This window comes from Sodaliphilus sp. (genome assembly GCF_045598405.1).
Taxonomy (GTDB): domain Bacteria; phylum Bacteroidota; class Bacteroidia; order Bacteroidales; family Muribaculaceae; genus Sodaliphilus; species Sodaliphilus limicaballi.
Window position 1 is genome coordinate 1 of sequence record NZ_JAZLLZ010000006.1, and the last position, 57671, is coordinate 57671.

Annotated in this window: 53 protein-coding genes; 24 read left to right on the plus strand and 29 right to left on the minus strand. The window is 50.4% G+C overall.

The window, feature by feature from the left end:
• Positions 1-62: 62 nt before the first annotated feature.
• The 13 genes from ACKI3C_RS00310 to ACKI3C_RS00370 all read right to left on the minus strand — a co-directional run bounded on the left by ACKI3C_RS00310 (position 63) and on the right by ACKI3C_RS00370 (position 12857).
• Positions 63-1508: a hypothetical protein gene (locus ACKI3C_RS00310; protein WP_407401007.1), complete on the minus strand. Its 1446-nt coding sequence runs from the start codon at positions 1506-1508 to the stop codon at positions 63-65.
• A gap of 231 nt (positions 1509-1739) precedes the next feature.
• Positions 1740-1988 (minus strand): DNA-binding protein, encoded by a 249-nt coding sequence (locus tag ACKI3C_RS00315; protein WP_407401008.1) that lies wholly within the window; start codon positions 1986-1988, stop codon positions 1740-1742.
• Positions 1989-2008: 20 nt separating this feature from the next.
• Positions 2009-2671 carry a phosphatase PAP2 family protein gene (locus ACKI3C_RS00320; RefSeq protein ID WP_407401009.1) on the minus strand — a complete coding sequence of 221 codons (663 nt, stop codon included), beginning with the start codon at positions 2669-2671 and terminating at the stop codon, positions 2009-2011.
• Positions 2668-3441 (minus strand): tetratricopeptide repeat protein, encoded by a 774-nt coding sequence (locus ACKI3C_RS00325; protein ID WP_407401010.1) that lies wholly within the window; start codon positions 3439-3441, stop codon positions 2668-2670. The genes ACKI3C_RS00320 and ACKI3C_RS00325 overlap by 4 nt, the downstream gene beginning before the upstream one ends.
• A 4-nt stretch (positions 3442-3445) precedes the next feature.
• A complete protein-coding gene (locus ACKI3C_RS00330) occupies positions 3446-5257 on the minus strand; it encodes a BatD family protein (RefSeq protein ID WP_407401011.1) in 1812 nt (603 codons plus the stop codon).
• A 33-nt stretch (positions 5258-5290) separates the two neighbouring features.
• Entirely contained in the window at positions 5291-6133 is an 843-nt protein-coding gene (locus tag ACKI3C_RS00335; RefSeq protein WP_407401012.1) for a tetratricopeptide repeat protein, read from the minus strand.
• Positions 6130-7170, minus strand: coding sequence for a vWA domain-containing protein (locus tag ACKI3C_RS00340; protein WP_407401013.1), 1041 nt, complete (start codon positions 7168-7170; stop codon positions 6130-6132). Before ACKI3C_RS00340 ends, ACKI3C_RS00335 begins: the two co-directional genes overlap by 4 nt.
• 45 nt (positions 7171-7215) lie before the next feature.
• Complete coding sequence (locus ACKI3C_RS00345) at positions 7216-8208, minus strand: vWA domain-containing protein (RefSeq protein WP_407401061.1); 993 nt, start codon at positions 8206-8208, stop codon at positions 7216-7218.
• Positions 8201-9175 (minus strand): cell wall anchor protein, encoded by a 975-nt coding sequence (locus ACKI3C_RS00350; protein ID WP_407401014.1) that lies wholly within the window; start codon positions 9173-9175, stop codon positions 8201-8203. Before ACKI3C_RS00350 ends, ACKI3C_RS00345 begins: the two co-directional genes overlap by 8 nt.
• Positions 9176-9204: 29 nt before the next feature.
• Complete coding sequence (locus ACKI3C_RS00355; RefSeq protein ID WP_407401015.1) at positions 9205-10074, minus strand: DUF58 domain-containing protein; 870 nt, start codon at positions 10072-10074, stop codon at positions 9205-9207.
• Between the two features lie 12 nt (positions 10075-10086).
• Positions 10087-11082 carry an AAA family ATPase gene (locus ACKI3C_RS00360; RefSeq protein WP_407401016.1) on the minus strand — a complete coding sequence of 332 codons (996 nt, stop codon included), beginning with the start codon at positions 11080-11082 and terminating at the stop codon, positions 10087-10089.
• Between the two features lie 229 nt (positions 11083-11311).
• The gene (locus ACKI3C_RS00365) at positions 11312-12577 is read right to left on the minus strand and encodes an HU family DNA-binding protein (RefSeq protein WP_407401017.1); all 1266 of its coding nucleotides are present in this window, start codon (positions 12575-12577) and stop codon (positions 11312-11314) included.
• 4 nt (positions 12578-12581) lie between these two features.
• The gene (locus tag ACKI3C_RS00370; RefSeq protein ID WP_407401018.1) at positions 12582-12857 is read right to left on the minus strand and encodes an HU family DNA-binding protein; all 276 of its coding nucleotides are present in this window, start codon (positions 12855-12857) and stop codon (positions 12582-12584) included.
• A 1058-nt stretch (positions 12858-13915) separates the two neighbouring features.
• Here ACKI3C_RS00370 and ACKI3C_RS00375 point away from each other — a divergent pair.
• Together ACKI3C_RS00375 and ACKI3C_RS00380 are read left to right on the plus strand one after the other, a co-directional pair.
• A complete protein-coding gene (locus ACKI3C_RS00375) occupies positions 13916-15631 on the plus strand; it encodes a glutamine--tRNA ligase/YqeY domain fusion protein (RefSeq protein WP_407401019.1) in 1716 nt (571 codons plus the stop codon).
• Positions 15632-16233: 602 nt separating this feature from the next.
• Positions 16234-18429, plus strand: a complete 2196-nt coding sequence (locus ACKI3C_RS00380; protein ID WP_407401020.1) for a hypothetical protein — start codon at positions 16234-16236, stop codon at positions 18427-18429.
• Positions 18430-18662: 233 nt separating this feature from the next.
• Here the strand turns inward: ACKI3C_RS00380 and fmt are convergent, their stop codons facing one another.
• The 4 genes from fmt to ACKI3C_RS00400 all read right to left on the minus strand — a co-directional run bounded on the left by fmt (position 18663) and on the right by ACKI3C_RS00400 (position 23664).
• Positions 18663-19625: a methionyl-tRNA formyltransferase gene (fmt, locus tag ACKI3C_RS00385; RefSeq protein WP_407401021.1), complete on the minus strand. Its 963-nt coding sequence runs from the start codon at positions 19623-19625 to the stop codon at positions 18663-18665.
• A 164-nt stretch (positions 19626-19789) separates the two neighbouring features.
• Complete coding sequence (locus tag ACKI3C_RS00390; protein ID WP_407401022.1) at positions 19790-21610, minus strand: chloride channel protein; 1821 nt, start codon at positions 21608-21610, stop codon at positions 19790-19792.
• Positions 21610-23028, minus strand: a complete 1419-nt coding sequence (locus ACKI3C_RS00395) for a sugar transferase (protein WP_407401023.1) — start codon at positions 23026-23028, stop codon at positions 21610-21612. Before ACKI3C_RS00395 ends, ACKI3C_RS00390 begins: the two co-directional genes overlap by 1 nt.
• A gap of 75 nt (positions 23029-23103) precedes the next feature.
• Positions 23104-23664: an L-threonylcarbamoyladenylate synthase gene (locus ACKI3C_RS00400; RefSeq protein WP_407401024.1), complete on the minus strand. Its 561-nt coding sequence runs from the start codon at positions 23662-23664 to the stop codon at positions 23104-23106.
• 178 nt (positions 23665-23842) lie between these two features.
• On the opposite strand from ACKI3C_RS00400, the gene ACKI3C_RS00405 reads away from it, so the two are divergent.
• Positions 23843-24250 carry an FMN-binding protein gene (locus ACKI3C_RS00405; protein ID WP_407401025.1) on the plus strand — a complete coding sequence of 136 codons (408 nt, stop codon included), beginning with the start codon at positions 23843-23845 and terminating at the stop codon, positions 24248-24250.
• Between the two features lie 12 nt (positions 24251-24262).
• Positions 24263-25063, plus strand: a complete 801-nt coding sequence (locus ACKI3C_RS00410) for a TrmH family RNA methyltransferase (protein ID WP_407401026.1) — start codon at positions 24263-24265, stop codon at positions 25061-25063.
• A gap of 4 nt (positions 25064-25067) precedes the next feature.
• Here the strand turns inward: ACKI3C_RS00410 and ACKI3C_RS00415 are convergent, their stop codons facing one another.
• From ACKI3C_RS00415 to ACKI3C_RS00460, 10 genes are all read right to left on the minus strand, one after another.
• Positions 25068-25805, minus strand: a complete 738-nt coding sequence (locus ACKI3C_RS00415) for a DNA alkylation repair protein (protein ID WP_407401027.1) — start codon at positions 25803-25805, stop codon at positions 25068-25070.
• Positions 25806-25814: 9 nt separating this feature from the next.
• The gene (gene scpB / locus ACKI3C_RS00420; RefSeq protein WP_407401028.1) at positions 25815-26621 is read right to left on the minus strand and encodes a methylmalonyl-CoA decarboxylase; all 807 of its coding nucleotides are present in this window, start codon (positions 26619-26621) and stop codon (positions 25815-25817) included.
• A gap of 290 nt (positions 26622-26911) precedes the next feature.
• On the minus strand, positions 26912-29086 hold the full coding sequence (locus ACKI3C_RS00425) for an outer membrane beta-barrel protein (protein ID WP_407401029.1): 2175 nt from the start codon (positions 29084-29086) through the stop codon (positions 26912-26914).
• Between the two features lie 167 nt (positions 29087-29253).
• Complete coding sequence (locus ACKI3C_RS00430; RefSeq protein WP_407401030.1) at positions 29254-30513, minus strand: hypothetical protein; 1260 nt, start codon at positions 30511-30513, stop codon at positions 29254-29256.
• Between the two features lie 96 nt (positions 30514-30609).
• The gene (locus tag ACKI3C_RS00435) at positions 30610-31551 is read right to left on the minus strand and encodes a GDP-L-fucose synthase family protein (protein WP_407401031.1); all 942 of its coding nucleotides are present in this window, start codon (positions 31549-31551) and stop codon (positions 30610-30612) included.
• 62 nt (positions 31552-31613) lie between these two features.
• Positions 31614-32876 carry an adenylyltransferase/cytidyltransferase family protein gene (locus tag ACKI3C_RS00440; RefSeq protein WP_407401032.1) on the minus strand — a complete coding sequence of 421 codons (1263 nt, stop codon included), beginning with the start codon at positions 32874-32876 and terminating at the stop codon, positions 31614-31616.
• Positions 32869-34083 carry a sugar MFS transporter gene (locus ACKI3C_RS00445; RefSeq protein WP_407401033.1) on the minus strand — a complete coding sequence of 405 codons (1215 nt, stop codon included), beginning with the start codon at positions 34081-34083 and terminating at the stop codon, positions 32869-32871. The genes ACKI3C_RS00440 and ACKI3C_RS00445 overlap by 8 nt, the downstream gene beginning before the upstream one ends.
• An 11-nt stretch (positions 34084-34094) precedes the next feature.
• Entirely contained in the window at positions 34095-34430 is a 336-nt protein-coding gene (locus tag ACKI3C_RS00450; RefSeq protein WP_407401034.1) for an L-rhamnose mutarotase, read from the minus strand.
• 1 nt (position 34431) lies between these two features.
• Positions 34432-35526 carry a GDP-mannose 4,6-dehydratase gene (gene gmd, locus ACKI3C_RS00455; protein ID WP_407401035.1) on the minus strand — a complete coding sequence of 365 codons (1095 nt, stop codon included), beginning with the start codon at positions 35524-35526 and terminating at the stop codon, positions 34432-34434.
• A gap of 2 nt (positions 35527-35528) precedes the next feature.
• Entirely contained in the window at positions 35529-36662 is a 1134-nt protein-coding gene (locus tag ACKI3C_RS00460; RefSeq protein WP_407401036.1) for a dTDP-glucose 4,6-dehydratase, read from the minus strand.
• Positions 36663-36883: 221 nt separating this feature from the next.
• On the opposite strand from ACKI3C_RS00460, the gene ACKI3C_RS00465 reads away from it, so the two are divergent.
• From ACKI3C_RS00465 to ACKI3C_RS00550, 18 genes are all read left to right on the plus strand, one after another.
• Positions 36884-37351: a hypothetical protein gene (locus tag ACKI3C_RS00465; RefSeq protein WP_407401037.1), complete on the plus strand. Its 468-nt coding sequence runs from the start codon at positions 36884-36886 to the stop codon at positions 37349-37351.
• Positions 37352-37380: 29 nt separating this feature from the next.
• Complete coding sequence (locus tag ACKI3C_RS00470) at positions 37381-38058, plus strand: 5'-methylthioadenosine/adenosylhomocysteine nucleosidase (protein ID WP_407401038.1); 678 nt, start codon at positions 37381-37383, stop codon at positions 38056-38058.
• Positions 38059-38078: 20 nt separating this feature from the next.
• A complete protein-coding gene (locus tag ACKI3C_RS00475) occupies positions 38079-38561 on the plus strand; it encodes an S-ribosylhomocysteine lyase (RefSeq protein ID WP_407401039.1) in 483 nt (160 codons plus the stop codon).
• Entirely contained in the window at positions 38561-39088 is a 528-nt protein-coding gene (locus ACKI3C_RS00480; RefSeq protein ID WP_407401040.1) for a hypothetical protein, read from the plus strand. The genes ACKI3C_RS00475 and ACKI3C_RS00480 overlap by 1 nt, the downstream gene beginning before the upstream one ends.
• 44 nt (positions 39089-39132) lie before the next feature.
• Positions 39133-39807 (plus strand): zinc metallopeptidase, encoded by a 675-nt coding sequence (locus ACKI3C_RS00485; protein WP_407401041.1) that lies wholly within the window; start codon positions 39133-39135, stop codon positions 39805-39807.
• Positions 39808-39822: 15 nt separating this feature from the next.
• Complete coding sequence (locus tag ACKI3C_RS00490; RefSeq protein ID WP_407401042.1) at positions 39823-40485, plus strand: L,D-transpeptidase family protein; 663 nt, start codon at positions 39823-39825, stop codon at positions 40483-40485.
• A gap of 470 nt (positions 40486-40955) precedes the next feature.
• Complete coding sequence (gene rplM / locus ACKI3C_RS00495; RefSeq protein ID WP_407401043.1) at positions 40956-41435, plus strand: 50S ribosomal protein L13; 480 nt, start codon at positions 40956-40958, stop codon at positions 41433-41435.
• A 10-nt stretch (positions 41436-41445) separates the two neighbouring features.
• The gene (gene rpsI / locus ACKI3C_RS00500) at positions 41446-41832 is read left to right on the plus strand and encodes a 30S ribosomal protein S9 (RefSeq protein ID WP_407401044.1); all 387 of its coding nucleotides are present in this window, start codon (positions 41446-41448) and stop codon (positions 41830-41832) included.
• Between the two features lie 187 nt (positions 41833-42019).
• Positions 42020-42832 carry a 30S ribosomal protein S2 gene (rpsB, locus tag ACKI3C_RS00505; protein WP_407401045.1) on the plus strand — a complete coding sequence of 271 codons (813 nt, stop codon included), beginning with the start codon at positions 42020-42022 and terminating at the stop codon, positions 42830-42832.
• 97 nt (positions 42833-42929) lie between these two features.
• Complete coding sequence (gene tsf, locus ACKI3C_RS00510; protein WP_407401046.1) at positions 42930-43925, plus strand: translation elongation factor Ts; 996 nt, start codon at positions 42930-42932, stop codon at positions 43923-43925.
• Between the two features lie 727 nt (positions 43926-44652).
• Positions 44653-45006 carry a hypothetical protein gene (locus ACKI3C_RS00515; RefSeq protein WP_407401047.1) on the plus strand — a complete coding sequence of 118 codons (354 nt, stop codon included), beginning with the start codon at positions 44653-44655 and terminating at the stop codon, positions 45004-45006.
• 148 nt (positions 45007-45154) lie between these two features.
• Positions 45155-46036 (plus strand): glucose-1-phosphate thymidylyltransferase RfbA, encoded by an 882-nt coding sequence (gene rfbA / locus ACKI3C_RS00520; protein ID WP_407401048.1) that lies wholly within the window; start codon positions 45155-45157, stop codon positions 46034-46036.
• Entirely contained in the window at positions 46026-46436 is a 411-nt protein-coding gene (locus ACKI3C_RS00525) for a sugar 3,4-ketoisomerase (protein WP_407401049.1), read from the plus strand. Before rfbA ends, ACKI3C_RS00525 begins: the two co-directional genes overlap by 11 nt.
• Before the next feature lie 39 nt (positions 46437-46475).
• Positions 46476-46967 carry a 3'-5' exonuclease gene (locus ACKI3C_RS00530; protein WP_407401050.1) on the plus strand — a complete coding sequence of 164 codons (492 nt, stop codon included), beginning with the start codon at positions 46476-46478 and terminating at the stop codon, positions 46965-46967.
• A 130-nt stretch (positions 46968-47097) separates the two neighbouring features.
• The gene (locus ACKI3C_RS00535; RefSeq protein ID WP_407401051.1) at positions 47098-47541 is read left to right on the plus strand and encodes a sugar 3,4-ketoisomerase; all 444 of its coding nucleotides are present in this window, start codon (positions 47098-47100) and stop codon (positions 47539-47541) included.
• Positions 47538-48659, plus strand: a complete 1122-nt coding sequence (locus ACKI3C_RS00540; protein ID WP_407401052.1) for a DegT/DnrJ/EryC1/StrS family aminotransferase — start codon at positions 47538-47540, stop codon at positions 48657-48659. Before ACKI3C_RS00535 ends, ACKI3C_RS00540 begins: the two co-directional genes overlap by 4 nt.
• A gap of 27 nt (positions 48660-48686) precedes the next feature.
• Positions 48687-50078 carry an MBOAT family O-acyltransferase gene (locus tag ACKI3C_RS00545; RefSeq protein ID WP_407401053.1) on the plus strand — a complete coding sequence of 464 codons (1392 nt, stop codon included), beginning with the start codon at positions 48687-48689 and terminating at the stop codon, positions 50076-50078.
• A gap of 85 nt (positions 50079-50163) precedes the next feature.
• Positions 50164-51183, plus strand: coding sequence for a hypothetical protein (locus ACKI3C_RS00550; protein ID WP_407401054.1), 1020 nt, complete (start codon positions 50164-50166; stop codon positions 51181-51183).
• 255 nt (positions 51184-51438) lie between these two features.
• On the opposite strand, the gene ACKI3C_RS00555 is transcribed toward ACKI3C_RS00550, so the two are convergent.
• On the minus strand, positions 51439-51642 hold the full coding sequence (locus ACKI3C_RS00555) for a hypothetical protein (protein ID WP_407401055.1): 204 nt from the start codon (positions 51640-51642) through the stop codon (positions 51439-51441).
• Between the two features lie 451 nt (positions 51643-52093).
• On the opposite strand from ACKI3C_RS00555, the gene ACKI3C_RS00560 reads away from it, so the two are divergent.
• Positions 52094-53062 (plus strand): restriction endonuclease subunit M, encoded by a 969-nt coding sequence (locus ACKI3C_RS00560; protein ID WP_407401056.1) that lies wholly within the window; start codon positions 52094-52096, stop codon positions 53060-53062.
• Positions 53063-53071: 9 nt separating this feature from the next.
• On the plus strand, positions 53072-57109 hold the full coding sequence (locus ACKI3C_RS00565) for an Eco57I restriction-modification methylase domain-containing protein (RefSeq protein ID WP_407401057.1): 4038 nt from the start codon (positions 53072-53074) through the stop codon (positions 57107-57109).
• Here ACKI3C_RS00565 and ACKI3C_RS00570 read toward each other — a convergent pair.
• On the minus strand, positions 57052-57504 hold the full coding sequence (locus ACKI3C_RS00570) for a hypothetical protein (protein ID WP_407401058.1): 453 nt from the start codon (positions 57502-57504) through the stop codon (positions 57052-57054). The genes ACKI3C_RS00565 and ACKI3C_RS00570 overlap by 58 nt on opposite strands.
• Between the last annotated feature and the right edge of the window lie 167 nt (positions 57505-57671).

The following is a 57671-nucleotide window of genomic DNA, read 5'->3' on the forward strand; positions in this document are numbered from 1 at the left end:
TCCCCAAAATGCACCCCGCCCGTTGATATTTTAAGCAGCCATATTGTTGCACGGTAAGCAATTTACTTGCTCTCGTTGATAAACTTAAATCCGTTCCACCTCCACTTTGTGTAATGTCCGTTGTTGTGATCAATGGTGATCGTCTTGCTCTCAAATTTCACCTTGGCGTCACCTTCTACGCAACACGATCCCTGCGAGAGGTAGTGGAACTTGGCATAGGTAACATCGGGGAATACCACGGCGATGCCCACTCCGCTCTTCTTGTGAGAGGCATCATACCAGCGCTTGCACACCACAATCTGATCATACACGTCGTCAGTGAAACTGCAAATACCAGCCACTATCTGCTCTGATCCGAAATCACGCTCCCATGTAGAGCCGTCGGGGCGGGTTTCGCTCCAAGCAAATGTGGGGTCGGAGTTGTCATGGCTATCAAAGGCAGTGGTCCAAACGCAATAGTGACTGCCCTCTACCTCGCCGTAACCCAGCTCGCCTGTTACATCAAAATCGGCATGGCGATAGACGAAACCGTTGTCATCGGGGGTGCCTTCTGATACATTATATAGACCTTCGGTATAGTTCTTGCTCTCGTCGAGAGCAGGATTAGCAAGAGCGTCGGCCGAGATACCCTTGGTGTCAATCCACACATATTTGGCCGTTTTCTCCTTCAGTTCAAGTTTGTTTCCATTCTGCACAAAGTGCATGTTAGTGGTGCTTTCCTCACCGAAGCGGACCACGTAGAACTCAATGTTGCCAGTTGCCTTGTCGCGGGCAATTGTAGTGACCTCGGGTAGTCCGTACAGACCTTCATCGCCCAGCGACCAAATGCCGTACACATTTTCCTCGGGAGTAACATTGTCGCGGCGCATCTCATAACTGCACACTTCCTTGCCGTTCTCGAGCCAGGTGTAAACCACCAGGGCGTTATTGTTGTTGACAACGCCAAAGTCGGTCACAGCCAGCACGCCATTGGCACCGCGCAAGCTGGCAGCCTCGTAGCTGGCATAGACCTTGCGTCCATAGCGTTGGCGCATCTTTGTGACAAACGAAGCAGGCATTTTTTTAATTTCCTCGCCGGCCATATAACGGTTATAGGCAGGGAAAGTGTGGGTATTGATAAACTCATCATCGGCAAGCAGCACAGTGGGCTGGTTACCGTATCCGCGAAACATTGTAGAGGCCACCGAGCCGTCTTCGAGGGTGTAGATGTCGCCCTTGATAAGGTTCCACTCGGCACACCATGCGCCCTGCATAGCGCTCTCGTTGGGGAACTTGGGAGACTTGCACTCATACTTCACTCGGTTGTGGTTCTGCTTGAACACAGCCCACTTGAGCGACTGGCGTTGAGCATCTGTAAATTCTTCGCCCTCGCTTATGATAAAGCGATAGAAGCCCCTAGTGGGATGCTTGATGTAATTAGCATCACCCCACACTGCCAAACCTCTGGCATGACTCATTACGGGAAGAAGCAATGCTCCCAGGCAAAGGATAGTTAATAGATTTTTCATAACTAATTAAGTTAGAATTTTAAGTTTCACATGTTATAACCATTTAAGTTTCAGTAATTTGCTCCGACTAGCGTCCTGCCGGACGCGGTGCTTGTTGCGTTTCTTTCCCCACCGCCACTACGTTCGGTGGTGGGGGTTATTCAAGTATTGTCCTGCCAGACAACAAATTAGCAAGGTGTCCAGAAACACGTGAAACTTGAATTAAATATGTTGAAAATGACTTGCCGTTTATTACTTGCGGGCAAGGATTTCTAATGCCATGTCGAGGATTGTGGTGTCCTCAAGGGTTACAAAACCGCCATTGGGACCGGGCTCGATGTGAATGCCCATTGCACCGCCGGCATCATAGTCGGTGCCGCCAAAGTAGTTTCTTACAGTCTGTACCTCAAGGTTGAGTTTTTCAGCAATCTCATGTACCGATCCTTCGGGGAGACTGTTCTTGATTTCTCGCAATTCATTAAAAGTTAAAGTCTTTGCCATATCTTTAAAATTTTTATAGTTTATATTCCTGTTAATGCAGCCACTGCAATGACCACCATAGAAGTACCCACTGCTGCTGCCACGGTCAATGAGTCCCGTGATGAGTAAGCACAAGCACTTTCACCCAGCATGCGTGTTGCATAACGTCGCCATGCGGCATAAACCGCCATTGCAGCAGCCACGCCCACAATCATGCCGCCCACGATGTCGCCAGGATAATGCACGCCCAGATACATGCGGCTGTAGCATTGCAGGCAAGCCCATGCAAGCAGTGCGCCCATAGCCGCGCGATGAGGCATCATGAGCCCCACGAGCACTGCCACGGCAAATGCGTTGGCCGAGTGACTAGATACAAATCCATACATGCCGCCGCGGTAGTCACGCACCACATGCACAAGTCCCGCGAGCGACGGATCGTGAGTGGGACGCAAGCGCTCAACCAGCGGTTTGATAATGCTCGACGCAACCTGGTCGGCAAGCAACACGGCAACAGCCACAGCCAGTACGAAGCACAGAGTCTGTCTCCATCCCATGCGCACATTGACAACCAACACAGCCACCAGAATGAGCGCCCACGAATAGACTCTCGACACCTCCCACATGAAAGCGTCAAGATAACCGTTGTGCATGCCATTAACAGCTAGCAGCCACTGCTGGTCGAGCGATTGCAGGGTGTCTATCATATTCTTTCTATTTCCTTTGCATTTATCCAGCCACGCTTCAGGTCGGAAGTCTCAATATCGAGCCACTTGGTGCCTTGTGACACCACCGAGTCGGTGATTTCGACTTTATACCCTTCCTTTATTTCAAAGGCTACTTCACTCTTGTCCTTGGGCACGCGCGGAGCAGTGCTCACGGTTACCGGTTCCTCGCCGGTGACAATGGCAGAGTTGCGGTTCACCGCCTTGCCATGCACATAGAACGCGCACACATTAGCGACAACCGATAGCACCAGAAGCACAATGTCGCCAAAGAAACCCACCTTGCGCAGCGTCACATTCTCTGCTACTATATAGGTCGCAAGGGCAAGGATAAACAATAGGAACGACACAACTCCCAGACATGCCCATGTGTTGCTCGACAACGCGCTCACCACCGCAGCTAAGCGTGAAGTGAAGTAAGTGTCGCCGCTTTCCTCACTGATTGCAGCCTTTTCACGGCAGAACCCCAGGTTGAAGCGGGCATCGCTGTTGCCCGGATCAAGAATGAGAGCCCGTTCATAGTAAAGTATTGCGTGAGGGGTGTCCTTGAGGCGATAGTAAGTGTTTGCTATGTTGTAGCACAAGTCCGATGAGGTGCCTTGCGTCTTCTCTACTTTAAGATACAGTTCCAGCGCTTTGTTGTAGTGCTCGTTGCCGTAGGCATCATTGGCCTGCTTAATGTCGTCGGCAGCCCACGTGCATGCAACACCCACAAGCATTGCCAGCATCAGTGCATATAATCTTCTCATCATGACTTCACTTTTTTACGGGTTTAACATTCTCCAGACGGCCTATCACATCGCTAGCCTCTTGCATCACGCTATTCATGTCGCCACTGGCCAGCTCGGGAGCATACTGGGCAAACTCACACTTGTCGAGCAACGCCAGCGTAGCAGCCCGCAAGTCCTCGCCCACGCCATATTGCTCAAGCTCGGCATTGATGTTCTCCTTGTTGAGATCCTTGACCGCAATGCCCAGTTTGTCGCTGAAGTAGCCCCACATCGCCTTGAGCAGCTCGGCATAGAACTCGGTGCGGTTGCCGCTCTGGGCAAATCCGCGAGCACGCTTGAGGCGACGTTGAGCCACCTTGTTGGCACGCTTGGTGCGCATGAGGCTCACGTTGGCTCTTTCCTTGAGTTTCTTGCGATATAGCACCATGAGCACGCCCATGAGCAAGACTGGCACGATGTAGCACAGCCAGTAGCCCACGCCATCAACCCAGAACGACTGGGTGCGGGTGAGCGCCATGTCGCCTTGCTTGATGTTGCGTATGTCCATGTTCTGCATGCGGTAGTGGTTAGACGGCGTACCCTCACCCTTGCCCACAGTGAGCTTTGTTGCGGGGACGTTCACGTCCTCATATTGCCCAGTCTCGGGGTTGAAATAAGTGAACACGCTTGCAGGGATAGTGAAATCTCCGGCATACTGCGGGATAAAGGTGTACTCAATATCTACTGTGCCGTTCACATCACCGCCGGCATGAGAAGTCTTCACGTTGTTCTTCGGGTCATAAACGTCAAACTCCTTGGGGAATCCCACTGCGGGAGCCTTGATATATTTAATATTGCCTGTACCCTCGATGCAATAGTTATATACCGCCGCCTTATAGGTCTTGAGGTCGGGGTTCTTGAGGCTAGTCTTCACCGAGAACTTGCCCACGGCGCCGGTGAATGTAGCCGGACGCGGTTCGGGAAGCGGCAGCACATTGACAGTCGATTGGTTGGACTGCACCGTGAGCTGGCGTTCAACGGGTTGCGACATAGTGCCGAATGGGGTTCTGTAGTTTTCATATTGCACTACGCCCACGTCGTAGTTGCCCGAGGTAATGGTGAGCTTGCCCGACTGCTGCGGATACAGGATGCAACGCTTGAGCACAGCCACTTTGTAGTGCTGACCGTTGAGCACCTCGTCCTGGTTGAGCGCGGCTTGAGTATCGATTTCTTCAATGAGGAAGCCATCAAATGAGGGCTGCTTTGTAGCCATGAATTTAGAAATCTGATACTTGGTATAGAGTTTGATTGTGCACACCACAGCCTGTTGCTCATACACACGAGGTTTTGACATCTCGATGCGCACCATCAAGTCATTACCGCTCACGCCACGGCTTGCGTCCTGTGTGAGCGGGTCGTCAAAGCTCACACCTCCGCGTGAAGGCTGCTGCTGTGACGTGCCTCCTCCCTGACCGTTGCTTGCCACAACTTCAATATTGAGAGGACGGGTCTTCATCACATTGCCATTCACTGTGATTGACGCCGGGCCTATGGTGTATTTGCCCGGCTTGTCGGCACGGTAGAGCATTGTGTATTCCTCGCTCGACGTGCTCGACTTGTTGCCGTTGACGATATATGTGCTGTAACTTGTCGATTTACCTGGGCCGTAAAGCTTGTGTGCCCACGCAATCTCGGGTGCCTTAAATCCCTGCCCCTCGGCATTGCTGAGCACAAAAGTCACATTAAACTTGTTTCCCTGTTCCACCCGTGGCGGGGCTTGTGCCGTGAACGACACTCCGGCTGCGCCAGCGGCCAGTGTCATACAGGCAAAAAACAGAACTATAAATATCTTTTTCATGTTAAACTTCATCTATAATTGATAGACAACCATTTACCACTTGCGGCTAGTAGCACGGCGTTCACGCTCCTGCTGTTGTCCCTGCACAGCCTGCACGCGCTGCTGTGTAGCGTTTTCCTTGTCTTGCATGGTCTTGAGTATCTGCTCCATGCTTTGCTCACTCATGCCGCCTTGCTGCTGACCCTTGTTCTGGTCTTTGTTTTGATCTTTATTTTGGTCTTTGTCTTTATTTTGATCCTTGTTTTGATCCTTGTTTTGATCCTTATCTTTATTCTGGTCTTTGTTCTGGTCTTTATTCTTGTCTTGGTCTTGATCTTTGTTTTTATCCTTGTCCTGATCCTTATTTTGGTTCTTATTCTGATCCTGGTTTTGGTTATTCTTGTCCTGCTGTTGCTTTTTGAGTTGTGCCAGGCGCAAGTTTTCCCTTGTCTGATCATCATCAGGATTGCGACGCAGCGAGTTCTTATAATGCTCTATCGCTTGCGCATAATCCTCGCGGTTGTAGGCAAGGTTGCCCAGGTCATGATAAGCCATCGCCTGGATGTTCTTGTCGGGCATCTGTTTGGCTATGTTCTGCAACAGTTTCTCGGCCTCTTGTGCAGGATCGTTTTTGTCATTAGCCTTGGCAGCGGCATTTCCTTGCATCAGCAATGCAGTAGCCAGGTTAAACAATGCCATGGGCGATGACGAGTTGGCCTCAAGGGCTTTCTTATACTCCACCTCGGCCTCGGCATAGCGTTTCTCGTTGAACAGTTTATTGCCGTTGCGTATGTAATTACGTTCCTTCTTGGTAGAATTATCTTGAGCATGTGCAGGCATTGCTGCAACGCAAGCTGCAAGCATAATGACTAATCCTATTTTTATCAGCTGTTTCATTTACCTGTTTTTTTAGAGAAGAAGTTAAAGCGCTCGAGCCACGGATTCTTGCTCTCCATGAGCGCAATGAGTGCAACCATGAGCACCACAGCAATCCATGCGAAGACGGGGAACTGCTCGTCGTGCTGGGTGTAAGTAATCGTTGCAAGGTCGCTCTTCGACAATTTGTCGAGCGTGTCGTAGAGGGTTTCCACCGCATCGTTTGCGTTGCCGTCCACATAGACGCCCTTGCCTGTACGGGCAATGTCTTGCGCCATTTTCTCGTTGAGATAGGTTGTCACTACCTGTCCGGCATCGTCGGTGAGATAAGAGCCGTCGCCCATGGGAATGGGCGCGCCTGTTGCGGAACCCACACCCATCACGTTCACTTGGACACCATTTTTCTGTGCATTAGCAGCCACGCCGGTAGCATCGTCCTCAAAGTTCTCGCCATCGGTGATAACGATGATCGCTTTCTGTGACTTCTTGCTCTCTGAAAACGACTGGCAAGCGAGGTCAATCGCCGCCCCTATTGCAGTTCCCTGGCTGGGAACCATCTTGGTGTTGATGCCGTTAAGGAACAGTTTGGCTGATGACACATCACCAGTGAGCGGCATCTGCATATAGGCATTACCGGCAAACACGATGAGGCCCATCTTGTTGCCTGCGAGCTTGTCAATGAGTTTCTGCATGATGAGTTTTGAGCGCTGCAATCGGCTTATGTCCTGGCCGTTGCTGGTCGAACTGGCATTCATCGAGTTTGACACGTCCATAGCCACCATCACTTCAATGCCGTGCACCTTGGTGGTATTCTTGCTTGCTCCTGCCCTGGGACGCGCCAGGATTACCACAGTCGTGGCTATGAGCAGCAGTTCCAGCGTGAGTTTTATCCACGGTTTGTAGGGCGACACGTCGGGCATGAGCGCGCCCACTACCTGCTTGCGGCCAAAGCGTGCCAACTTGCGCTTGCGTGACTGGCGGGCGAGCAAGTGAAGCCCTGCCACCACAGGAAGCAGCAATAGCAGATAGAGATACTCCGGATTAGCAAAACTAAACATATTTTATTCTAAATATCTGACATTAATGTTGATAATCGCGACACATCACGGGATGTGACGCATCACAGTATATTCTCCCAGCACGTAGAACAGCAGCAAGCACATCAGCGCGACAGCCCACGGCATGTAGTTGTCATAGGCATGCGAGAACCGCTGCACGTCGAGGTGGGTTTTCTCCAGTTGGTCTATCTCGTCAAACACCTGCTGCAACACACCCTTGTTAGTTGCGCGGAAGTATTTGCCGCCTGTAGTCTGGGCAATCTGCTTGAGCGTTCCCTCATCTATCACCACAGGCATAGTCTGATACTGGATGCTGCCGTCAAAGCCTATCGCCACAGGGTAAGGTGCCGAACCGTTGCTGCCCACGCCTATGGTGTAAATCTTCACGCCATGCTGCTTTGCCACCTGGGCAGCAGTGAGCGGAGCCACAACGCCAGTGTTGTTGGAGCCGTCGGTGAGCAGGATGATGCTCTTGCTCTTGGCTTTGCCGTCCTTGATGCGGTTAATGGCAGTGGCTATGCCGTCGCCTATCGCTGTGCCATCCTCGAGGACTCCGATGTGAACCTGCTGGATAGAGTTCACAAGCGTCGCATTGTCCATTGTCATGGGCACTTGGGTGAAACTCTCGCCGGCAAACACAACGAAACCAATATTGTCATGCTCGCGGCCGCTCACAAACATTGTCGCAACCTCCTTGGCTGCATCTAAGCGGTTGGGCGAGAAATCCTTGGCTAGCATACTGGTAGAAACATCGAGCGCCACGATGATATCGGTACCTTCCACATCACCGGTCTCCCAGCTATCGTAAGTCTGTGGGCGGGCAAGTATCACGATGAGACAAGCCAGTGAGGCTAATTTAACGCCAAACAGCAGGTGCTTGAAATATACCTTCCACGATGTGGGCATCGAGTCGAATGGCATAGTGGTGGACATGCGCATCGTGGGATGGGCCATGCGGTTGCTATACACATACCACGCTATGAGCGGAACGAGCAGCAGCAACAGCCACAGCATTGCGGGATGAGCCAGATTAAGCATTGCCACGTCCTCCCTTCTTTCCCTTGGCGTCGGCCACCGGAAGCGGCTTGGTCGCCTCTATAAAGTTCACTGCGCGCTTGAATGCCATCTCGTTGTCATCGGCAAGTGGGCGCACGTTGGCAAACTTTACAACATCGGCCATCTCAAGTATCATGCTCAGTTGCTCGTTCACGGCACGGGTCTCGTCGTTCTTCTTGAGCGTGTCGATGATTTGCGTCGATGTCATCTCCACAGCGTTGATTTCAAAACGACGGTCGATATACACACGCAGGATATCGGTCAAGCCGGTGAAATATTCTTTTTCTTGTCCATTCTGCCACAAATTACTTTCTTTAAGCCTGTTGAGGTTAATCATCGCCTCCTCGTAGGGCGGCAGTCTCTTGCGACCCGGCATCACAAACTTGCGGCCTTTCTTGTACCACAGGAAGTAGTAGCACAAACCTCCGCCGACGAGCAGGAATGCCAGCAAGAACGCCCACCAGTAGTCAATGAGCACGTCGGGCACCCAGTCAAAAAACTTAAACGGCGGTTCTATCACGGGCTTAAAACCATGGATGTCCTGTTTCTCGTCAACTTTCACAGGCATCACTTTGAGCGTCAACGGCTTCGACATCGCAGTATCACCGTTCACGATAAACGGGATGGGCTTCACCACATACATTCCCGAGTCAAATGCCTGCAAGATGAGGTCACGGTTTATCTGTATGCGGCCGTTACCCAGGTCCACAGTGTCGGGCACGGTTTTTCCGGCAATCTCGATTGCCGAGCTCAACGTGTCGCTCTGCTCAAGCGGGAAAATGCCTATCTTGCCTTTGTCCTGCACAATCTCGAGGTGCAATGCCGTGGTCTTGCCCATGAGCAACTGCGCCGAGTCGAGCCTTGCTATGACCATTGTGTTGCCTGCCCGCATGCCGCACAGGGCACATGCCAGCATCACAACAGCAAATATTCGATTGATAAATTTCATTTAATTCGTATAAAATAGAATTCCGAAGATTATCCTCTCTTCTTAAACAGTTCCATGAGGGCCTTCACATAGTCCTCGTCGGTAGCCACGCTTGCCAAGTCCACGTTGCACCTCACCATGGTGTTGTGCATCGCCTGCTGGCGTTCATACCACCACTTGCTGTAGGCATTGCGCACCTTGCTGCTGCTAGTGTTAACCCAGCGCATCGTGCCGCGCTCGGCATCTAGCATTCGCATCAGACCCACGTCGGGCAACTGCGCGTCGCGCTTGTCATACACCTGTATCGCTATCAGGTCATGCTTGTGGTTGGCTATCGACATCGACTTGTAATAGTCGCCCTGGTCAATGAAGTCGCTCACAAGGAAAGTAGTGCAGCGTTTCTTGAGCGCACCGGTCATGAACTCCAGCGCATGGTTGATGTCGGTGCCAGTGCTCTCGGGTTCGAAACTCAACAACAGGCTGATGAGCAACAAGATGTGCTTGCGCCCCTTTTGAGGCTGGATAAATTTCTCTATCCTGTCGCTGAAGAACAGCAACCCCACCTTGTCATTGTTCTGGATAGCGCTGAATGCCAGTGTCGCTGCTATTTCGGTCATCATTTCGCGCTTGGTCGATCCCACAGCGCCAAAGTCCTTGCTGCCCGACATGTCCACGACGAGCATCACCGAGAGCTCACGCTCTTCCTCATACACCTTCACGTAGGGTTTGTTGTAGCGTGCTGTGACGTTCCAGTCGATGTCGCGCACGTCGTCACCATAGTGATACTCGCGCACCTCGCTGAAGGTCATACCACGCCCCTTGAAGGCCGAGTGGTACTCGCCGGCAAATATGTTCTGCGAAAGTCCTTTTGCCTTTATCTCAATCTTGCGGACTTTCTTAAGCAATTCGTTTCGTTCCATTTTATTGCCTTATCAGGGCACTGCAATCTTGTCAAGGATTTCGCTGATGATTTCGTCGGCGCCAATGTTATTGGCCTCGGCCTCATACGACAGGCCTATGCGGTGACGCATCACGTCGTGGCACACAGCGCGCACGTCCTCGGGAATCACATAGCCGCGGCCCTTGAGGAAGGCGTAAGCACGTGCTGCCAGCGCCATGCTGATTGATGCACGGGGCGATGCTCCGAAGCTGATCATGCCCTTGAGGTCCTTAAGCCCATATTCCTCGGGGAAACGTGTGGCAAACACGATGTCAACGATGTAGCGCTCTATTTTCTCATCTACATAGATTTTTTGCACAATCTCGCGTGTCTCCACGATGTCGCGGGGTGTTACCAGCGGGATTATGTTCTTGTGCTCGGGCGAGATGTTCATCTTGATGATGCTTGCCTCCTCGGTCTTGCTGGGGTAGCCTATCACCACCTTCATCAAGAAACGGTCCACCTGTGCCTCGGGCAGCGGATAAGTACCTTCTTGCTCAATGGGGTTCTGTGTGGCGAGCACCAGGAACGGGTCGTCGAGGCTGAATGTGCTCTCGCCTATGGTCACCTGGCGTTCCTGCATAGCCTCGAGCAATGCGCTCTGCACCTTGGCTGGTGCACGGTTAATCTCATCGGCAAGCACAAAGTTAGCAAACACGGGGCCTTTCTTCACCTCGAAGCTCTCCTTCTTGATGCTATACACCATAGTACCCACCACGTCGGCAGGCAGAAGGTCGGGGGTGAACTGGATGCGGCTGAATCGCGCGTCGATGAGCGACGCAAGGGTTTTGATGGCAAGGGTCTTTGCCAGGCCAGGGACACCTTCCAGCAGGATATGACCATTGGCCAGCAAGGCTATCAAGAGTGAGTCCACTAGGTGTTTTTGACCCACGATTGTTTGATCCATACCCTGTTTAATCATGTTCACGAAGTTGCTTTTGCTAGCAATCAAGTCGTTCAACTCTCTAATGTTGACAGTTTCGCTCATAGTTATTTTTTGTCTAGTTTTTTCTTAATTAGTGCTTTTAAGCAGGTTTTATAATTAATTATGGTGCAAAATTATCAATTTGCTGTTAATTGTGCTACAATTTTCTCGTTAATAATGTGTATTTTAAGTTAACTATGTTAAAGCACGCCACTCTTTGCGTTAAAAAAAGAAAAAAACGTTTCGCCCAACTCGTCAAGCGAAACGCATTTATACTTTATCGTGGCAATAATTACTTACCGCGGAACTTGGCAAACAGTTTCCCACTCTTCATCTGGGCCTTCTTCAAGCTCTCGGGATTCTTAGGGTCAATGCCATATTTCTCGGCGGGCGGAATCACCACCACAGTGCCTGGCGTGATGTGGTTGGGATTGTCGATAATAGCTTCGTTTTCCTCATAGATATACACCCAGAAATCGCTGTTGCCGTAATGCTTCTTTGCCATGCGTGTGAGGAACATCGTCTTCGTGCAGGTATCGGTCACCACTGCGGCAGGCTTCGGTTCCTCAACAGTTTCCACGGCAGGATGTGCCGTGTCGGCCTCGGCAATGCCTTGGCGCATCACTATCTCTGTGTTAGACATATCTTCCTCGTGCGTCACAGCCACAGTGTCGGCCGTCTCAACGGTCTTTTGAGACACCGCCATTGCATAGATGCCCCACCCTATAAGCACAAGCAGCAGCATACCCAGGGCCCCGAGCAGCACGCCACGCAGCATCGACTTGCGGGCGACCTCGCGCTTGTCGCGTTCAATTTCTTCGGCAGAATACACATCCTCATCGGCAGGTTCTTCGACCTGCTCTTCAACTTGTTCTTCGACCTGCTCTTCGACAATCGCTTGCGGTTCTTCTACGGGTTGCTCCTCTTGCGGAGCTGCCTCCTCAACGGGTTGCTCTTCTTGCGGCATGAACGGCGGCGGTGTCACCGGCATAGACGCCAGTCCATCGGGCACACTCTCTGCCGGATCTGGCAGTTCAATAGCCGGGAGTTCCGGGACCTCCGGAACCTCCGGGATCTCCGGGGTTGCCGGGAGTTCCGGGACCTCCGGAGTTTCCGGGATCTCCGGGGTTGACGGGAGTTCCGGGTCTGCCGGGATCTCCGGGGGTGACGGGATCTCCGGGGTTGACGGGTTCTCTAAATCACCTGTTATTGCGGCAAGCTGTTCATCGGTCACAGCGTCGTCGAGCACCACCGTATCAAAGTGTGAAAACGGTTCATTCAGTGCATCGGCTAGCGACTTGGCGGGAGTAAACACCAGGCGGTTGTGATGAGGTATCTCCACCTCCTGACCCGTGTTAACGCTCACGCTTTTGCGAGCCTTAACTGCCTCTACCTTAAATTGACCCAGGTTCTTGATGCGCACACTCTCGCCCTCGATGAGCGACTGCGACACCGTGGCAAACAGTTCTTTCAAGAACAGTTCGCTCATGCGTTTCGACGTGTTGGTGGCGGTCGCTACCAGCTCGATAAGTTCAGGAAAAGTAATCTTGCTGTTCATCGCTTCAACCCTTTAGTTTGCTCTTGAGCACATTACTTATTTTGAACGTCATCACCACCTTGGGCGGCACCAGCATGCGCTTGCCGTTGCCCGGATTCACCACTACCCTCTCGTTCTTCTTTTTCGGCTCAAACGTGCCGAAACTGGGTATTGCTATGCTGTCAAGTTCGCCGCAACGTGTGGCCACAACATCGGTGAACGCGTCAAGTAATTTGCTCACGTCCTCTGTGCTACGGCCCAGTTTGTCGGCTACAAGCGCCACTAGTTTCTTGTTCTCCATCTCAAGTTATGTTATTTTCAAACCACAAAGATACAATTTTTTCACGAAACTCTCTACTTCAAACCGATTTTTATACTAAAACATGCAATAACAACCCATATTTTTTAACCTTGCACACATCAATACCATCTACTTCCACTCTGGTCTTCACCCAAAACACAGTGCAAGGAGCACAATCAGTGTTTCTATAGGGCATAAAGACTGAAAGAAATTATTTTAATTTAATGGAGTATAGCATGTCAGAGTAGCTGATACTAATTAGTTGTCCGGCAGGACAATACCAGAATAACTCCCACCGCCGAACCGAGCGAAGCGAGCTCGGCAAAGTGAGCAGCGGTAAGTCGGCGAAGCCGGTGCCGCGGATAGCGAACCTTTGCCAACATTCGAAGTGGCGGTGGGGGAATAAATGCAACACGCACTGCGTCCAGTAGGACGCTAATCGGAGCAAATAGGTGAAACTCAAATGTTTTCACATGCTAAAGTTGAGAATTTAATCTTAGTCAACATCCTCTTGTTGCACAAGAGCGCTAGCAACAATATTCCTAATGATGTGGTTTCTTGACAAAAGAACATAAGGACAAAAGAATAATTTTTAGTTTATTTTTAGTCAATTTCAAGCGCAGCGCCTTTTTGTTACTGAGGCGATCTGAATAGGTGATGGCGCTACGCTTGAAATAAACTAAAAATAAACATAAAATAAAAAAAACTGTTTTCAGCAAAGCGGTGTTTTTTGGCTGTGTGAGAGAAGATAAGCCCGGGAGGGTGATGGCATGTGTTTGGGATTTTGCGGGGAGCGAAGCTCACTAGCGAAATCACAAACGCATGCCATCAATGGCGACAGCCATCTTCTCTCACACAGCGGTTTATTTTTGTTTTTGTTTTTTTTCCACCATTTTAGGCATAAAATCCTAATCCGATACTCTATGTAATCAGTAGTTTAGACTAGGGTTTAGACTAAATGAACAGAAAAACTAAAAAATCTGCCCCAATTTGTTTAATCTGTGGTCAAAAATCATTAACTTTGCAGTTTGAAAAAGAAACACTAACACATATATAATATGGCAGAAAACGTTAACAACGCTCCTGTTGAGGAGAAGAAACAACTGAATTTTGTACAGCAGCTGGTTGCCGACGACCTCGCTGCGGGTAAGAATGGCGGACGACTCAACACCCGCTTCCCGCCCGAGCCCAATGGTTACCTCCACATCGGACATGCCAAGGCCATCTGCATGGACTTTGGCGTTGCCGAGATGATGGGCGGCACCTGCAACCTGCGCTTCGACGATACTAACCCCCAGAAGGAAGATACCGAGTATGTAGAGAGTATCAAGCGCGACATACATTGGCTCGGCTATGACTGGGGCGACCGCCTGTATTATGCTAGCGACTACTTCGAGAAGCTCTACGCATTTGCCATCGACCTCATCAAGCGCGGCATGGCCTATGTTGACGACCAGAGCAGCGAGGAAATTGCCAAGCAAAAAGGCACCCCCACCACTCCCGGCACACACAGCCCCTACCGCGACCGCTCGGTTGAGGAAAACCTCGACCTCTTTGAGCGCATGAACAAGGGCGAGTTTGACGAGGGCAGCCGTGTGCTCCGTGCCAAGATCGACATGGCGTCGAGCAACATGCACTTCCGCGACCCCATCATGTACCGCATCATCAAGACACCCCACTGGCGCACCGGCGAGAAGTGGAAGGTTTATCCCATGTATGACTTCGCCCACGGCCAGAGCGACTACTTCGAGGGCGTTACCCACTCTATCTGCACCCTGGAGTTTGTTCCTCACCGTCCTCTCTACGAGTACTTCGTGAAGCTGCTCGCAGGCAACAAGGTGGAGGAATACTGCCCCCGCCAGATTGAGTTCAACCGCCTCAACCTCACCTACACCGTGATGAGCAAGCGCAAACTCCTGCAGCTCGTCAAGGAAGGTCTCGTTGCCGGTTGGGACGACCCGCGCATGCCCACCATCTGCGGTCTGCGCCGTCGCGGTTTCACTCCGCAGTCCATCAAGAACTTCCTCGATGCCATCGGCTACACCAAGTATGAGGCACTCAACGACATCAGCCTGCTCGAGCACAGCATACGCGAGGACCTCAACAAGAACGCTAACCGCGTGAGCGCAGTCCTCGACCCCGTGAAGGTGGTTATCACCAACTATCCCGAGGGCAAAGTCGAGATGCTTGAAATGGAAAACAACCCCGAGAAGCCAGAGGACGGCAAGCATCAGATGCCTTTCACCCGCGAGATTTACATCGAGCGCGAGGACTTTATGGAAGATGCTCCCAAGAAATTCTTCCGCATGACTCCCGGCAAGGAAGTGCGTCTCAAGGGTGCCTACATCGTGATGTGCGACGAGTGCGTGAAGGATGCCGAGGGCAACATCACCGAGATCCACTGCACCTACGACCCCGACACCCTGAGCGGCACCGAGGGTGGTAACCGCAAGGTGAAGGGCACCCTGCACTGGGTATCGGTAGAACATGCCGTTGATGCCGAAGTGCGCATCTACGACCGCCTGTTCTCTATCGAGAACCCCAGCGCCGAGGCCGAGCGCGACTTCCGCGAGCTACTTAACCCCGACTCGCTCAAGGTTATTACCCACGCTAAGATTGAGCCGTTCCTTGCCGAGACCGCCAAGGTCGAGGACAAGTACCAGTTCCAGCGCATAGGCTACTTCTGCGTTGACCCCGACAGCACTCCCGACCACCTCGTCTTCAATAAGACCATCGGCCTAAAGGACAGCTGGGCAAAACAACAGAACAAATAAAACTACAGATTACACTGGTTTAAACTACAGATTACTCTGATTACTCAGATTTATTATATCTCCCACAGAGGCACAGAGGCCACAGAGAGAAAAAAACAAATAATCTGAAAAATCAGTGTAATCTGTAGTTTGTTCGCTTTGTAATATGTAGTTGAAATTATTCTAATTATTTAATTTCTTTCTGTTATAATAAAAAAAATCTGCGTCATCTGCGAAATCCGCGAGAGATAGTAACTATTCAGCAATACGATTTTTTGCAGTATAGTTACAACAGATTGCTCTGATTTAACTGAATAAGAAATTATTATAATTATTTTAATTTCTTTCAGTTATTATTAAATCTGTGTTATCCGTGAGATCCGCGCGGGGAGTTCCATTGCTGAATAGTTACTCCCCCTACCGATTTTTGTTAAAGAAAGTGTATAAAACACAATAAGTAGTTAAGCGGGATGTAAATACTTGTGTATATGGATTTTTTTTACTACTTTTGTACAAGAAAATTAATAATCTAGGGAGATTAGACGCTACAATTAAACCTAGCAAGGTTTAGTATTACTGAGACAATTCAATAAATTTATTTACTTAATAATTTTTGTGTATTAATGAACAAATTCAAAACACTTTTGTTACTTACCCTGGGAGCCACAGCTCTCACCGTACAAGCAGAGGTAAACAACGCCCAGGATGTCATCGACATGCTCACTGCCAACGGAGGCCATTGCCAGGCTCTGTACTACTCAGCGTCTTATCAGCAGGATTACGGCGAATACGCCGCCACCTCCACTAACAACATGTGGATAAAGGATTCGTTCGGCAAAGCTCACTTTGTTGATGCTAAACGCACCGAGAATGTATATGGCGTTGAGTGTAAGGTTGTTACTATGGTTGATGCTTTTGGCGGCCTGTTTGATTGGGATTTCTATATCGACAACACAGATGGTCTTTACATGTTGACATGTCAATCTGCCGACCAGTCTTTCCAGGCCAAGGGTGCGGGTAATGAAAACAAGTACGTTCGTCTTCACACGATGTCAGGTGCGCCAAACGATTGGGGCGAGGAAGTTCCATATCCCGAAAGAAAAGTCTCGGAACATGATTTCTTAGGCGAGGAAGTGTTGCAGTTGTGGACAAACTTCCATGATGGCAAACATTTTGAAATTATAGGCACTCCCTCGTGGGGGCATGAGAAATTTGATGCGAGTCTGTATCTTTGTACTTATTTAGGCATGCGATGGTATTTCCTTCGTCTTGCTGTGAAAGACAAGGGTGCAGATGGTATTATTGGCACTGCTGATGACACTGAGGATTACCACTATGACTTCTACTTGGCTGAGTTCCGTCACTATAATCCCAACACAATCGTCAACGATACTCACAACGGTGACACTCGCTCGTATGCTGCAATTGCCGATTATGAGAACCAGGCCGACGGTACAACTAAATTCTGGGTGCACAACTTCTCAGGATTCGGTCCTTGCTACACTCAGGAGCTGGGTACAGAGACAGATGCCGAGCTTGACGCGATGCTTGCAGGCACCGGCCTTACTCAGCTGAGCCGCGGTTATGGCGAGGGTAAGGTTGCCGAGATTCATCCCATGACAGGTTACATGGGCGGTGACAACAAGATTCTTATCAAGCGCAGTGATAACCCTGCTGGCTTCACTCACTACCACCGTGCCTACGAGGCAGTGAAGAACGTTGAGGGCGTGACTACTGCACAGATTGAGGCAAACAAGTTCAACCCTGCCATCACCACATGGCACGACTGCCGCATCGCAGGCTTGGTTGAGGGCAAGTTCGAGCGCGACGACGCTGGCAACATTATCCCCGAGAGCATCACAGCACTCAAGGATGAGGTAACTGGCACATGGACCGAAAGCCGCCGCCACCACCACATGAATAACGGTGTGGCATCAGATGCTACCAACCCCTGGGTAACCGATGGAGGAACTTGCCGCACAGTGAGCACTAAGCACCTCAAGATTGATCCCTACGTTTATTGCACCGACGAGCAGCTTGCCGATGGCATGAACCCCAATAGCGGCAAGAGCGGCCACGACCTGTATGACTACAACGACGACTACAAGCGCGGCGGCATCTATGAGCTCATCGACATTGAAACAACCGACAATGCCGAGGACATCACTCTCGACCTTGCTATTAATAACAGCAATGGTGAGATTGTAAAAAATATGCAGAAAGTCATAAAAACGGATGACCAAAATAATGTCATATCAGAACACGTGGCTGTTCCTGTTGAATTCACAGTTAACGATAATGACCAGTATGTTGACCACTACGAACTGTGCATCCACGAGTGCAACGGTATCCACGATGTAACTGTGGCTAGCGACGAGGCTTTTGCCAATGCAGACAGCCCTCTCAACGAGGCTATGAATGATCTCGTTTGCACTTACACTCTCGAGAAGGACAACTACTCGTCTGCTCTCCGCGATACCGATGGTCCAAAACTCTACAAGGCTTACGTTGAGTCAGGCGAATATGATAAAGTAACTGGTGCCCCCATCTACACCAAAGTCCCCAACTTTGACCTGCCCAAGGGTCGCGAATATGTGACTATGACAATCTTTGTCAAGGCAGTTTATACCGAGGAGTCGGGCCTCGCACCCACCTACCACAGCCTGCAAAATGTTCACGTCAAGCACGACACCATCGTCACAGGCATCGACGACATCAACGTTGAGAGCGTGAAGACAAGCAAGGTGCTCGAGAACGGCCAGGTATTTATCATCAAGAACGGCGTTAAGTACAACACAATGGGCCAGAGAGTGAAATAACCCCTCTCCCCTATCACAACCATAACCAAGGGCAAGCCTCACACCACAGGCTTGCCCTTTTTTAATTTATACTATTGTTGTCTGGTAAAAAAAGAAAATATTTTTATTTTGATTTTTTACCGGACAACAATATGTTTTTTTATCTCCCACTAAGGCACAGAGGCCACAGAGAGAAAAATTTTCATCTGCGTAATCTGCGAGAGATATTGGTGTAATAAGTTCGCTGTATCAGACTATTTACATCTGTGATTGAGGGTAAAACCTCGCATGAAGGCATCGGCCTCCATGCGTTTTTTGCCGGCTAGCTGAAGCTGCTTTATTTCCAGCCAACCGTCGGCACACGCCACTCGCATAGTCTTGCCATCGGCCTTGATTGTGCCTGGGATGAGATCCTGGGCAGGCTCGGGTTCGCCGGTCTCATATATCTTGATCACGCTCTCTGTACCCTTGTCATCGACCAGCGTGGTCCACGCAGCAGGATAGGGCGAGAGACCGCGTGTGTGGTTATAGACCTCCTCGGCAGTGCGCGTCCAGTCGATGCGGCATGTCTCTTTGAAAATCTTGGGGGCAGGAGTGGGTTGCTCGCCAGCAGTGAGCATCTGGTCTTGCGGAATAGCCTTCACCTCGCCTGCCACGATAGAATCTACCGTGTTAAGCACCATGCCAGCACCCAGCGTCATGAGACGGTCATAGACCACGCCCACATTGTCCTGGCGGCCAATCTCGATGCTGCGCTGTTCAATCACGTCACCAGTGTCTATCTCGTGTTTAAGGAAGAAAGTGGTCACACCCGTAACCTTGTCGCCGTTCATCACCGCCCAGTTAATGGGCGCTGCGCCACGGTATTTGGGCAGCAGCGACGCGTGCAGGTTGAACGTGCCCATGGGTGGCATGCCCCACACCACCTCGGGCAGCATGCGGAATGCAATCACGATGAACAGATGGGCATCGAGCGAGCGCAGTTCATCGACAAACGCTTCGTCTTTGAGCTTGACAGGCTGCATCACATGCAACCCCTGCGACACTGCATACTGCTTGACGTCGCTCTCAAGCAGGTGACGGCCACGACCGGCAGGCTTGTCGGGAACTGTGACAACACCCACCACATTATAATCATTCTCCACAAGTGCCTTGAGACTCTCAACGGCAAACTCGGGAGTACCGAAGAATACTATCCTTAAATCTTTCTTTTCCATAATTTCTTTTACGATACGCCAGCATAGCTGGCTACGATACGCTTCACTTCGTTCGCTACTATAATTGTCTCTTTTATCCTTTAATCCTTAATCTTTAATCTTTAATCTTTAATCATTAATCTTTAATCATTAATCTTAAAATCTTAAAGGGCGCCAGCCCGTTCTTAATCATAAGAGTAATGCTTCAATACCTGGCGGTAGGAGTTGAAAATCTTGGACTTCGACACAAATCCCACGTATTTTCCGTCTTCGACCACGGGAAGGTTCCATGCGCCGGTGTCGTCAAATGTCTTCATCACCTGCTCCATGCTTGTGCCTAGCTCAAGTTTGGCGGGAGGTATAGCCATGAAACGGCTCACATACATGCGACGGTAGAGGTCGGGGCGGAACATGATGTTGCGTATGTCGTCGAGCTGCACCACGCCCACAAGCACTCCCTTGTCGTCAATCACGGGGAACAGGTTGCGATGGCTCTGCGAGATGGCATCAACCATGTCTTTGAGGCTCATGTCGGGCTTCACGCTCACAAAGTCGGTCTCAATGACGCTGTCCATCTTGAGCAGGGTGAGCACGCTGCGGTCCTTCTGGTGCGTGAGCAACTCACCGCGCTGCGCAAGGCGACGAGTATAGATGCCATAGGGTGTGAAGATGCGGCAAGTGCCGTAGGACACCACCGACACGATGAGCAACGGCAAGAACAGCGAGTAGCCTCCTGTCATCTCGGCTGTGAGGAAGATAGCCATGAGCGGCGCATGCATCACGCCTGCCATCACGCCAGCCATGCCCATGAGCGCAAAGTTCTTGGTAGACAGCGGCAAGTCACCCATCCACCCCAGGGTATTGAACAGATAGGCAAAGAAGAAACCTGCCATGCAGCCCACATAGAGCGACGGAGCGAACGTACCGCCCACACCACCGCCGCCATTGGTAGCGCTAGTGGCAAACGCTTTCATCGCTCCCAGCATGAAGATGAACAACAGCACGAACCACACGTTGCCGCTGCTGCCCACAAACATGCTATTGTCGAGCAACATGCTGGCTTCGCCCTTGAGCAAGTGGTTGATGGCACCGTATCCCTCGCCATAGAGCGGCGGGAACACGAAGATGAGCGTGCTCAAGACCAGTGCGCCCAGAATGTAACGGTAACGCGGTTTCTTGATGCGGCCGAATATGCCTTCCATCATCTCAATGGCCTTGCTGAAGTAGAGCGACACAAAACCGCAAAATATGCCCAGCAATATCACATAAGGAATGCGGCTGGTGAAGAACGGGGCATCCTGCGTGAACAGGAATTCCACGTTATAACCTGTGAATATATATGACACTGTGGCACCCGTTACCGATGCTATGATGAGCGGCATCGCCGACCCTGCCGTGAGGTCAAGCATGAGCACCTCTATGGTGAACAGCAGTCCGGCAATGGGGGCTTTGAAGATGCCCGCAATACCTGCCGCAGCACCGCACCCCACCAGCAGCATGAGCGTGTGGGGCGACAGACGGAACTGCTGGCCCAGGTTAGAACCAATGGCAGCTCCTGTGAACACAATGGGACCCTCGGCTCCCACCGATCCGCCGAAACCTATCGTCATCGACGAGGCAACCAGCGACGCATACATATTGTGTATTTTGAGTCGGCTCTTCTTGAGCGCGATGGCATAGAGCACACGAGTCACACCGTGCGAAATATTGTCGCGCACCATGTAGCGCACATAGAGCGCTGCAAGCAGAATACCCACAAGCGGGAAAATGAGATACTGGAAATGAATCTCGGTCCACTGTGTCGAAGCCTCGACCAGACCAGCCATCCATCCAATGAGGAACTTGAGCAACACCGCAGCAAGTCCCGATGCTATGCCCACGATCAAAGCGAGGATTACCACGAAGGTGCGTTCCTCGATGTGAGCTTCACGCCAGGCAAGCAACCGCATGAACCATTCGTGCGACGGTCCATAAGTGCGCTTTTTCTTACTTGTGAATTCTTCCATTACATACCACGTCCGGTCAATACAATCTTCACCGTATAGACCATAATCTTAAAATCATTTAGCATCGACATGTTCTCAAGGTAGAGCAAGTCATAGTTGAGGCGTTCGAGCATCTCTTCCAAATTCTGCGCATATCCAAACTTTACCATACCCAGCGAGGTTATGCCTGGTCGCACTTGTCGCAACAGGGCGTAGGATGGCACTCGCTTGATAATCTGGTCGATGTAGAACTGTCGCTCGGGGCGCGGTCCCACTATCGACATGTCGCCACGCAGCACATTCCAGAACTGCGGCAACTCGTCGATGCGATACTTGCGCAAGAACACGCCCAGGCGCGTGATGCGCGGATCGTCTTCACGCGACAGTTGCGGGATGCCCTCGGCCTCGGCATCGCACACCATAGTGCGGAATTTAATTATCTTGAAGGGTTTGTTGTGGTAGCCCACACGTTCCTGCATGTAGAACACCGGTCCCTTGGAGTCTAGCTTGACCATCAACGCCACGATGGCATAGACAGGCAGCAGAATCAGCACCACGATAGCCGACACCACGATGTCGAGCAACCGTTTCATGTTTTTCTCGCCCTCGCTCATGTTGCCTCTTGACACATCGACAAGCGGGTCTCCCACCATGTCGCTGATGCGCACCTGCGACAGCAGGAGGTTCATGCTGCCAGGGGTGACCTTGATGGGCAGGTTCAGGGCAAACAGGCTGTTGATGGTGTTGAGCACAGTCTCGCTATCCTTGCGCGTGGGCACAACGATAAGTTCCTGAATTCCACACTTTTCACACACACGCTCCATATCATCAAGTTCATAGCAAGGCAGTTGCACGTCCTTCACATCGTTCTCGTGCGGAATGCTCACGAACCCCATGATCTCGTAGCCCAGAGAGTTTTTCATTGAGTTGAGCTTTGAAGCAAACGCCACAGCGGCTGCACCGCGCCCCACAATGAGGGTCTTGAAACTCCACTGGCGGCGCTTGATGCGATGAGACGTGACTGTCGTGATGCACATGCGCACCGAATAGACGCATGCAAAGATAACCACAATGAGCAACAGTATCATCTCATAGTTTTGCAGGCGATGCCACACCACATCGTTGATGAGTGCCAGGAAAAATATCAAGAACGCATTAACCACCGAGCACCACAACGTGTTGAAAAACTCATGCAGTCGCGACTTGCGGAACACCTCGTTGTAGTAGCCCGACAGGTAATTGACAGCCATCATGATAATAGGGAACACAACCTGTCCCACGACCACCATGCGTGCCGACAAGAAGTTTTCCAACGAGTGGTATGTTCCTGAATGCACACCCATGTAATATCGCAAGCAGTTACAGGCAAGCCATGCGATGTTGCTCATCACAAAGTCACCTGCAAGATATTTCATGCGTTGTATTCTCTCACTAATCATGTTTTTACGAAGTTAAGAAATTAAGAGTTTTAGAGTTTAAGATGTCCAAAAGTAAACCTTTAAACCTTTAAACTTTTACCTGATTATCTTGAACGTGCCGTCGCTGCTCAACTTGATGATGTTAGATGCAGCGTGTTGAGTTTCCTCGTCCTGCCTGTAATTCACCACATAGTCCACACCGTCCTTAATCACATCGCTCACCTGGGCAAACGATGCCGGTGACGGTTGTCCGCTCACGTTGGCACTCGTAGAAACAAGCGGACGTCCTAAGAGTTGGCACAGCTTGTGAGTGAACGGTTCCTGGGTCACCCTGATGCCCAGGCTGTCGTTCTCGCCCAGCAGACATGGAGCCACGTTGAAAGCTCCGTCATAGATAATGGTGAGCGGCTTTACCGCCACGTCCATGAGTTCACGTGCCATGTAGGGCACGTCCACCACATAGTGGTCGAGGTGCTCGGCACTGTCAAGGAGCACGATGAGCGCCTTGTTGTCGTCACGTTGCTTCAGGGCATACACGCGCTTCACGGCAGCCGCATTGGTGGCGTCGCAACCCACTCCCCAAATGGTGTCGGTGGGATAAAGTATCAAGCCGCCTTTACGCAGCACTTCGAGGCATTTCTTTATTTCTTCGTCCATATAATCAAGCTTAAACCAGCGCCCGACCGCAGTCGAGCACAGTTCTTCACGCAAAGTTAACACAAAGATATGTTTTATAAAAGCATTTTTAATAAAATTTTTACTTTATCATTAAACAAGCCACACTTTATTTCGTCTAAATGTTGTAACTTTGCACCCAACAAAAGACTTCAACAATATGAAATTCTACAAGACAATGGCTGTTGCAGCCGCCCTGATGCTCATTGCCTGTGCACAGGCCGACGCTAAAACTGCACCCAAGAAGAAAAGTTCCCCCAAAGCTCAAGCCGAGCAGGTAATCTTCACTGGTGAACTTGCCAAGAGGGTTATAGGCTATTCCAGCACTACACCGCTCAACATCACCATCAAGGACGGCAAAATCGCCAAGATAGAAGCCCTGCCCAACAAGGAGACACCGCAGTATTTCAAAAAAGCGGCAACCAAGGTGTTTGCCCAGTATGAAGGACTTACCATCGACCAAGCGCTCAAACTCAAGGCCGATGTCGCTACTGGTGCCACATATTCATCAGAAGCACTAATCAAAAACATCCAAATGGGACTGCAACAAGTCCCAGGAAAAAAATAACCACATCGCCCCATGCCTGTCATTGAAATCACATCGCTCGCCCACCCTGGCGTGGAAGTTTTCAGCACACTCACCGAGGCACAGCTGCGCAATCGCCTTGAACCCGGCAAGGGCATCTTCATAGCCGAGAGTCCCAAGGTGATCAACGTGGCACTCGACGCGGGATATGAACCACTGTCGCTCATGTGCGAGCGCAAGCACATCACTGGCGATGCCGCACGCATCATCGAGCGTAGCGGCGATATTCCAGTATATACAGGAGAGCGCGACCTGCTAGCGTCGCTCACTGGCTATACCCTCACCCGCGGTGTGCTGTGCGCAATGCGTCGCCCTGCCCCGCCCAGCGTGGCGCAGGTGTGCGAGGGTGCCCGACGAGTGGTAGTGATTGACGGTGTTGTAGATACAACCAACATCGGAGCCATATTCCGTTCAGCCGCAGCACTCGGTATCGACGCGGTGCTGCTCACTCCCGACTCGTGCGACCCGCTCAACCGTCGTGCTGTGCGAGTGTCGATGGGCAGTGTGTTTCTCGTGCCCTGGACATGGGTGAGCAACGATCTGCACGAACTCACCGACATAGGGTTCAAGACGGCAGCGATGGCATTGAGCGACAACTCGATAAGCATCGACAACCCACTGCTCACACAGGTTGATCGGCTGGCAATAGTCATGGGAACAGAGGGCGACGGGCTCCCCCAAGCCACCATCGACCATGCCGACTATGTGGTGCGCATTCCCATGGCACACAACGTTGACTCCCTCAACGTAGCAGCCGCTGCCGCAGTAGCCTTCTGGGAACTGCGCGCAAGATAACGGTTTACCTAGCCATGAAATATTTGCGGTCGGTGTCGGGAAATCTTTCTATGGCATATCGCAGCATCGTGCGCGGCATTGACTGGCAGCGCGGCTTATCCTCGCCAGCAAGGGGTGTTGAGAGGTAGTGCCTCAGTCTGGTTTCATCTTTCTTACCCACTTCGCGCAAGAGCCAGCCCACGGCCTTGTGAATGAGGTCATGCTTGTGGTGCATGAGAATGTCGGCAATGGCTATGCAGTCATCATGGTCGCCGGCACGCACCATTGCCATAGTTGAGACAATGGCTATGCGTTGTTCCCACAGGTCTTCGCTGCGGGCAAGCGTGTAAAGCAGGGTGCGGTCGCGGTCTTGCAGCCATCGCCCTAATATCTCGTAGCACGACAAGTCCACAAGATCCCAATTATTGATATATTCAGTGTGGTTCAGGTAAAATTCCACGCATCGTTGCCTGAGTGTTTCGTCTTTGCTGGCATGCTTGAACACCTGCACCAGCAACAACAGCGCGCACAGCCTGATCTCGTGCCATGGTGACACAATGAGCGGTTCCAAGTCATCGATTGTGCACCCGCGCCAGTGTTCCTTTACGATGGCTCGAGTAACAGGAACCTTGATACCCAAAAACTTATCACCCTCGCCATACTGTCCTGGTCCAGTCTTGAAAAAACGAGAAAGATGCTGAGCCTGCACCTCGTCGTGCATGGCCAGCATCTTATTCTCTATGTGCTTGCTCAATGATGTCATATTGATGTATCATTCGTCGGGGGTGTCTAGGTCAAAAGCTTTGCCGGTATATACAGGCTTGCGTTTCTCGAGGAACGAGTTGATGCCCTCGCGGTAGTCCTTGCCGTTATACACCTTTGAGCGATAAGAATTAATCTTCTCAAAGCTCTCACTTGAAATCACGGTAGCGGCACGGCTCAAGATGCGGAACTGACGCTTGATAGCACTAATCGACATCACAGAGTTGCGACGCAACGGAGCCAACAATGTGGTCTCGAGCACCTCGTCGAGCTTGTCGGCAGGGGCAACACGGTTAACGAATCCCACGTTGAGTGCATCTTGCGCACTGATAGCCTCGGCCGTGAAGAACATCTCACGGGCTTTGTTAATACCAAGCTGATTGATGAAGTGCATGATACCCGAAGCGTTGTATGGTATGCCAATCTTAGCGGGTGTGATGGCAAATGTAGCGTCCTCCGAAGCCACAATCATGTCGCAGCTCACACACAGGTCGCAAGCACCGCCCCACACTGTGCCGCCAGCACAAGCAATCACGGGAATGGGAACATCTTGAACGGTGCGCAGCAGTTTCTCCATAGCCACGTCAAAACCCAGCGGATCGCTGCCGTCTTGCGGCAACTCGCGTATGTCGTGTCCGGCACTCCACACACCCTTGCGGCATTGAGCCTTAATCACAATGCCCACGCACTCCTCGGCATAGGCGTTCTTTATCGCTTTGATCATGCGGTCGCACAACGCATCGCTCAGGCAGTTCAAGTGGTCAGGATTTGCCATCTCGATGAAACAGATGCGATCGATAATAGATACATTTACCATATTTCTATTCTTTAATTGTAATCTACTGCAAAGGTAGTCAAAAAAAACACAATATCAAAGAAAAAGCCACCCATACTCATCGCGAGCGGGGTGGCTTAAGGTAGGTTTTATTAAGTTTATTAATTATTTCGGTCGCTTTTGAGCCTGTTTTGGTATCTCCGACGGTCTCGACCATCGGTTACGATGCAGTGTAACGACTCCGTCGTTGCCAAAAATCTACTCAAAACATATCTCAAAATCGTCTCGACATAATTAATAGAACCCACCTTAAAAGAATCTTATTGAGAGATTTACATTCGCTGTTTCATATTCTCTCCGGCACCAGTGCCTTTGTACTTCTTCTGTGCCTCGTTGAATTTCCAGGTCACATTGAGTTCAAATGTGGTCTTAGCGGGATTATAGCAATCGAGTTCGCGCACGCCCATGATTGTTCCTTTGTTAACGTTTGTGCAGAAGGGGTCGATGACGCGCATGTCCACGTTGAGACGTCCTGCCTGACCCAGTGAGAACTCACGCTGTGCTCCCAGCACGGTGGTAAACTTGCCCCTAGTAATGCGGAAGTTGCTATAGTCACCACAGGTGCTGCCAAACATGTTTAGGTACAAGCGATAATTGCGGGGCAGCACGAAGTCGTTGCTCCATGAGAGCTGCACGAGGGGACGATTCATGGTGACCGTCTTTCCAGTCATGTCCATCTGCTTGTAGTCCTGGAAGCTCACGTAGGCACTGAACACAGGATGCCAGAATGAAATGACCGGGCGTGCATAGGCCGACAGGGTGAACTTGTTGAATGCCTGGTCGCTGTTGGCAGGGTGCAAGAGGCTCACATAGGGGTCTTCACTGCCAGGGAAGGGCTCGGTGAGCATGGTGATAAAGTCGATATCGCGGCCATAGGTAGCACTCACATTGAGCCACTGGTAAGCCATGTTGAGCACCAGGTTGTGGATGTAGTTGGGCTTGAGGTAGGGATTACCGCGCTGATAAGTGTAGCGGTTGATATATATCGTGCTGTTAGTGAGGTTGTCATAGCTGGGACGGTTGATGTCCTTGCGGTAAGTGAGCGACAGCTGGGTCTTGCCCACGGGCATCGAGATCACTGCTGTGGGGAATATATCGCCATAACCACGGCTCATGCTCTCGTCCTTCACGCCAAAATCCATATAGATGTTATCAAGGTGCTCATAGCGCAAACCTGCCTGGAGGAACACGCGGCCAAAACGACGACCATAGTCAACAAATGCCGATGCCATGTTCTCGGTGATGACGTTGTCGCTCGCCTTGACGGGCAACACCTCAGAGCTCTCGTAGGTGTAGATGTCGGTGCGGCGGTTGCGTGAGTACTCGCCGCCAAAGCTCAAATTACCTTCCCACACAGGATGTGCAAGCACGAGCTTAAATGCACACAAGTTATTGGTAGAGCGGGTGTGGTTGTCAACGATGTGATTTGCTATCTCACCGCTGACATAGTCGGTCGTAGCCTCGGTGGTGTTGCTGTTGTCGGTGTTGCGGTTAAACAGCAGGTCCATATTGAAGTCAATCGACAGGTTCTTGACCTTGCCGCTATAATAACCGTTGACGATGTGGATGTGCTTGTCTCGATTGATGTCGAGGTTACTCTCGCTGCGCTCCACCTTCTCGCCGTTGAGATAAGAGTCGGTGTTGAGAAAGCCATGCGAACGGTTGCGTGTAGCAACGTCCCACTTGTAGAATGCGCCCAACGAGTGATTTTCGTTAATCATATAGTTGAACTGCAACTGGGGCGAATAGCCGTTGTAGCGGGTAAACTGTTCCTGTGTGCTCACGCCAGCATAGACATCGGGGCCGAGCATGTAACGCAGTGTGTTCTCTTGCAGCGACTTGCCGCCGAATGTACCAGTCCACAGCGAGGCTGTGAGGTCGAGGCCGCCAGTGCGGTAGTTCACATCGATGTTGTTGTGAATAGTACCGTTATACTGGTAATAAGCATCGAGGTTGTCCAGCACGCTGATGCCCTCGCCCTGCTGCTTCTTGAGCTGGATGCGCACCACAGCCTTGGTCGATGCCGAGTAGCGTGCACCGGGGTTTTGCACGATGTCAACGCTCTGAATCTGGTCAGAGCGCAAGCGGTCGAGCTCGTTCATGTCCATTACCTTGCGTCCGTTGATGTAAACCTCGGCAGCGCCACGGCCTATCACCTCTACCCCTTCACCTTTGCCCGCCTTGAGCATGGGCAGCTTTGCGAGCAGGTCGGTAGTCGAACCAGATTTCTCAAGCACGCTACCTGCCACAGTGGTGCGTAGGGCATCGCCCTTGATTTGTGTCTTGGGCAAAGTGCTCTTAACGACAACTTCGTCCAGTGTGATTTCCCAATGTTTCATTATCGAGTCCAGCTCCATGTCGAGCGAATCGGTCATCTGCACATTCTCCTGTGCTAATACTAGCAGTGCAAACAGCACTGCACCAAGCGTAATAATAAATCTCTTCATAAATTTCTAAACAATCTTTTACCATAAAATTTTCACGCTGCAAAATTACGCAGTATTCAATTCGCAGATTTGTAAAAAAAAGACATTCACGAAAAAATACTATGAAACAAAAAAGCCACGGCTCCTGGTGTGGAACCGTGGCAATATAATACGAATAATGATGAATCTTACTTGATCATCTGGCCTGCTACGTTGTAGCGAGCGTTATCCTTAACGATAACAACCTGACCGTTCTCAACAACCTTGTAAACCTGGCTTGCCTTCACGTTGAGGTCGTTAACACCAGTTGCTACCGACTTAACGATTTCAACAAAGTTGTTGTCCTTCCAGTAAGTGAAAGTGCACTCATCGCCAATGTTAACCTCGCTCAAGTGGATAGTAGATTGAGCCTCGCTGGGATCAACAACATTGGGCTCGGGGAACCACGTAGCACCTGCATCGCTAGCAACAGTGTTAACGTTCACACCAGTGCCACCATAAAGAGCAACAACTGAGTAGCTACCGTTGCCATTGTCGGTGAGTTCCTTCCATGACCAGTCAGCGTCAAGACCAGTGCCCCAAGCGTGCTTCATGTAGTAAGTGAGACCAGGAACATCGCCAGTTACAGTCACAGTCTTCTCATTAGCATTGTAAGTCACAACAGCATTCTTCACTGTAGTGGTAAGCACCAGGTTAGCACCCTTCTCAACGAGAGAATATGGAGTGCCCACTGTCAGTGCGTCGCCAGCGTTACCGCCCAGGTCAACTGTGCTCCAGTCCTCGGTGGCAATCTTGAACACACCACTCAGTTCATCAAGAGAAACGGTGTAAACACCTTCTTCGCTACCTGCAACAAACTCGTGAGTAGTACCCCACTCATTGAATTCGCCACGCAGATAAATCTTGGGAGCAGTGGGTTCGGGATCTACGATTTCGCCAGTGCCAACCAGTGTTAATGTAGCGCTGGGGTCGCTTGTGCCGTCAAACATGTCATTATAACCACCGCCTAATTGGGTATATGAAGCTAACTCATAATCAAGAGACTTGAGAGTCTTGGTGCTTTCATTCCATGAGAATGTAGCATCAGTATCCTCAAAGTTTTCATTCACGCCATAGAATGTGCAGTCGGTGTACTTATCACTACCACCCATTAGAGATTGATCCTGCTCGCCAATTGCCTGACCACCAGCAAAGACAACCTTACCATTGCTGATTGTACCCACAATCCACTTGGTGTTCTGCATGTTGGGGAAGATGTTCTTTATATACATCTGGTTACCAGCAATAGCAACCTGTGCCTGCCACTCTTCGTCATCGTAAGTTGCATAGCTGTAAGATGAACCGTTATACACTTCGATTTGCGCCTTAGCGGGAGGTGTTACCTCCTGTGCCTGCACTGATGCACTTGCTACCATCAAGGTAGCTGCCAAAAGTAATGATTTCTTCATAAAGAATTGAATTTAATTAAAAGTAAATATTTAACTTCGCAAAATTAGTTATAATCACTCATATATGCAAATAATTTGCAAAAAGTGTGTCATTTTTCACCGCTCGGCCCTCATGGGATTATTGAGGAAATCTTCATAAGAGAGGCGGATGCCGTCTTCGAGTTCAGTCTTATAACGCCAACCCATTTTTTCAGCCTTTGACACGTCAAGGAGTTTACGTGGAGTGCCGTTGGGGCGGGTTGTGTCCCACTTTATCTCACCCTCATAGCCTATCACCTTTGCCACAAGCTCGGTGAGTGCCTTGATTGTCAATTCCTTTCCTGTGCCAGCATTCACGGTCTCGTTGCCGCTGTAGTTGTTCATCAAGAACACGCACAGGTTGGCAAGGTCATCTACATAGAGGAACTCGCGCAGCGGGCTGCCATCACCCCAGCAAGTCACCTCGGCGAGCCCGGCCTCTTTTGCCTCATGGAAGCGACGAATGAGCGCAGGCAGCACATGACTGTGCTCGGGGTGGTAGTTGTCATTGGGTCCATAGAGGTTGGTGGGCATCACGCTGATATAGTCAGTGCCATACTGGCGGTTGAGGAACTCGCAGTATTTGAGTCCGCTTATCTTAGCAAGGGCGTATGCCTCATTGGTCTTTTCCAGTTCGCCAGTGAGCAAGCAACTCTCGGGCATGGGCTGCGGTGCCATGCGCGGATAGATGCACGAACTGCCTAGGAACTCGAGTTTCTTGCACCCGTTCTGCCAAGCCGAGTGAATCACGTTCATTTCTAGAATCATGTTGTCATACATGAAGTCGGCAAGTGCGCTCTGGTTGGCAACGATGCCACCCACCCGGGCTGCTGCGAGGAACACATACTCAGGTTTCTCCTCGGCAAAGAACTTCTCCACAGCATCTTGGCGGCACAAGTCCAGTTCCTTATGCGTGCGCGTGATGATGTTAGTGTAGCCCTGGCGCTCCAGTTCACGCACGATTGCGCTTCCCACCATGCCACGGTGGCCTGCCACATATATCTTACTATCTTTTTCCATTCTGTTTATCGTTTCAAAATTCCACTCCAGGCGAACTCCTTGCCGCCATAGCGAGTATTTTGTTATTCTCTCCTAATGTGTAAGTTAATGACGTTTTCGTTCTCGGCAGCAAATTTACTGCTGTCATTCACCACAAGTGCTAGATATCCCCCGCCACCAGCTCCGGGCATCTTCCATGCAAGGACATCGGGCAGCTGGCTGTAGCGGTCAATGGTCAGCTGGATGTAGCTGTTGTCAAGACCCTCATTACCTTGGTACTCGGGGGTTACCATACCGGGGAACATGGCAATCTGGGCATTGAAACTTGCCTGATAAGCCATTGCAAATGCCTCAAGGTCTTTGTCAATAATAGCCTTCCAGCACGCATCGGCAGCATGAGCGAGAGCGGCAACTTTTTCTCTGGTAATATCTTTCCCTTCAACGACCGAGCAACCAGGCTTTCTTGGCTCCATGGGCACCAGCACCAAATGCTGTTCCAGGAAACGCAGGGTCATTTCGTCGCTGGTGTACTCCACCTTGTGAGGCCAGAAGTTGTTGTCGTAATAGTGACGGCACAATCCTGGAATACAGATACCTATCGCATCTTGTGCTCCTGAGATGTGGCCATTTTCCCTTTCGGGGTTGTTTTCAAAGCAGAACACGAGCCTTGCAAGCATTTCGGGGTCCATCTTAGGGAGTTTGTAAGGCCATATCTTTTGAATCACCTTGCGAGTGGATGTTGACAGTCCACAGCGGTCACGCACTTCAAACGTGGGCTCAAGCGAAATGGTTATCGCCCAGCCAGGATGATACTGGCTCACGTATGGCTGGTCGATCCACGTGCCTGCAAGGTCGAGACGGGTAGGAATAGGCCCTGAGGGATACTTGACCGAGTCACTGTTTTCTTCTGTTTTTGCCATAGATGCCATGCTCGACAATGCCTGTTTTAGCGAGGTGGAACTTCTTGCCGGCAGTCCTTCGGCTGGTGTGCGTTGCAGCTCTACGTATTCTATTCCACGCGCTGCGCACAGCGAGCGTTTCTCGTCAGAACCTCCTTCGGCATTGACAACAAACACATCGGGCTGCACTAAATCAAGCGTAGATAAGAAATCGATTACCCCGCTTCCCTCATTAATGTAAGCGTCTTTGACATAGCGGATACTCTTGACCATGAAAAGTCGTTCTTCCTGAGGGAACATGGGCTTGCGATGCTTATATTCCAAATAAGTCTTATCAGAACCGATGCCCACATACAAGTCGCCATACTGTGACGCCTGTTTGAAGAACTCCACATGCCCAGAGTGCAGCAGGTCATAGCAACCACTTACAAAAACCTTCTTACTCATATTGATTCCTCTTTTTATTGGCCGAGATTGCATAGAGCATTACCACCGCAAAGCATACAACAGGAACTAGGTAACTGATGTAAACGCTCGCCACGTCTGACACCATGCCTTGCAAAGGTGTTAAGATAGCGCCTCCCAAGATTGCCATGATGAGTCCGCTTGCGCCTATCTTGCTATCTTCGGGATGATTGCTTTTTGCTATGCTGCTAAGGGCAATGCCATAGATTGTGGGGAACATCAAACTCATGAACACGCTGATGAGCACCAGTGCGGTAATCAAAAACCAACCTGTACCCGATGAGACGGCAACTATCAGCGCCATCAGTGCAGAGAGCGCACCTCCTGCCACAAGAAGCTTGGCCGGTGACACCCATTTCATTAGCCATGTATATACAAAACGAGACAGGCAGAATCCTATTATCGTAATGAGATAGATAGTACTTGCTTCTGATTCAAGCACGCCCAGTTCTTGCATCACGATTCTGATTGTGAACGACCACACGCCTATTTGCGCCCCCACATAAAAGAATTGAGCCACTACCCCATTGCGATACAAGCTATTAGAGAACAATCTCTTAAAGGTAACGTTTAAGCCGTCCTGCTTATCAGTGTCTTTGCCCAGCGGCATCTTGGCACACAGCATGATGACCAGTATGCCGATGAGCACACAGCCCAGCGTTGCATATGTCGCACTCACACTATAAAGGCTTATGTTATCCAGGATGAAATATTTGCTCATGAGTATGCCCAGAATGCTTCCTATGGGATTGAAAGACTGTGCAATATTCAGTCTGCGGGTGGCAGTCTCTTGCGACCCCATGCTCAGGATGTAGGGGTTTGCCGTGGTCTCAAGCACACTGCATCCTCCTGCCATGATGTAAATGGCAACAAGGTAAAAGGCATAGCTCGCAACCTTTGCTGCTGGATAAAACAGTATTGCACCGGCAGAATATAACAAAAGACCCAGGATTATGCCCGCCTTGAAGCTCTTCTTGCGGATAAACAATGCTGCTGGAAGGGCAAAGCAGAAGTAGCTTCCATAAAATGCAAACTGGATGAGCGACGTCTGCGTGTCGCTCATGTCCATTATGCGCTTGAACGCAGCAAGCAAGGTGTCGGTCATGTTGTTAGCCAGCCCCCACAGCAGGAACAAGCTTGTCACAAGGATGAAAGGCAATATATATTGTTTCTCAAGTGTCTGCTTCATAAGTTTACCGGTTATCGTTCTGAATCAAAAACCTTTGTCATGAGTTGCCACTTCTCGGCAGAGGTCGCATTTGGGTCACAACCTTGGAACTGGCTGACATAAGCTTCCCATTCGGCTTGCCGCGGGAGTGTGGCTAAACGAGCCATGTCACGGTCCCAGTCAAAGTCATCCACTGTATCGACAATCATGAACAAATTGGTCCCCTTGGCGTATATCTCCATTGAGAGAATGCCCACCTCGTGCTGACCAGCAATAACTTCAGGCCACACATGAGAATGTACATCAATATACTTCTCAACGAGAACTGGATCGTCTCTCAACGTCAGCGTCTGGCAATAGCGTTTCATATTATTTCACGATGCCTTTTTCAAGATACTCGGCAAGGTTTACTCGCACAGCATCACCAGCCTTTTCAATGGCAACCTTGGTCATGTCGTGCTCTACCATGATTTTCACCAGTTGTTCAAACGAAGTGCTCTGTGGATTCCATCCCAGTTCTTTCTTTGCCTTGGCGGGATCGCCCCACAGATTCACAACGTCGGTGGGACGGTAAAAGTCGGGGCTCACCTCAACGAGAACTTTGCCCGTTGCCTTATCCACGCCCTTTTCGTTCTCGCCCTCGCCCTTCCACTCTAACTCAATGCCCACATAGTGGAAAGCCAGCGTGCAGAACTCGCGCACACTGTGCTGGACACCGGTGGCAATGACAAAGTCGTCGGGTTTATTGTTCTGCAATATTAGCCACATGCACTCCACATAGTCCTTGGCATAGCCCCAGTCGCGCAGCGACGAGAGATTGCCTAGATACAGCTTTTCCTGCTTGCCCTGTGCAATGCGTGCGGCTGCCAGCGTGATCTTGCGGGTGACGAAAGTCTCGCCACGGCGCTCGCTCTCGTGGTTGAACAAAATGCCTGAACAACAGAACATATCGTAGGCCTCGCGATATTCCTTCACAATCCAGAAACCATAAAGTTTTGCCACTGCATATGGACTGTAGGGGTGGAAAGGAGTCTTCTCGTTTTGAGGCACTTCCTCTACCTTACCATATAGTTCAGAGGTCGATGCCTGGTATATCTTGCAAGTCTTCTCAAGGTGGTTGGTGCGCACTGCTTCAAGAATGCGAAGCACGCCCACAGCATCAACGTCGGCAGTAAACTCTGGCGCGTCAAAGCTCACCTGCACATGGCTCTGTGCCGCAAGGTTATAAATCTCGGTGGGCTGCACCATGCCCACAAGCTTCACAAGCGACATTGAGTCACTCATGTCGGCATAATGCAGGTGGAAGTTGGGTATGCCCTCAAGATGCGCGATGCGTTCACGGAAATCAACCGACGAGCGGCGGATAATGCCATGCACTTCATAGCCCTTGGCGAGCAGAAACTCTGCCAGATAAGATCCGTCCTGGCCTGTTACTCCGGTGATTAATGCTATATTGCTGTTCATTGTTACCTATCCTTATACATTGAGTCGTAGTATTTCTCGTAGTCGCCGCTGGTGATGTTGTCGAGCCATGCCTGGTTGTCTAGATACCAGCGCACTGTCTTCTCGATGCCTTCTTCAAACTGCAACGAGGGCTCCCAGCCCAGTTCGCGTTGCAGTTTGGTTGAATCGATAGCATAGCGCATGTCGTGGCCGGCGCGGTCGGTGACAAAGGTGATGAGGTCCAAGTCTTCGCCTTCTTTGCGGCCCAGCAGGCGGTCAACTGTATTGATGACAACCTTGATGATGTCGATGTTCTTCCACTCGTTGAAGCCACCTATGTTATAGGTTTCAGCGATAGTGCCCTTGTGGAAAATCAGGTCGATAGCGCGGGCGTGATCCTCAACAAAGAGCCAGTCGCGCACGTTCTCGCCCTTGCCATAGACGGGCAACGGCTTGCGGTGACGGATGTTGTTGATGAACAGCGGAATCAGCTTCTCAGGGAACTGATAGGGGCCGTAGTTGTTTGAGCAGTTGGTCACGATGGTGGGCATGCCGTAGGTGTCGTGGAATGCGCGCACAAAGTGGTCGCTGCCCGCCTTGCTTGCCGAGTATGGGCTGTGAGGATTGTACTTCGTGGTCTCAAGGAAGAAGTCCTCGCCATAGGCCTCGTGGTGTTCGGTGCTCGATGCCTTGGTCGTGAACGGAGGCTCGATGCCCTCGGGGTGTGTCAGTTTGAGCGCGCCATACACCTCGTCGGTTGAGATGTGGTAGAAGCGCGTGCCCTCATATTTCTCGGGCAGAGACTCCCAGTAGAGCTTGGCAGCCTGGAGCAGCGACAACGTGCCCATCACATTGGTGCGGGCAAAGGTGAACGGGTCCTTGATTGAGCGGTCCACATGGCTCTCGGCGGCAAGGTGGATGATACCGTCGATGTGCTCGTCCTGCATGAGCTTGTAGAACGCGTCAAAGTCGCATATATCCATCTTGACAAACTTGTAGTTGGGCTTGCCCTCGATGTCCTTGAGGTTAGCGAGGTTGCCCGCATAGGTGAGTTTGTCCAGGTTGATGATATTATACTCCGGATATTTATTTACAAACAGACGCACAACATGGCTCCCGATAAAGCCTGCTCCGCCAGTGATTACAATATTCTTCATATAGTTTATTTGAATACTTTTTAAACATGTAACAGCACTCCCGTGCTACACAGCAGTGCATTACTCCTTGCAAAATTAGTCAAAAAGCGACAATTATGCAAAAAATAATACTCTACCTTAATATAATTTGCTTGAATTGTTGTATTTTTGCAAATAAATTTCTTGGGTTATGGTTGCTCTGATTTCCATAATCTAAATAATAATGTATATAAACTTGTGATATGAAACGCAGCATACTACTCCTTTTTGTGATGTTAGCAAGCCTTGTAGCCCTAGCCGACAATGCCAAGTTGTACCGGGGCAACAACACTTACACCAGCAACATCCTTTATACTTGGGACGGCAAGCATGTTTACCGAGGCAACAGCACCTATACAAGCGATATCCTCTACACATGGGATGGCCGTCACATATATAGCGGGAGGACAACATACACTAGCGACATCCTTTATACTTGGGACGGGCGGTACATCTATCAAGGTAACTGCACCTATTCTAGCAAGTCTCTTTACACATGGGACGGAGAGAAAGTATATCAGGGACGCAACACATACACGAGCAACATAGTGGTAACGGTGAAGAACCAACACGTTTATGACGGGCGGAACACCTACACCAGTGACATCATAGCAACCTATTCAGGGGCAATTCCCATCCCAGTCTTGCTCATAATGATAGGCCAGCTTTAAGTTTTATGAACACTAATAACTAAAATAGTATGAAAATAGGTATCATCGTGGCTATGAGCAAAGAGCTTGAACTGCTCAAGCCCATGCTGGAAAACGGCACAGAAAAAATAATCGACGGCATGACATTTCATGTGGGCACAGTGGGTCGGCACGACGTGATAGTAATGCAATGCGGCATAGGCAAGGTCAACGCCGCCATAGGCACAGTCACACTAATCAACAACTTTTCACCTGATGCCATCATCAATAGCGGCGTGGCAGGCGGAGCCGACAAGAGTGTCAATGTCATGGACGTGGTTGTGGGTGCACGCGTTGCCTACAACGACGTGTGGTGCGGCCCAGAGTGCGCCATAGGGCTCGTGCAGGGACTGCCTCTTTTCTACGAGAGTGCTCCTTTCCTCCTTAACGGCATCGAGCAGCGCGACAACGTCAAGGTGGGCCTCATCACCTCGGGCGACCGCTTCATCGACAAGATGGAAGAAATCGAAAAAATCAAGCAAAATTTCCCCGACACGCTGGCAGTAGATATGGAAAGCGGCGCAATAGCACAGGTGTGCCACATCAGGAAAGTGCCGTTCTTGAGCATGCGCGTCATCAGCGACTCTCCGGGTGCCAGCCACAACAACATTAAGCAATATCACGACTTCTGGGAAGCTGCACCGCAGCAAACCTTCGAGATGCTGCACCAGCTGCTTCTCACAGTTTAACATCTACACATATATTAGATATGGAAAAAATAGCTAGTTTTACTATTGACCACACCCGCCTCCTACGTGGCATCTATGTGTCTCGCAAGGACTTCTTGCAAGGCAGCGAGGTGATTACAACTTTTGACATCCGCATGAAGGAACCCAACCGCGAGCCGGCTGTGAGCCAGGGAGCGCTACACACCATTGAGCACCTTGCGGCAACATTTTTGCGTAATCACCCCGAGTGGAAAGATCGCATTATCTACTGGGGACCCATGGGTTGCTGCACAGGCAACTACCTGCTGGTGAAAGGAGACCTCACCTCGGCCGACATCGCTCCGCTAATAAAAGAGACATTCGAGTTTATCGTAGGGTTTGACGGAGAGATTCCCGGTGCCAACGCACATGACTGCGGCAATTACACTCTCAACAACCTTCCCATGGCCAAGTGGGAAGCACGCAAGTATCTGATTGAGGTCCTTAACGTCCTTACTCCTGCTAATCTTAACTATCCAGAGTGATGAAAAAAATCATGACATTATTATTGCTATTGCCCGTTGTGGCTATGGCATTCCTGTCGTGCGGCGACGACATCAAGCCCAAGCGCCCCATCAACGACAAACCAGGCGTAGTGTTCATCGAGGACGGACGGTATGACACCATCCCCACCGACTTCTCCAGCGAGCAACTGCGAGAAGCGCTCCTCGCGTGCGACTGGGAATTCAGCTACTCGTTTTTCTACGACGACTACAAGATAGGGCACAAAGGCGAGGACCGCTATTTCTCGCGATTCCGCTACACCTACCATGCCGACGGAACCGCTATCGCTATCGACTTGGTTGACGGCAAGCAATATGACTACAACTATTCCGTCAACGCCCGCACTGTGACGCTCAGGAGCAAAACTGCATCTTTCTCGTTCGGAGTCATGGCAATGGACTCACGCCACATGATATGCGACGAGTCACTTGCCGGACAAACGGCTGGCGACTACGACAGCAACTCGCTCACGCGACGCATGATATTCCTTTCCAAGAAACACTCATAAGTTGGCACAATAGTTGCTGTTTATTATAAAAAAACAACAGTATTATGTATTTCATTCTTTTTATAGGCATCTCAATCATCAGTTGGTTGGTACAGCACAACTTGACCAACAAGTTCAGAAAATACTCTCATGTCCCCATTGGCTCATCCATGCGCGGACGCGACATTGCGGCACAAATGCTCAGAGACAATGGCATCAACAACGTGAGTATTTCCAGTACTCCCGGCCAACTCACTGACCATTTCAACCCCGCCAACATGACCGTGAACCTCAGCGATGTAGTCTATGGGTCTGACAGCGTTGCCGCGGCTGCTGTTGCCGCCCACGAGTGCGGTCACGCCGTGCAACACCACACCGGCTACAGCATGCTCGTGTTACGTTCCAAACTCGTGCCCGTGGTATCATTCGCATCTAAATGGGTTTCATGGGTTCTGCTTGCCGGCATCTTCGCCGTCGAGTCATTCCCCCAGCTGCTCATGGCAGGTATTGCCCTGTTTGCGCTCACCACGCTGTTCAGCCTAGTCACCCTGCCTGTCGAAATCGACGCCAGCCGCCGTGCCATCAAGTGGCTCAACACGGCAGGTGTCACCGATAGTTACACCCATGCAATGGCACAAGATGCACTGCGAGCAGCTGCCTATACCTATGTCGTGGCCGCTATCAGCTCTCTTGCAACCCTCTCGTATTACGTCATGATTCTCATGAGACGCCGTGACTAAAAACACCTTGTAATTATGAAACATTTATTATCTCTCGCGCTGTCAGCACTTGCGATAGCGGCATCAGCACAAACAACTATCGATTACGATCCGCTGGTCAAATACAACGCTATTGACAGCGTGCGACACATAGTTTCAGTTAGATACACCGGAGGCACCGATGCCCAAGTGTCAATGTATGTCAAAAACTCCGATGGCGGCAACGCCTCGTGGGACGAGGTGCTGTCGTGCACAGCATTCGTTGGCAGCAACGGCGTGGGCAAGGTCAAGGAAGGCGACAGACGCACTCCGCTAGGCGACTACGGCATGATCACCGCATTCGGCATCAAACCAAACCCCGGCACAAAACTACCCTATGTTGATGTGGACGACGACACCTACTGCTGTGCCGACCGTGTGGCTTATAACAAGATAATCAATGTCAAGCACGTGCCACACAAGTGCCGCGGCGAGCACATGATCAAGTATGAGCCCGACTACAACTACGGTTTCTTCTTTGACTACAATAAAGAACGAATTGTGGGAAAAGGATCGGCGCTATTCTTCCACTGCACAGGCGACAAGAATTCAACTGCCGGATGCATAGCAGTGCCCGAGGAACACATGGCAACTATACTCAAAACCATCGACCTCAACGCCCGACTCATCATCACCGACAATTCACAAGACAACGACTAACCACCCCCAAAATCAAGGTATATTTGGGACAAAGAAAGAAATAGTGTGGGATTATGAGAGGCTGGAAGCCGACACGCAGGACAGGTTCTGCACATAACCTGTCCTAACTGAGCGCAAGCGAAGGCAGGGATAACGATACACTATACTGCAAAGCAATGTGCGTATCGGCTTTCAGCCTCTCATTATTAATAGATTTTCAATGAAAAATCAGTGAAAACGTAGAGATCCGCGCGGGGAGTTCTATTGCCGAATAGTTACCTCTTTACCTAGAAACAGTTAAAGATTGTTAAACTTTATATCTAACGCTAATTTACGACTCAACACACTTTCCTAATTCAAAGATTTTTAGTACTTTTGCAAACCGATTATATCCAAAACAACATCGACTTAACGGCACAAGCGAGCATTTGGCCGTGCTTATTTGTGTGTCAGCAAGTCACTTTAGTTAATTATTAATCAGGAATTTAAAAGTGGATACTTTAAGTTACAAAACCATCTCGGCAAACGCCGAAACAGTACAAAAAGAATGGGTAGTTGTTGATGCTACCGATCAGGTTCTGGGTCGCCTTTGCGCTAAGGTTGCTAAAATCCTTCGCGGCAAGTACAAACCCAACTTCACCCCCCACGTGGACTGCGGTGACAATGTAATCATCATCAATGCTGAAAAGTGCGTTCTCACTGGCAAAAAGTGGACCGACCGTCAGTATGTACGCTACACTGGCTATCCCGGTGGACAGCGTTTCTCTAACCCTCAGATTCTTCTTCAGAAGTCTTTCAGCAAGGGTGTTAAGCCCGGCATGCACCCCCTCTACCTCCAGGTAATCAAGGGTATGCTCCCCAAGAACAAACTTGGTGCTAAGCTTCTCAAGAACGTGCACATCTACAATGGTGATGCTCACCCCCACGAGGCACAGAACCCCAAAGCAATTGACATCAACAAACTGAAATAATTAAGGAAGAATGGAAAGAATTAATGCAGTAGGTCGCCGTAAAGCAGCTATCGCTCGCGTTTATGTAAACGAAGGCAACGGCGAGATCAAAGTCAACAAGCGTTCACTCACCGAGTACTTCCCCAACCCCATCCTCCAATTCATCGTTAAGCAGCCGCTCAACACTCTGGAGGCAGTTGAAAAGTATGACATCACCGTTAACCTTAAGGGTGGTGGTTACAAAGGACAGGCCGAGGCACTTCGCCTTGCTATCGCTCGCGCACTCGTGAAGATCAACCCCGAGGACAAGAGCGCACTCCGCAAGGAAGGCTTCATGACTCGCGACCCTCGTGCCGTAGAGCGCAAGAAACCCGGTCAGCCCAAGGCTCGCAAGAGATTCCAGTTCAGCAAGCGTTAATCGACTTTTTGTATATACATTATTATATTACAAATCTTCGACTTCACACTTGCTCTACAAGCCACAACGCTTAAACAATGTGGCATAAATAGAGTTTAGTATCCAAATCGCCCGGACTCACACTGGGAACTGCGGTGGCTACCGCGGCGATTGATTTAAGTTGAATGTAAACAAACAAAAAATTAAAATGCAAACACCTAGTTTTGAACAATTACTCGAGGCTACCTGCCACTTCGGTCACCTCAAACGCAAATGGAACCCCGCAATGGCTCCCTATATCTTCATGGAGCGCAATGGTATCCACATCATCGACTTATATAAAACACAAGCTAAGCTTGAAGTAGCTGCTAACGCACTCAAGGAAATCGCTAAGAGCGGTAAGAAGGTGCTCTTCGTTGCTACAAAGAAGCAGGCTAAGCAAGTAGTTGCTGACCGCGCTAACTCGGTTGGCATGCCGTTTGTGATTGAGCGTTGGCCCGGTGGTATGCTCACCAACTTCGCAACTATCCGCAAGGCTGTTAAGAAAATGGCTGCTATCGACAAGATGGCAAAGGATGGTACTCTCGACAACATGTCAAAGCGTGAGAAACTCCAGATCAGCCGCCAGCGCGCTAAGCTCGAGAAGAACCTCGGTTCTATCGCCGACCTTAACCGCCTCCCCAGCGCAATCTTCGTTATCGACGTAATGAAGGAGCACATCGCAGTAGCTGAGGCTAACCGTCTGGGTATCCCCGTATTCGGTATCGTTGATACTAACAGCGATCCCAACGTCGTAGATTTCGCAATTCCCGCTAACGACGACGCTTCTAAGTCTATCGACATCATTCTCGCTACCGTTTGTGAGGCCATCAACGAGGGCATCAACGAGCGCAAGGTTGAGAAGATCGACAACAAGGACGAGGAAGAGGCTGTTGCTGAAGAGAAGCCCCGCCGCCAGCGCATCCGCCGCAAGGCTGAGCCCAAGGCAGAAGAGGCTAACGAAGCTCCCGCAGCTGAGTAATTCAAACTTAGATAACTTAATCAATGCCCAATCACACTTGGTTGGGCATTGATAATAATAAAAACAACAAAAACTCAAAAAAAACAATACTACTACAATGGCAGTAACTATCAATGATATCAAGAAACTGCGCGACATGACAGGTGCAGGTCTCAGCGATTGCAAGAAAGCACTCATCGAGAGCGACAACGACATCACAAAGGCTATGGAGCTCATCCGCAAGCGCGGTCAGGCTATCGCCGCTAAGCGTGAAGACCGTGACGCTGCTCAAGGTATCGCCGTAGGTAAGTCTGTAGGTAACTTCGCAGCTATCGTTGCTCTCAAGTGCGAAACCGACTTCGTTGCTAAAAACGAGAAGTTCGTTGCTCTTGCTAAGGCTATCCTCGAGGCTGCTCTCGCAGCTAAGGCTAAGAACGTTGACGAGGTTAACGCTCTCGTTGTTGACGGTAAGGTTGTTCCCGAGGCTATCACTGCACTCAGCGGTATCACAGGTGAGAAGATGGAACTTGGCGCTTATGAGTGCCTTGAGGCTCCCTCAACTGTAGTTTACAACCACTTCAACGGCATGCTCGCAGCTGCTGTAGCTTTCAACCAGGAAGGCGTTGACGCTGAGGTTGCTAAGGCTATCGCTATGCAGGTTGCTTCAATGAAGCCCCTCAAGGCTACTCGCGACCAGGTTTCTCAGGAGACTATCGACGAGGAGCTCCGCATGGCTGTAGATAAGACTAAGGCCGAAATGGTGAAGAAGGCTGTTGAGAACGCTCTCAAGAAGGCTGGCTTCAACGCTTACTACTGCGCAACCGAAGAGCACCAGAAAGAGGCTGTTATGAAGGGTTACATGACCGAGGAGCAGGTTGAAGAGGCTAAGAAGCTCATGGCTGAAACAGCTGCTGCTAAGGAAGCTAACATGCCCGAGCAGATGATTCAGAACATCGCACAAGGTCGCCTTGGCAAGTTCTTCCAGGAGAACGTGCTCATGGAGCAGGTTTACGAGGCTAGCGAAAACAAGGAAACCGTTGCCCAGTTCCTCGAGAACGCAAGCAAGGGTCTTGTTGCTACCGACCTGAAGCGTGTAAACCTCAACGTAGATTAATCTACAAGATTACACCATAAAAAAACAGGGTTGCCCGTGCAACCCTGTTTTTTTTATATTATAATGTGACCAAAGCAAGTTTTGTGCATGTCAACTATCAGGGATCAGCGGATTTTCCTGGTTGGTGGAGTATAGTGGATCAGCGGTTAATTGACGACAAAGTCGTCACATTGCATCGTAACCGATGGTCGTAGACCGTCGGGTAAAGTAACACACCCCATCCGACCTCGAAGGGGTCGCACTTTCCCATTTAACTTTGCTTTTTCCAAGGAAAAAACATGCCTTTAGGTATGGGATAAAAAGGTGATTAAAATAATATCACATGCTGTGGTAGCAAGTTGTTTGCTGATTCATTATTCCGTACCTAAAGGCACGGGCAATTATTATCTACTTTTTACAGCCATTTCGGCGTACCCATGGCACGCCAGCATGGCTGCCTACAATATCACATCCCCAAAGGGATGTTTCACTTATTCTCCATATCTATTTTTTGCCCCACCAACCGGAAAAATCCGCTGATCCACTTTCAGCCTCTCATTGTAAATATGTTTTCAATAAACAAATTAGTGAAATCCGCGCGGGGAGTTCCATTGGTATGTAGTTAGTTTTACTGGAAACCAATGATATTTTATCCTAAAAATTACTAATTAATTTTGACTTGTCAATTAAAGACATTAACTTTGCACCGCAAAACAACATTGATTAATAATTTAAAGACAATATTATTATGAAGAAAGCTATCACACTTTGTGTACTTGCGATGTATGCTTGCGTATGCTTCGCTGTGGCACAAAACAAGCAACATTGCGAGAAGAAAGCACATGCATGTGTAGAACAATGTGACAAGAAAGCACAGCACTGCCAAAAGCAGGAATGTGGCAAAGCCGAATGCAAGGCCGACAAGAAACAGTGCAAAGCCGACCAACAATGCGGCAAAGCCGAATGCAAAGCCGACAAGAAGCAGTGCAAGGCCGACAAGAAGCAGTGCAAGGCTGAATTGAAATGCGCAAAGCAAGAGTGCAAGGTCGAGAAGAAAGACTGCAAAGTAAGCAGAAAAAAAGAAAAAGCAGTGCGTGAGTAGTAGCTAAAAAGAGAGCTAAATAACTTGTTAAGCACGACAACGCGAATAGATGGCATCAGGGCTAAAACTCTAGTGCCATTACTTTTTTAGAATTTCTAGTTGTGTTTAATAAAAAAATATTATCTTTGTAAAAAAATTTGACAACGACATGAAAGGTATAGTACTCGCAGGCGGTTCAGGCACGCGCCTCTACCCCAGCACCAAAGGCGTGAGCAAGCAGTTGATTCCCATCTATGACAAACCGATGGTCTTCTACCCCATCTCGGTGCTTATGCTTGCGGGAATACGCGAGATTCTCATTATCTCCACGCCGCACGACCTGCCGCAGTTTGAGCGACTGCTGGGCACTGGCGAGGACCTAGGCGTCAAGTTCTCTTACGCCGAGCAACCGCGTCCCGAAGGCCTTGCACAGGCGTTCATCATAGGCAAAGACTTCATAGGCGACGACAGCGTGTGTCTCGTGCTGGGCGACAATATATTCTATGGCCAGCGTTTCACCGGCATGCTCATGGATGCAGTGAGAATGACCGATGAGCAGGATTGTGCTACCCTCTTTGCCTACAAGGTCAAGGATCCCGAGCGATTCGGCGTGGTGGCATTTGACGACCAGGGACGTGCCACAAGCATCGAAGAGAAACCCGCCGCACCCAAGTCAAACTATGCTGTGACAGGACTTTACTTCTACCCTAACGACGTGGTCAAAATAGCCCACACCATCAAGCCCTCGGCCCGTGGCGAACTCGAGATCACCACCGTCAACCAGGAATTCCTTGCCCAAGACCGCGTGCGCGTGCAGACCCTAGGCCGCGGATTTGCCTGGCTCGACACCGGCACTGCCGACTCTATGCTCGACGCCTCTAACTTCATCCAGACCATCGAGACCATGCAGGGCGTGCAGGTTGCAGCACTTGAAGAAATCTCCTTCCGCAAGGGATGGATCACTGCGCAGCAACTCAAAGAACTGGCCGAGCCAATGATAAAGAACCACTACGGACAATACCTCTTACGCCTCGCCGAGAATGGAATCTAACAAACCGCACATCATACAGTTACCCAAGATTACCGACCCGCGCGGAAACCTATCCATCGTGGAGAGCGAGCAGCATGTGCCGTTTGACATCAAGCGCGCCTACTGGATCTACGACGTGCCCAGCGGCATGCAGCGCTACGGACACGCATTCCGCACACAGCACGAGTTCATCATCGCCCTCTCGGGCAGTTTTGATGTCATACTCGATGACGGTAACGGCGAGCAGCTGTTTCACATGGACCGTGCCTACTACGGCCTGTATGTGCCGCCCATGACATGGCGACGCATCGAGAATTTCTCGTCAAACGCGGTGGTATATGTCCTTTCTAGTGAATTGTATGACCCAGAGGACTACATCGAGGACTTTGAGGAGTATAAGAGATTAAAGATTAAAGATTAAAGATTAAGGATTAAGGATTAAGGATTAGAGGGGATAATCATGCAAGACTTTGCTGCAATCGACTTTGAGACTGCTAATAACTGCCGATCGAGCGTATGCTCGGTGGGCATAGTCATTGTGCGCGGCGGAGTTATCATCGACAGCTACTATTCGCTCATACAACCCGAGCCCAACTACTATAGTTTCTTCTGCACCAGAGTCCATGGACTCACATGCTGCGACACCGATTGCGCGCCCCTATTCCCCCATGTGTGGGCACAGGTTGAGCCGCTCATTGAGGGACTGCCGCTGGTTGCACACAATGCACGTTTTGACGAGAGCTGTCTCAAAGCGGTGTTCCGCACCTACCAGATGGACTACCCCGACTACACATTCCTTGATACCCTGCGTGCTGCGAAGCATGCGTTTCCTCACGCCCCCAACCATCAACTTCACACCGTTGCCGCCATGTGTGGTCACCCCATGACAAACCATCACCACGCCCTCGCCGATGCCGAAGCCTGCGCCAACATCGCCATCGAAATCTTGTAAACATTGTAAATATTGCCTCGCTTTCAAAATTGACTAGGAAAAAGCTGTCAATGCTTCGTTTTTCGTTCTTCGTTTTTCGTTTTTCGTCAAATTGTTGTATCTTTGTGGTTTGGAAACAATTGAAACTACAATGGAAGTTAATCCTTACTTGACATCGAGCGTTGATAACTGCTGCATCATTGAGCTGTCGCGGCATCACCATGCCAACGGCAACCTCACCGTGGTGGAGGACAATGACCCCATCCCGTTCAAGATACGCCGCACTTACTACACCTACGACATTCCTGGCGGCGAGGAGCGTGGCGGGCATGCGCACCGTGCTCTCTATCAGCTCATCGTGGCCATCAGCGGTAGCTTCGACGTCGTTATCGATGATGGCGTCAAGCAGCGCACAGTCACTCTCAACCGTCCCTATCAGGGCCTGCTCATAACGCCCGGCATATGGCGTGTGCTCAATAACTTCACCTCGGGAGCCGTGTGCATGGTCCTTGCCAGCGAGCACTACGACGAGAGCGACTACACGCGCGAGTACAGCGACTTCCTTTCACTCACTCAAGACAAACGACAAGCATGAAATATCCTTTTCTCAGCCTCAAGCAGGCCAATTCTCCCTACGAGGACGAACTCAAGCAAGCCGCAGTGAGCGTCATCGACTCTGGCTGGTATCTCCACGGCAAGCACACCGAGCTGCTTGAGCAAGAAATCGCATCGCTGTGCCAGGCGCGCCACTGCATCGCCGTGAGCAACGGCCTGGACGCGCTGCGCCTGATTCTGCGTGCCTACATCGAGCTGGGCCGTCTCAACCGCGGCGACAAGGTCATCGTGCCGGGCAACACATTTGTGGCATCGGTGCTCGCCATCAGCGACAACGGGCTTGTGCCAGTGCTGTGCGACCCTGACCCCGTGACCATGAACCTGGACAGCAACTGCGTGGAGCGGCTCATCACACCCGAAGTTAAGGCCATCATGCCCGTCCACCTCTACGGCACCCCCTGCTGGGACGAGAAACTCAAGGATCTCGCCACACAACACAACCTGCTCGTGATCGAGGACAATGCCCAGGCCATAGGTGCGCAAGCCAGTGTGGACGGACTCAACGGCACCCGCACCACAGGCACCCTGGGTCACGCAGCAGGCATCAGCTTTTATCCCACCAAGAACCTTGGGGCACTGGGCGATGCCGGAGCAGTGACCACCTGCGACGACGATCTGGCGCGCACCGTGCGAGCGCTTGCTTCCTACGGCAGCGACCGTCGCTACCACAACATCTACTGCGGTTTCAACTGCCGCATCGATGAGATACAGGCCGCCATGCTGCGTGTGAAGCTGCGTCACCTCAACGAGGAGAACGCCCGCCGTGACGCCATCGCGCAGGCCTATAACGAAGCCATCACCCATGCAGGAGTCATCACCCCCGCACGGTTCGAGGGCATGAAGCAGGTGTGGCACCAGTACGTGATACGGGTAGTCACAGGCCGCGACGACTTCCGCGCCCGCTTGGAGCAGCTGGGCGTAGGCACCGATATTCACTATGCTACCCCGCCCCACTGCCAGCCCTGCTACGCCGGGCTTGAGCATGGCCCGCTTCCCGTCACCGAGCAGCTTGCCGGCGAAGTGGTGAGCCTGCCCATCGCACATCCCGTCACAGAGGACGATGCACGTGCCATAGCAGCAATCATCAACTCCCTGTAACCCTCCTTAACAAGCAGCCACGACCCTATGCAATTTGACTCCTATATCTACGCCATCTTCCTGCCGCTGGTGTTCACCCTCTACTGGGCACTTGCCAAGCGTCTGAAGTGGCAGAACGCCCTGCTGCTTGCCGCCAGCTACACCTTCTATGGCTGGTGGGACTGGCGTTTCCTGGGACTCATCATCGCCACATCGCTCACCACATGGGCTACGGGTCTGGCCATCGACAGCAGTTCTCACCGCAAGGCATGGGCTGCGATGAGCATAGTGTTCAACCTGGGCATACTGTTTGCGTTCAAGTACTTCAACTTCTTCAACGACGCGGCGACGTCACTGCTATCGTCGCTAGGCATGACGCCCGACTGGCCCACGCTGAACATCATCCTGCCCGTGGGCATCTCTTTCTACACCTTCCAGGCAATCAGCTACACGGTGGACGTGCTGCGCAAGGACATCAAGCCCACGCGCGACCTCACCGCATTCATGGTATATATAGCCTTCTTCCCGCAACTTGTGGCAGGCCCCATAGAGCGAGCCCGCGACCTGTTGCCCCAGTTCCTCAAGCCCAAGCAGTTTGACTATGCCACAGCAGTCACCGGCATGCGCCAGATACTGTGGGGACTCACTAAAAAGATAGTCATAGCCGACTCGCTGGGCGGTTACCTCGACACCATGCTCTACAACCCCGCCCAGGAGAGTGCCACCACGATAGTCATGGCAGCGTTCATCTTTGCCATGCAGATTTATGCCGACTTCAGCGGTTACAGCGACATCGCCATCGGTTCGGCAAGGCTGCTCAACATCAAGCTCAGCGCCAACTTCAAATACCCATTCCAGTCACGCTCGTGGAACGAGTTCTGGACCCGCTGGCACGTCACCCTCATGACATGGCTGCGCACTTATGTTTTCTATCCTTTGGGCGGCAGCCGTTGCTCCCGCTGGCGCACGTCACTCAACGTGATGGTCGTGTTCATCCTGTCAGGACTGTGGCATGGCGCAGCGTGGACATATGTGCTGTGGGGCACAGTGTGCGGACTGCTCATGCTGCCGCGGGTATTCATTACGCGTCCCAAGCACGAAGGCATAGCATCCTGGCGCGACCTGCCGCGGTGCTTCTTGCAGTTTGCCCTTTTTGGCCTCACACTGCTCATCTTCCGCGCTCACAGTCTCACTCACGTGGGAGAGATGTGCCATGCACTCGTTCACGGCAGCTGGACCACCCTGCCCCTAGGCATTACCGCACTTGCCTACATGCTGCCGCTCGCCGTTGCCGACTGGATGGGCCGACGCCACGAGTTCCCCTTGCAACACCTCCCCTTGCCCACCTGGGCACGATGGGCAATATACTGGACACTTCTCGCACTCATAGCCTATTACAGCACTGGCCAGCAAGTGAGTTACATCTATTTCCAGTTTTAGTTGAGAGTTGAGAGTTGAGAGTTGAGAGTTGAGAGTTTAATTAATATAATAAGTCATCGTTATCGTTCATCGTTATCGTTAAAAAATGACCCTACGTCGCTTCATATTGCGTAGCCTGCTGGCACTGCTCCCGGTGATAATCTTCATCGGCACCTACGCTGTGCTCGACCCATTCAAGGTGATCTACCGCTATGACGAGCCATCCGCTCCCGGCGACACCGTCGCCCTGGGCCACAATGCGGGGTTTGCGTCAATCAAATGCCTGGAGCGCAATCTCAAGGCCGGACGCACATACGACTCGTTTATCCTGGGTTCCTCCATGTCGCAAGCCTACAGCGCACGCGACTGGAGCGAGCATCTCCCCGCCGGCGCCAGCATCTTCCACCTCGATGCCAGCGAGGAAACACTGCAAGGCATGCTCGACAAGCTGCGCTACCTGCACGACCATGGCATCAAGGTGAGCAACGCCCTCATCATCATCGAGGAAGCAATGCTGCACCGCGACCCCAACGACACCAACTTCCTCTTTGTGCGTCCCAGCAGCACCACCCCCGATGTCAACTGGGTGCAGTTCCAGCTTGCATTCTTTGAGGTCTATAAGAACCCCACCTTTATAGGCTACAGCATTGCACCCTCACGGTTCCGCAGCACGATGCTCAAGAAACGCATGGCCACAGCAATGCTAGAAACCCACACCGACTCGACCAACGAGAACATCTTCACCAGTCTGGATAGCCTCATCGCTGCCGACCCCGATGCCTATTTCAGCACTAAAAGACTGCAATCCAACTACTACTGCCCGCCTCCGTCACCCGAGTGTCCAGGCATTACCCCCGAGCGCGAACGCATCATCGAGCAGATTGCAGCCATTATGCTCGACGGCGGCACCGACTACCGCGTGATAGTGCCTCCGCGCTTCAACCGCCAGCAGCTTCACCCCTGCGACCTCGCCGTGCTTCACACCCACTTCGGAGCCCAGCGCGTGCACGACTACAGTCATCACCCATACAGCACCGACCCGCGTGCCTACTATGACTGGGCAGCCCACCTCACCACATCCCGCTGCGCAGCCCTGCTCCACGATGCCTACACCACAGGCCGCTGACCCTGCTAAACTGAGTTGCTTGGTTCACGTGCGAAGGAAGTGCATTTTTTTTGAGATTTATCACTTTTATCGCAGTTATCAGCATTATCACGTTTATCACATTTATCACTTTGATCACTTTTCTGCGGGCGCTGGACCAATTTCAGGGCGTTTTTTGGTCCAAAACGGAAGTGACTGCTAGCATGAAAAAGCAGGATGTTTCGTGATAGCCCCATTTTCCTGCAAAAATAAAGCACATCACCCCAAACCACCCCATCAACCAAGCAAGTGACGGAAGACCCCGATGATGCTCGCGGGAGAAACCGCGAGAACGGGACCGAGAACGGGACCAGCAGCAAGAACGGGAGCAGGACCAGCAGCTGACGCTGCTGGCACGGGGGCTTGCTGGCGGAAGACCAGGGTGGCAGGAACGAGGAGCAGGGGCTCGCGGGAGAAACTGCGAGAACTTAATAAAGCCAAAACTAGTGATGAAAAAAAATAGGTGCAGTTGCAAGAAGTTTGAAAAATAATTCTTACCTTTGGAAAATCATTGGGACGGCATGCCAGGACACGGGTGCCGCAGTGTCACGGAGGTGGCACACTCCCAATGAGTTAAATTATAGATAACGAAAGCGTTATAAGATATTGTCCTTTCCTGAAAGTTCCACAAAATTCAGCACTCAAGGACAATCGACAATAGCGCTCACGCTTGGTGCATATACTGTGCCCATATATGTCGTATGGGTATATTATATCCTATAGCGTGGGCCATTGTTTGTCGTTTGAGTGCAGCTCGTGGAACAGCTCAGGAAGAACGACAATTCAATGGTTCCACGCTTTTTTTGTGCACCCAGGCGGTCAATAGGAACCCAGCCGCCATGTAAACACCAAGGGAATCGCTTCCCGCCTTCAACGAGGGCAAAGTGACGCAATGCAATTTGGGATAGACATTTCAGAGAACGACATTCTATCGCTGGGCGACGACATATTGCAAGAATTGCTCATCGACCACACCACCCACAAGAACATCTTCTGGGCAACTACTGACTACGAGTCATTAGGGGCTGGATACTCATTTGATGACCCCATATTGCCCCAACTCATAACAGGCGACCGTGATCGCGTGATAATGCCTCGTGTGCTCAAGTCAAAGACCAACCAGCGCAACCGCTCCAAGGAGATGGCCGAGGTGTTTACTCCCTCATGGGTGTGCAACAAGCAGAACAACCTCATTGACGAGGCATGGTTTGGCCGTGCCTCGGTTTTTAATACCGAGGGAGACAAATCGTGGCAAGCCACCACAGGCAAGATTGAGTTCCCCGCGGGAAAAACATGGCGAGACTATGTGCGCGACACACGCCTGGAAATCACTTGTGGCGAGGCACCATATCTTGTAAGCCGTTATGACACGACCACAGGCATCCCCATTCCCATTGAGCAACGCATAGGACTCCTTGACCGCAAGTTGCGCATCATCAGCGAGAATGCGGATGACAGCGGGTTGTGGCTCGAAATGGCACAGGAAGCCTACAAGAACATCTATGCCTATGAATGGCAAGGCGACAATCTGCTACTGGCTCGCGAGGCATTGTTGTGCACTTTTATTGAGTATTATGTTGCTAAATTTGGCAAGATGCCACAGCCTAAATCGATCAAATATATTGCCTATATCATCGCATGGAATGTGTGGCAGATGGATGGACTAAAGATGGTTGTCCCCTGCTCTTGCGACAAGGTTTATAGCACAGGCGACCTTTTCTCTCCTGAGCCAGTGAAACAAGAATGTCCTGCCTGCAAGAATGGTGCACACAAGGGGCACATAGGCACTCGCTGCATAATACGCGACTGGCGAAAACCGCGAGAGAAACAGAAAATACCATTTGTTACACTAATAAAATAATGTAATACTATGAGATATGAGTCATCACTAAAGTCCAAACTAATCTATGTGTTCCGCATTAATGACAAGGCTCATGAGCACTGTGTCAAGATAGGCGAGGCAACACTAAACGAGATGCCGTCGCTTGATGCCCAGCCCAACTGCAAGGAACTAAACCAGGCAGCCAAGCGTCGCATCAACCAGTACACACAGACGGCAGGCATAGCCTACGACCTGCTACACACCGAGCTAACCTTCTATATCCACGGAGGGGTACTGAAGTCATTCAATGACAAGGAAGTACACGACGTGTTGCGTCGCTCTGGCGTGAAGCGTCACAGCTTTGCCACCGACAAGCAAGGTACCGAGTGGTTTGAATGTGACCTTAACACAGTGCTTGAAGCGATCAAGGCGGTAAAGGCCGGACACAGTGCCCTAAACGGAGCACAAATAACTCACGACAAGAACCCCATCAAATTTCGCCCCGAGCAAAAAGAAGCTATTAGCAAAACAGTAAAGAAATTTGCTCACGATGGAGCACACATGTTGTGGAATGCCAAAATGCGATTTGGCAAAACATTGTCCTCTCTACAGGTAGTAAAGGAATGTAAGTTTCACCGCACATTGATATTTACTCATCGTCCAGTGGTTGATGCAGGATGGTTTGATGACTTTAACAAGATTTTCCTTGAGGGAGGCAAAGTGTTTCGCTACGGTTCTAAAAATAATGGGTTTACATTTCAAGAACTGGAAGCCGATGCCCAACGCAACCCCGCATGGCACTATATCTATTTTGCATCGATGCAAGACTTGCGAGGATCAAAAGAAGTGGGAGGAAAGTTTGACAAGAATGATGACATCTTCAATGCCCATTGGGACTGTCTCATCATTGACGAGGCACACGAGGGCACACGCACCGAGCTGGGCAAGAATGTAATTGAATCGCTCACGCGTGAGCACACTCGCACGCTCAACCTGTCAGGCACACCGTTCAACATGCTTGATGATTTCAACGAGGACGAGGTCTATACATGGGATTACGTCATGGAACAAGAAGCCAAGCAACGGTGGGAACTAGAACACTTTGGCGATCCAAACCCCTACGCAGGACTGCCCCGACTCAATATTTTCACATTTGACCTGGGCAAGATGGTTGGAGAGTATGCCGATGTTGAGGACCGCGCTTTCAATTTCAAAGAATTCTTCCGTACATGGACAGGTGACCCTGGACGCGATCATGTGGATATGCCCAACGCATCGCTAGAAGGACGATTTGTTCACGAGAGCGATGTAAAACACTTCCTTGACTTGATTGTAAAGTATGACCCTGAAAGCAACTACCCATATAGCACCATTGAGTATCGCAAGAATTTCCGCCACTCGCTGTGGATGCTTCCTGGAGTAAAAGAGGCTCGCGCATTGAGCGCACTATTACAGCAACACAAGGTGTTCTCGCAGTTTAATATCATCAATGTGGCAGGCGACGGCGATGAGGAAGCCGAGAGTGACGAGGCACTGAAAATGGTTGAAAATGCAATGGGCAAAAAACCCGAGGACACTTACACAATCACCTTGTCATGCGGACGACTCACCACCGGCGTTACTGTGCGCCCATGGACGGCAGTCTTTATGCTTGCTGGCAGTGCGCAGACTGATGCCAAAGCCTACATGCAAACAATCTTCCGAGTTCAGTCACCTTATCAAACTCCCAGCGGCAAGCGCAAGGAAGAGTGCTTCGTCTTTGACTTTGCCCCCGACCGCACCCTCAAAGTGATAGCCAAAGTAGCACATGTAACCGCAACCAAGGGCAAGATACAGAGTAGCGATGACAAGGCAGTAATGGGACGATTCCTCAACTTTTGCCCTATCATTGGATATAACGGCACCCGCATGGATCGCCTTGATGTAAACGGCATGCTTGAGCAGTTGAAGCGTGTGTATGTTGACCGCGTGGTAAAACAGGGATTTGAAGACTCACACCTGTATAATGACAACCTGCTCAAGCTGAATGACGTGGAGTTGAAACTATTTGCCGACCTCAAGCGTGAGATAGGGTCAACTAGTGCCAATCACAATACAAGTGATGTTGACATCAACAAGCAAGGACTCACCGACGAGCAATATGAACAGGTGGTAAAAGCAAGCAGAAAAAAGAAAAAAGAGCTTACCGAGGAAGAAAAGCAACTGCTTGAGGAACTCAAAGAAAAGAAAAAGAACCGCTCAAATGCAATCTCAATTTTGCGAGGTATCTCAATTCGTTTCCCACTACTAATCTACGGAGCCGAACTAACCAACGAAGATGATGAGGTCACAATCGATAACTTTGCGCAACTCATTGACGACCAGTCTTGGAGCGAATTTATGCCCAAGGGGGTAACGAAGGAGCGCTTTGCCCAGTTTGTCAAGTATTATGACCCCGATATATTTCGTGCTGCAGGTCGCCAGATACGAGACATGGCACGTGCCGCCGACACCCTCGCCCCGACAGAACGAGTGAAACGCATCTCGGCAATCTTCTCGTGTTTCCGCAATCCCGATAAAGAAACAGTGCTCACCCCGTGGCGCGTGGTGAATATGCACATCAGTGACACATTGGGCGGCTGGGATTTCTATGACGAAACGCATGACGAGGCACATGGCAAGTTGGAAAAGCCTCGCCATGTGGTTCGTGACGAGGTAACCGAGCGCGTGTTTAGCGACCCTGATACTCGCATACTTGAAATCAACTCCAAGACAGGACTTTATCCACTATATGTAGCATATAGCGTGTTTGCCGAGCGTTGCCGTCGTTATCGCGAAGAGCACATGCTGGCAACCGACTTGGCCGATGCGACACAAATAGAGTTGTGGGACAAGACACTTGCCGAGAATATATTTGTGATTTGCAAAACCCCAATGGCAAAAAGCATTACTCGCCGCACCTTGCGAGGATTTCGCCAAGTCAAGGTCAACGCCCGGTATTTTGAAGACTTAATTAATCAAATTAAAAACAAACCAGACCAGTTTATTGCTCGCATCTCAAACGGCAAAACATACTGGAAAGCAAACGATATCCATCAAATGAAATTCAACGCAATAGTAGGAAACCCACCATACCAGATTGTTAATGCAAATGATAATCAAAATAGAAACACTCCGATATATCATTTATTTGTTAATATTGCAATAAATCTACCAACTAATTATGTCTCAATGGTAATTCCTGCAAGATGGTACTTCCCTAATATATTGCTTGGAGATTTCACACATAAATTTGTTTCAGACACAAGATTATCATATTTACATGATTTCCCTAATGCAACAAATATATTCCAAAATGTTGAGATAAAAAGCGGTGTTTGTTATTTCCTTTGGGATAAGAATCATGATGGAATGTGTAACATTGATATGACAATTAATGATATCACTACTCAATCTAAAAGATATATAAAATCACGATTTGATGATGGTTTTATAAGATATAATCAAGCGATACCAATTTTAGAAAAAGTTCATACAAATGACTTTATTTCGTTTTCACAAATAGTTTCTCCACAAAACCCATTTGGATTTAACACAGCCATTAAGGGTTGCAAAGAGAAGAATTCAGATTCTGTGATTATAATTTCAAAAGGGAAAGAAGGTCTAGATGAACGCTACATTAATAGAAGTTCAGTTTCTCTTCATACTGAGTGGATTGACCAAATAAAGATACTAACATCAAAAGCCGCTGAAGACGGTATGTTACCAGGAAAAGTAATAGCAAAATTATATGTAATTGGTAAAGGGATGTGTTGTAATGGAACATATCTATTAATTGGGCCATTTGGAGATAATACTACTATATGTCAAAATACTTTGGCATATTTGAAAACAAAATTCCTTCGATTCCTTGTTGGGATAAAGAAACCAACACAAGATTTAAAAGACAAATCATTTACATTAGTTCCACTCCAGGATTTTAGCGAGAATAGTGACATTGACTGGAGTGTTAGTGTTGCTGAGATTGACCGTCAACTTTACAGGAAATATCACCTTAGCGAGGATGAGGTTGAATATATAGAGAGCATGATTAAGCCAATGGAATGAACTCGCGGGAGAAACCGCGAGAACGGGACTAACAGCGGGAACGGCAGCGGGAACGGCAACGGGAACGGCAGCGGACGCTGCTGGCACGGGGGCTTGCTTGCCGAGCGGGAGGACTGGCGGGAGGAGACTGCCTGGCGAGGCTCGCGGGAGAAACCGCGAGAACGGGACCGGCTGCGGCACCAGCAGCAAGAACGGGAGCAGGACCAGCAGCTGACGCTGCTGGCACGGGGGCTTGCTTGCCGAGCGTGAGAACTGGCGGGCGGAGACTGCCTGGCGAGGCTTGCGGGAGAAACTGCGGGGACGGGACCGGCTGCGGGACCAGCAGCAAGAACGAGACCGAGAACGGGAACGGCAGCGGGAACGGGAGCAGGACCAGCAGCTGACGCTGCTGGCACGGGGGCTTGCTGGGGTGATGAGGATGCGAGGTGATGTGGAGGCAGAGAAATGACAAAACTATAAGGAAATGGATGGATTTTAGTTTAAATCTGTAGCAAAGATGATAAAAAGCGGGGGGTTTGTAATATTTTTGACATTTTTTGCTCAAAATATTTGGTGGATATAA

Excerpts from the sequence above, each read along its gene's own strand:
- ACKI3C_RS00310 (WP_407401007.1), bottom strand. The coding sequence starts at position 1,508 with ATGAAAAATCTATTAACTATCCTTTGCCTGGGAGCATTGCTTCTTCCC.
- ACKI3C_RS00315 (WP_407401008.1), bottom strand. The coding sequence starts at position 1,988 with ATGGCAAAGACTTTAACTTTTAATGAATTGCGAGAAATCAAGAACAGT.
- ACKI3C_RS00320 (WP_407401009.1), bottom strand. The coding sequence starts at position 2,671 with ATGATAGACACCCTGCAATCGCTCGACCAGCAGTGGCTGCTAGCTGTT.
- ACKI3C_RS00325 (WP_407401010.1), bottom strand. The coding sequence starts at position 3,441 with ATGATGAGAAGATTATATGCACTGATGCTGGCAATGCTTGTGGGTGTT.
- ACKI3C_RS00330 (WP_407401011.1), bottom strand. The coding sequence starts at position 5,257 with ATGAAAAAGATATTTATAGTTCTGTTTTTTGCCTGTATGACACTGGCC.
- ACKI3C_RS00335 (WP_407401012.1), bottom strand. The coding sequence starts at position 6,133 with ATGAAACAGCTGATAAAAATAGGATTAGTCATTATGCTTGCAGCTTGC.
- ACKI3C_RS00340 (WP_407401013.1), bottom strand. The coding sequence starts at position 7,170 with ATGTTTAGTTTTGCTAATCCGGAGTATCTCTATCTGCTATTGCTGCTT.
- ACKI3C_RS00345 (WP_407401061.1), bottom strand. The coding sequence starts at position 8,208 with ATGCTTAATCTGGCTCATCCCGCAATGCTGTGGCTGTTGCTGCTGCTC.
- ACKI3C_RS00350 (WP_407401014.1), bottom strand. The coding sequence starts at position 9,175 with ATGAAATTTATCAATCGAATATTTGCTGTTGTGATGCTGGCATGTGCC.
- ACKI3C_RS00355 (WP_407401015.1), bottom strand. The coding sequence starts at position 10,074 with ATGGAACGAAACGAATTGCTTAAGAAAGTCCGCAAGATTGAGATAAAG.
- ACKI3C_RS00360 (WP_407401016.1), bottom strand. The coding sequence starts at position 11,082 with ATGAGCGAAACTGTCAACATTAGAGAGTTGAACGACTTGATTGCTAGC.
- ACKI3C_RS00365 (WP_407401017.1), bottom strand. The coding sequence starts at position 12,577 with ATGAACAGCAAGATTACTTTTCCTGAACTTATCGAGCTGGTAGCGACC.
- ACKI3C_RS00370 (WP_407401018.1), bottom strand. The coding sequence starts at position 12,857 with ATGGAGAACAAGAAACTAGTGGCGCTTGTAGCCGACAAACTGGGCCGT.
- ACKI3C_RS00375 (WP_407401019.1), top strand. The coding sequence starts at position 13,916 with ATGGCAGAAAACGTTAACAACGCTCCTGTTGAGGAGAAGAAACAACTG.
- ACKI3C_RS00380 (WP_407401020.1), top strand. The coding sequence starts at position 16,234 with ATGAACAAATTCAAAACACTTTTGTTACTTACCCTGGGAGCCACAGCT.
- fmt (WP_407401021.1), bottom strand. The coding sequence starts at position 19,625 with ATGGAAAAGAAAGATTTAAGGATAGTATTCTTCGGTACTCCCGAGTTT.
- ACKI3C_RS00390 (WP_407401022.1), bottom strand. The coding sequence starts at position 21,610 with ATGGAAGAATTCACAAGTAAGAAAAAGCGCACTTATGGACCGTCGCAC.
- ACKI3C_RS00395 (WP_407401023.1), bottom strand. The coding sequence starts at position 23,028 with ATGATTAGTGAGAGAATACAACGCATGAAATATCTTGCAGGTGACTTT.
- ACKI3C_RS00400 (WP_407401024.1), bottom strand. The coding sequence starts at position 23,664 with ATGGACGAAGAAATAAAGAAATGCCTCGAAGTGCTGCGTAAAGGCGGC.
- ACKI3C_RS00405 (WP_407401025.1), top strand. The coding sequence starts at position 23,843 with ATGAAATTCTACAAGACAATGGCTGTTGCAGCCGCCCTGATGCTCATT.
- ACKI3C_RS00410 (WP_407401026.1), top strand. The coding sequence starts at position 24,263 with ATGCCTGTCATTGAAATCACATCGCTCGCCCACCCTGGCGTGGAAGTT.
- ACKI3C_RS00415 (WP_407401027.1), bottom strand. The coding sequence starts at position 25,805 with ATGACATCATTGAGCAAGCACATAGAGAATAAGATGCTGGCCATGCAC.
- scpB (WP_407401028.1), bottom strand. The coding sequence starts at position 26,621 with ATGGTAAATGTATCTATTATCGATCGCATCTGTTTCATCGAGATGGCA.
- ACKI3C_RS00425 (WP_407401029.1), bottom strand. The coding sequence starts at position 29,086 with ATGAAGAGATTTATTATTACGCTTGGTGCAGTGCTGTTTGCACTGCTA.
- ACKI3C_RS00430 (WP_407401030.1), bottom strand. The coding sequence starts at position 30,513 with ATGAAGAAATCATTACTTTTGGCAGCTACCTTGATGGTAGCAAGTGCA.
- ACKI3C_RS00435 (WP_407401031.1), bottom strand. The coding sequence starts at position 31,551 with ATGGAAAAAGATAGTAAGATATATGTGGCAGGCCACCGTGGCATGGTG.
- ACKI3C_RS00440 (WP_407401032.1), bottom strand. The coding sequence starts at position 32,876 with ATGAGTAAGAAGGTTTTTGTAAGTGGTTGCTATGACCTGCTGCACTCT.
- ACKI3C_RS00445 (WP_407401033.1), bottom strand. The coding sequence starts at position 34,083 with ATGAAGCAGACACTTGAGAAACAATATATATTGCCTTTCATCCTTGTG.
- ACKI3C_RS00450 (WP_407401034.1), bottom strand. The coding sequence starts at position 34,430 with ATGAAACGCTATTGCCAGACGCTGACGTTGAGAGACGATCCAGTTCTC.
- gmd (WP_407401035.1), bottom strand. The coding sequence starts at position 35,526 with ATGAACAGCAATATAGCATTAATCACCGGAGTAACAGGCCAGGACGGA.
- ACKI3C_RS00460 (WP_407401036.1), bottom strand. The coding sequence starts at position 36,662 with ATGAAGAATATTGTAATCACTGGCGGAGCAGGCTTTATCGGGAGCCAT.
- ACKI3C_RS00465 (WP_407401037.1), top strand. The coding sequence starts at position 36,884 with ATGAAACGCAGCATACTACTCCTTTTTGTGATGTTAGCAAGCCTTGTA.
- ACKI3C_RS00470 (WP_407401038.1), top strand. The coding sequence starts at position 37,381 with ATGAAAATAGGTATCATCGTGGCTATGAGCAAAGAGCTTGAACTGCTC.
- ACKI3C_RS00475 (WP_407401039.1), top strand. The coding sequence starts at position 38,079 with ATGGAAAAAATAGCTAGTTTTACTATTGACCACACCCGCCTCCTACGT.
- ACKI3C_RS00480 (WP_407401040.1), top strand. The coding sequence starts at position 38,561 with ATGAAAAAAATCATGACATTATTATTGCTATTGCCCGTTGTGGCTATG.
- ACKI3C_RS00485 (WP_407401041.1), top strand. The coding sequence starts at position 39,133 with ATGTATTTCATTCTTTTTATAGGCATCTCAATCATCAGTTGGTTGGTA.
- ACKI3C_RS00490 (WP_407401042.1), top strand. The coding sequence starts at position 39,823 with ATGAAACATTTATTATCTCTCGCGCTGTCAGCACTTGCGATAGCGGCA.
- rpsI (WP_407401044.1), top strand. The coding sequence starts at position 41,446 with ATGGAAAGAATTAATGCAGTAGGTCGCCGTAAAGCAGCTATCGCTCGC.
- rpsB (WP_407401045.1), top strand. The coding sequence starts at position 42,020 with ATGCAAACACCTAGTTTTGAACAATTACTCGAGGCTACCTGCCACTTC.
- tsf (WP_407401046.1), top strand. The coding sequence starts at position 42,930 with ATGGCAGTAACTATCAATGATATCAAGAAACTGCGCGACATGACAGGT.
- ACKI3C_RS00515 (WP_407401047.1), top strand. The coding sequence starts at position 44,653 with ATGAAGAAAGCTATCACACTTTGTGTACTTGCGATGTATGCTTGCGTA.
- rfbA (WP_407401048.1), top strand. The coding sequence starts at position 45,155 with ATGAAAGGTATAGTACTCGCAGGCGGTTCAGGCACGCGCCTCTACCCC.
- ACKI3C_RS00525 (WP_407401049.1), top strand. The coding sequence starts at position 46,026 with ATGGAATCTAACAAACCGCACATCATACAGTTACCCAAGATTACCGAC.
- ACKI3C_RS00530 (WP_407401050.1), top strand. The coding sequence starts at position 46,476 with ATGCAAGACTTTGCTGCAATCGACTTTGAGACTGCTAATAACTGCCGA.
- ACKI3C_RS00535 (WP_407401051.1), top strand. The coding sequence starts at position 47,098 with ATGGAAGTTAATCCTTACTTGACATCGAGCGTTGATAACTGCTGCATC.
- ACKI3C_RS00540 (WP_407401052.1), top strand. The coding sequence starts at position 47,538 with ATGAAATATCCTTTTCTCAGCCTCAAGCAGGCCAATTCTCCCTACGAG.
- ACKI3C_RS00545 (WP_407401053.1), top strand. The coding sequence starts at position 48,687 with ATGCAATTTGACTCCTATATCTACGCCATCTTCCTGCCGCTGGTGTTC.
- ACKI3C_RS00550 (WP_407401054.1), top strand. The coding sequence starts at position 50,164 with ATGACCCTACGTCGCTTCATATTGCGTAGCCTGCTGGCACTGCTCCCG.
- ACKI3C_RS00560 (WP_407401056.1), top strand. The coding sequence starts at position 52,094 with ATGCAATTTGGGATAGACATTTCAGAGAACGACATTCTATCGCTGGGC.
- ACKI3C_RS00565 (WP_407401057.1), top strand. The coding sequence starts at position 53,072 with ATGAGATATGAGTCATCACTAAAGTCCAAACTAATCTATGTGTTCCGC.